This is a genomic window from Arthrobacter glacialis, assembly GCF_002909415.1.
In the GTDB taxonomy this organism is placed as follows: domain Bacteria; phylum Actinomycetota; class Actinomycetes; order Actinomycetales; family Micrococcaceae; genus Specibacter; species Specibacter glacialis.
Genome location: NZ_PPXB01000014.1, coordinates 1 through 57,671, shown reverse-complemented (window position 1 = coordinate 57,671; position 57,671 = coordinate 1). Strand labels below are relative to the sequence as shown.

At 62.4% G+C, this 57,671-nt stretch carries 44 protein-coding genes and 1 pseudogene (1 of these 45 running past the window's edge); 19 read left to right on the top strand and 26 right to left on the bottom strand.

Annotation, left to right across the window (positions count from 1 at the left end):
- On the top strand, positions 1 to 1,236 hold the 3' portion of the coding sequence (locus CVS28_RS15505) for a 3-hydroxyacyl-CoA dehydrogenase NAD-binding domain-containing protein (RefSeq protein WP_103482078.1). The gene continues 906 nt to the left of window position 1, outside the view; 1,236 of the gene's 2,142 nt are visible here — the last part of the coding sequence; its start codon lies beyond the left edge, outside the window; it ends in the stop codon at positions 1,234 to 1,236.
- 154 nt (positions 1,237 to 1,390) lie between these two features.
- Positions 1,391 to 1,843: a QcrA and Rieske domain-containing protein gene (locus CVS28_RS15500; RefSeq protein WP_103482077.1), complete on the top strand. Its 453-nt coding sequence runs from the start codon at positions 1,391 to 1,393 to the stop codon at positions 1,841 to 1,843.
- Between the two features lie 136 nt (positions 1,844 to 1,979).
- Here CVS28_RS15500 and CVS28_RS15495 read toward each other — a convergent pair whose 3' ends face one another.
- The 8 genes from CVS28_RS15495 to CVS28_RS15460 all read right to left on the bottom strand — a co-directional run bounded on the left by CVS28_RS15495 (position 1,980) and on the right by CVS28_RS15460 (position 15,631).
- Entirely contained in the window at positions 1,980 to 2,957 is a 978-nt protein-coding gene (locus CVS28_RS15495; protein WP_103482076.1) for an aldo/keto reductase, read from the bottom strand.
- A 163-nt stretch (positions 2,958 to 3,120) separates the two neighbouring features.
- Positions 3,121 to 3,795, bottom strand: a complete 675-nt coding sequence (locus CVS28_RS15490; RefSeq protein ID WP_243399923.1) for a hypothetical protein — start codon at positions 3,793 to 3,795, stop codon at positions 3,121 to 3,123.
- On the bottom strand, positions 3,792 to 4,328 hold the full coding sequence (locus tag CVS28_RS15485) for a DUF402 domain-containing protein (protein ID WP_103466031.1): 537 nt from the start codon (positions 4,326 to 4,328) through the stop codon (positions 3,792 to 3,794). Before CVS28_RS15485 ends, CVS28_RS15490 begins: the two co-directional genes overlap by 4 nt.
- Positions 4,329 to 4,357: 29 nt before the next feature.
- Complete coding sequence (gene dxs / locus CVS28_RS15480; protein WP_103465977.1) at positions 4,358 to 6,349, bottom strand: 1-deoxy-D-xylulose-5-phosphate synthase; 1,992 nt, start codon at positions 6,347 to 6,349, stop codon at positions 4,358 to 4,360.
- 306 nt (positions 6,350 to 6,655) lie between these two features.
- Entirely contained in the window at positions 6,656 to 9,484 is a 2,829-nt protein-coding gene (locus CVS28_RS15475; protein ID WP_103482075.1) for an aconitate hydratase, read from the bottom strand.
- Between the two features lie 68 nt (positions 9,485 to 9,552).
- The gene (locus CVS28_RS15470) at positions 9,553 to 12,018 is read right to left on the bottom strand and encodes an HAD-IC family P-type ATPase (protein ID WP_103482115.1); all 2,466 of its coding nucleotides are present in this window, start codon (positions 12,016 to 12,018) and stop codon (positions 9,553 to 9,555) included.
- A 154-nt stretch (positions 12,019 to 12,172) separates the two neighbouring features.
- Entirely contained in the window at positions 12,173 to 13,597 is a 1,425-nt protein-coding gene (locus CVS28_RS15465; protein ID WP_103482074.1) for a class I SAM-dependent RNA methyltransferase, read from the bottom strand.
- 15 nt (positions 13,598 to 13,612) lie between these two features.
- Positions 13,613 to 15,631: an APC family permease gene (locus CVS28_RS15460; protein ID WP_103482073.1), complete on the bottom strand. Its 2,019-nt coding sequence runs from the start codon at positions 15,629 to 15,631 to the stop codon at positions 13,613 to 13,615.
- Between the two features lie 179 nt (positions 15,632 to 15,810).
- Between CVS28_RS15460 and CVS28_RS15455 the strand changes: the two genes are divergently transcribed.
- Complete coding sequence (locus tag CVS28_RS15455; protein ID WP_103465981.1) at positions 15,811 to 16,482, top strand: potassium channel family protein; 672 nt, start codon at positions 15,811 to 15,813, stop codon at positions 16,480 to 16,482.
- Between the two features lies 1 nt (position 16,483).
- Positions 16,484 to 17,143, top strand: a complete 660-nt coding sequence (locus CVS28_RS15450) for a potassium channel family protein (RefSeq protein ID WP_103465982.1) — start codon at positions 16,484 to 16,486, stop codon at positions 17,141 to 17,143.
- 85 nt (positions 17,144 to 17,228) lie between these two features.
- Here the strand turns inward: CVS28_RS15450 and CVS28_RS15445 are convergent, their stop codons facing one another.
- Genes CVS28_RS15445 through dut form a run of 4 tightly spaced genes read right to left on the bottom strand, consistent with a single transcriptional unit; the run spans position 17,229 to position 19,647 of the window.
- The gene (locus CVS28_RS15445; protein ID WP_423716414.1) at positions 17,229 to 17,942 is read right to left on the bottom strand and encodes a DUF3159 domain-containing protein; all 714 of its coding nucleotides are present in this window, start codon (positions 17,940 to 17,942) and stop codon (positions 17,229 to 17,231) included.
- Complete coding sequence (locus tag CVS28_RS15440) at positions 17,943 to 18,272, bottom strand: single stranded DNA-binding domain-containing protein (RefSeq protein WP_103465983.1); 330 nt, start codon at positions 18,270 to 18,272, stop codon at positions 17,943 to 17,945.
- A 10-nt stretch (positions 18,273 to 18,282) separates the two neighbouring features.
- Complete coding sequence (locus CVS28_RS15435; RefSeq protein WP_103482072.1) at positions 18,283 to 19,077, bottom strand: DUF3710 domain-containing protein; 795 nt, start codon at positions 19,075 to 19,077, stop codon at positions 18,283 to 18,285.
- Between the two features lie 36 nt (positions 19,078 to 19,113).
- On the bottom strand, positions 19,114 to 19,647 hold the full coding sequence (gene dut / locus CVS28_RS15430) for a dUTP diphosphatase (RefSeq protein ID WP_243399922.1): 534 nt from the start codon (positions 19,645 to 19,647) through the stop codon (positions 19,114 to 19,116).
- A 96-nt stretch (positions 19,648 to 19,743) separates the two neighbouring features.
- Between dut and CVS28_RS15425 the strand changes: the two genes are divergently transcribed.
- Positions 19,744 to 20,235: a DUF3093 domain-containing protein gene (locus CVS28_RS15425; RefSeq protein WP_103465985.1), complete on the top strand. Its 492-nt coding sequence runs from the start codon at positions 19,744 to 19,746 to the stop codon at positions 20,233 to 20,235.
- A 56-nt stretch (positions 20,236 to 20,291) separates the two neighbouring features.
- Here CVS28_RS15425 and CVS28_RS15420 read toward each other — a convergent pair whose 3' ends face one another.
- Positions 20,292 to 20,549: a DUF4193 family protein gene (locus CVS28_RS15420; protein WP_103465986.1), complete on the bottom strand. Its 258-nt coding sequence runs from the start codon at positions 20,547 to 20,549 to the stop codon at positions 20,292 to 20,294.
- A gap of 280 nt (positions 20,550 to 20,829) precedes the next feature.
- Between CVS28_RS15420 and sepH the strand changes: the two genes are divergently transcribed.
- Entirely contained in the window at positions 20,830 to 22,098 is a 1,269-nt protein-coding gene (gene sepH, locus CVS28_RS15415) for a septation protein SepH (protein ID WP_103482071.1), read from the top strand.
- A gap of 93 nt (positions 22,099 to 22,191) precedes the next feature.
- On the opposite strand, the gene CVS28_RS15410 is transcribed toward sepH, so the two are convergent.
- The 3 genes from CVS28_RS15410 to CVS28_RS15400 form a co-directional block, all read right to left on the bottom strand.
- Positions 22,192 to 23,424 (bottom strand): alkaline phosphatase family protein, encoded by a 1,233-nt coding sequence (locus CVS28_RS15410; protein WP_243399921.1) that lies wholly within the window; start codon positions 23,422 to 23,424, stop codon positions 22,192 to 22,194.
- A gap of 10 nt (positions 23,425 to 23,434) precedes the next feature.
- Positions 23,435 to 24,124, bottom strand: a complete 690-nt coding sequence (locus tag CVS28_RS15405; protein WP_103465989.1) for a DUF5998 family protein — start codon at positions 24,122 to 24,124, stop codon at positions 23,435 to 23,437.
- Between the two features lie 77 nt (positions 24,125 to 24,201).
- Positions 24,202 to 26,877 (bottom strand): bifunctional acetate--CoA ligase family protein/GNAT family N-acetyltransferase, encoded by a 2,676-nt coding sequence (locus CVS28_RS15400; protein WP_103482069.1) that lies wholly within the window; start codon positions 26,875 to 26,877, stop codon positions 24,202 to 24,204.
- Between the two features lie 85 nt (positions 26,878 to 26,962).
- Between CVS28_RS15400 and CVS28_RS15395 the strand changes: the two genes are divergently transcribed.
- From CVS28_RS15395 to CVS28_RS15385, 3 genes are all read left to right on the top strand, one after another.
- Positions 26,963 to 29,608, top strand: coding sequence for a DNA gyrase/topoisomerase IV subunit A (locus tag CVS28_RS15395; protein WP_103482068.1), 2,646 nt, complete (start codon positions 26,963 to 26,965; stop codon positions 29,606 to 29,608).
- A gap of 129 nt (positions 29,609 to 29,737) precedes the next feature.
- Positions 29,738 to 30,256, top strand: coding sequence for a methyltransferase type 12 (locus CVS28_RS15390; protein ID WP_103465992.1), 519 nt, complete (start codon positions 29,738 to 29,740; stop codon positions 30,254 to 30,256).
- Positions 30,257 to 30,378: 122 nt separating this feature from the next.
- Positions 30,379 to 32,148 (top strand): LamG-like jellyroll fold domain-containing protein, encoded by a 1,770-nt coding sequence (locus CVS28_RS15385; protein WP_103482067.1) that lies wholly within the window; start codon positions 30,379 to 30,381, stop codon positions 32,146 to 32,148.
- 18 nt (positions 32,149 to 32,166) lie between these two features.
- Here CVS28_RS15385 and cydC read toward each other — a convergent pair whose 3' ends face one another.
- The 3 genes from cydC to CVS28_RS15370 all read right to left on the bottom strand — a co-directional run bounded on the left by cydC (position 32,167) and on the right by CVS28_RS15370 (position 38,320).
- Complete coding sequence (cydC, locus tag CVS28_RS15380) at positions 32,167 to 35,604, bottom strand: thiol reductant ABC exporter subunit CydC (protein ID WP_103482066.1); 3,438 nt, start codon at positions 35,602 to 35,604, stop codon at positions 32,167 to 32,169.
- 1 nt (position 35,605) lies between these two features.
- Positions 35,606 to 36,667, bottom strand: a complete 1,062-nt coding sequence (cydB, locus tag CVS28_RS15375; protein WP_103482113.1) for a cytochrome d ubiquinol oxidase subunit II — start codon at positions 36,665 to 36,667, stop codon at positions 35,606 to 35,608.
- A gap of 63 nt (positions 36,668 to 36,730) precedes the next feature.
- On the bottom strand, positions 36,731 to 38,320 hold the full coding sequence (locus CVS28_RS15370; RefSeq protein WP_103466035.1) for a cytochrome ubiquinol oxidase subunit I: 1,590 nt from the start codon (positions 38,318 to 38,320) through the stop codon (positions 36,731 to 36,733).
- Between the two features lie 167 nt (positions 38,321 to 38,487).
- On the opposite strand from CVS28_RS15370, the gene CVS28_RS15365 reads away from it, so the two are divergent.
- Together CVS28_RS15365 and CVS28_RS15360 are read left to right on the top strand one after the other, a co-directional pair.
- Complete coding sequence (locus CVS28_RS15365; RefSeq protein ID WP_103465996.1) at positions 38,488 to 38,865, top strand: BlaI/MecI/CopY family transcriptional regulator; 378 nt, start codon at positions 38,488 to 38,490, stop codon at positions 38,863 to 38,865.
- 66 nt (positions 38,866 to 38,931) lie between these two features.
- Entirely contained in the window at positions 38,932 to 39,885 is a 954-nt protein-coding gene (locus tag CVS28_RS15360; protein ID WP_103482065.1) for a M56 family metallopeptidase, read from the top strand.
- Positions 39,886 to 39,897: 12 nt separating this feature from the next.
- On the opposite strand, the gene CVS28_RS15355 is transcribed toward CVS28_RS15360, so the two are convergent.
- Positions 39,898 to 42,018 (bottom strand): DNA gyrase/topoisomerase IV subunit B, encoded by a 2,121-nt coding sequence (locus CVS28_RS15355; protein WP_103465998.1) that lies wholly within the window; start codon positions 42,016 to 42,018, stop codon positions 39,898 to 39,900.
- A gap of 213 nt (positions 42,019 to 42,231) precedes the next feature.
- On the opposite strand from CVS28_RS15355, the gene CVS28_RS15350 reads away from it, so the two are divergent.
- Positions 42,232 to 42,456: a DUF7455 domain-containing protein gene (locus CVS28_RS15350; protein WP_103465999.1), complete on the top strand. Its 225-nt coding sequence runs from the start codon at positions 42,232 to 42,234 to the stop codon at positions 42,454 to 42,456.
- Positions 42,457 to 42,680: 224 nt separating this feature from the next.
- Here CVS28_RS15350 and CVS28_RS15345 read toward each other — a convergent pair whose 3' ends face one another.
- The 4 genes from CVS28_RS15345 to CVS28_RS15330 all read right to left on the bottom strand — a co-directional run bounded on the left by CVS28_RS15345 (position 42,681) and on the right by CVS28_RS15330 (position 48,052).
- Complete coding sequence (locus tag CVS28_RS15345; RefSeq protein WP_423716413.1) at positions 42,681 to 43,949, bottom strand: RNA polymerase sigma factor; 1,269 nt, start codon at positions 43,947 to 43,949, stop codon at positions 42,681 to 42,683.
- Between the two features lie 381 nt (positions 43,950 to 44,330).
- Positions 44,331 to 45,608 (bottom strand): DUF4192 domain-containing protein, encoded by a 1,278-nt coding sequence (locus CVS28_RS15340; protein WP_103482064.1) that lies wholly within the window; start codon positions 45,606 to 45,608, stop codon positions 44,331 to 44,333.
- A gap of 117 nt (positions 45,609 to 45,725) precedes the next feature.
- Positions 45,726 to 47,081, bottom strand: coding sequence for an MFS transporter (locus CVS28_RS15335; RefSeq protein WP_103482063.1), 1,356 nt, complete (start codon positions 47,079 to 47,081; stop codon positions 45,726 to 45,728).
- A 5-nt stretch (positions 47,082 to 47,086) separates the two neighbouring features.
- Positions 47,087 to 48,052, bottom strand: a complete 966-nt coding sequence (locus CVS28_RS15330; RefSeq protein ID WP_103466002.1) for a proteasome assembly chaperone family protein — start codon at positions 48,050 to 48,052, stop codon at positions 47,087 to 47,089.
- A gap of 234 nt (positions 48,053 to 48,286) precedes the next feature.
- Here CVS28_RS15330 and CVS28_RS15325 point away from each other — a divergent pair, with 234 nt between their 5' ends.
- The 4 genes from CVS28_RS15325 to CVS28_RS15310 all read left to right on the top strand — a co-directional run bounded on the left by CVS28_RS15325 (position 48,287) and on the right by CVS28_RS15310 (position 53,854).
- On the top strand, positions 48,287 to 49,810 hold the full coding sequence (locus tag CVS28_RS15325) for a leucyl aminopeptidase (RefSeq protein ID WP_243399920.1): 1,524 nt from the start codon (positions 48,287 to 48,289) through the stop codon (positions 49,808 to 49,810).
- Between the two features lie 309 nt (positions 49,811 to 50,119).
- The gene (gene lpdA / locus CVS28_RS15320; RefSeq protein ID WP_103482062.1) at positions 50,120 to 51,502 is read left to right on the top strand and encodes a dihydrolipoyl dehydrogenase; all 1,383 of its coding nucleotides are present in this window, start codon (positions 50,120 to 50,122) and stop codon (positions 51,500 to 51,502) included.
- A gap of 140 nt (positions 51,503 to 51,642) precedes the next feature.
- A complete protein-coding gene (sucB, locus tag CVS28_RS15315) occupies positions 51,643 to 53,349 on the top strand; it encodes a 2-oxoglutarate dehydrogenase, E2 component, dihydrolipoamide succinyltransferase (protein ID WP_103482110.1) in 1,707 nt (568 codons plus the stop codon).
- Between the two features lie 151 nt (positions 53,350 to 53,500).
- The gene (locus tag CVS28_RS15310) at positions 53,501 to 53,854 is read left to right on the top strand and encodes a hypothetical protein (RefSeq protein WP_103466005.1); all 354 of its coding nucleotides are present in this window, start codon (positions 53,501 to 53,503) and stop codon (positions 53,852 to 53,854) included.
- 207 nt (positions 53,855 to 54,061) lie between these two features.
- On the opposite strand, the gene CVS28_RS19995 is transcribed toward CVS28_RS15310, so the two are convergent.
- Positions 54,062 to 54,220, bottom strand: a complete 159-nt coding sequence (locus tag CVS28_RS19995) for a hypothetical protein (protein WP_207797233.1) — start codon at positions 54,218 to 54,220, stop codon at positions 54,062 to 54,064.
- A gap of 77 nt (positions 54,221 to 54,297) precedes the next feature.
- Between CVS28_RS19995 and CVS28_RS15305 the strand changes: the two genes are divergently transcribed.
- A complete protein-coding gene (locus tag CVS28_RS15305; protein ID WP_103466006.1) occupies positions 54,298 to 54,726 on the top strand; it encodes an OsmC family peroxiredoxin in 429 nt (142 codons plus the stop codon).
- 92 nt (positions 54,727 to 54,818) lie between these two features.
- Here the strand turns inward: CVS28_RS15305 and CVS28_RS15300 are convergent, their stop codons facing one another.
- Positions 54,819 to 56,537 (bottom strand): serine/threonine-protein kinase, encoded by a 1,719-nt coding sequence (locus CVS28_RS15300; protein WP_103482061.1) that lies wholly within the window; start codon positions 56,535 to 56,537, stop codon positions 54,819 to 54,821.
- Positions 56,538 to 56,648: 111 nt separating this feature from the next.
- On the opposite strand from CVS28_RS15300, the gene lipB reads away from it, so the two are divergent.
- Positions 56,649 to 57,365, top strand: a complete 717-nt coding sequence (gene lipB, locus CVS28_RS15295; RefSeq protein WP_103482060.1) for a lipoyl(octanoyl) transferase LipB — start codon at positions 56,649 to 56,651, stop codon at positions 57,363 to 57,365.
- A pseudogene (locus CVS28_RS15290) lies at positions 57,362 to 57,671 on the top strand (lipoyl synthase); the annotation flags it as partial. The gene lipB and the pseudogene CVS28_RS15290, both read left to right, overlap by 4 nt.

Below are 57,671 nucleotides of genomic sequence, written 5' to 3'. Positions count from 1 at the left end.
GCCGCCGAGGATGAGGCGCTGGCCGACCTCATGGCGACCCCGCAGTTCCGCGACACCGTCTACGCCTTCCTTGACCTGGTCCAGAAGCGGGCCAAGCGGCCTGCCGGAGCACCTGACGCCAAGCTGGCGCGCCCCGTCACCAAGGTTGGCGTCGTCGGCGCGGGGCTGATGGCGGGCCAGTTCGCCCTGCTCTTTGCCCGCCAGCTCAAGGTGCCCGTGGTCATGACGGACATTGATGCGGCGCGTGTGGACAAGGGTGTGGGCTACGTCCATGGCGAGGTGGACAAGCTGCTCGCCAAGGGCCGGCTGAGCCAGGACGCTGCCAACCGCACCAAGGCTCTCGTGACAGGTTCCGTGTCCAAGGAGGCGTTTGCGGATGCCGACTTTGTGATTGAGGCCGTGTTTGAGGAACTCAACGTCAAGAAGGCTGTGTTTGCCGAGGTTGAGGCGATTGTTTCGCCGGAATGCATCCTCGCCACGAACACCTCCTCACTCTCCGTGACGGCCATGGCGGCGGACTTGCAGCACCCCGAACGCCTAGTGGGCTTCCACTTCTTCAATCCGGTTGCCGTTATGCCGCTGCTGGAGATTGTTCGGGCACCCAAGACCGACGACGCCGCACTGGCTACGGCGTTTGCCACCGCCAAGGCGCTACGCAAGACGGCTGTCCTGGTCAAGGATGCGGCTGCGTTCGTGGTGAACCGCGTGCTCCTGCGGCTCATGGCTGAAGTTTCCGCTGCCTTCGATGAGGGCACCGACGCGCACGTTGCGGACAACGCCCTGCGCCCCATGGGCCTGCCCATGACGCCGTTCACCCTGCTGGCCATGGTGGGCATCCCCGTGGCGCAGCACGTCACGGAATCGCTGCACGCAGCCTTTGGCGAGCGGTTCCGTGTCTCGGCCAACCAACAGGCCCTGATCGACGCCGGCATCAAGGGACTGTGGGAGACCGCCCCGGATGGCAGCGTGTCCATCCCGGCCAGCACCCTGGCGCTGCTGAGCTTTGGCAACTCCCCGTCAACGGAACAGGAGCTGCTGCTCAAAACCCAGGATGCCCTGGCCGAGGAGATCGGCCTGATGCTGGCAGAGGGCGTGGTGGCCGGACCCGAGGACATCGATCTGTGCATGATTCTGGGCGCCGGCTGGCCCATGCATCTAGGCGGCATCACCCCCTACCTGGACCGGGTGGGCGCCTCTGAGCGGGTCAACGGGAAGCTGTTCCACCCCGCCGCCTGATCCATTCATTGCCCCTCCGCCGCCTCCGCCTCGTGAACGGGCAGTAGTTGTTGATGTTTGTGCTCAACATCAACAACTACTGCCCGTTCACGAGGCGGAACTGGCCGGGAGCCGCGTGTGGCATTCCCCCGGCCGGAACTGACAGAATGGTTTCATGACTTTTGAACCAACTTTGACCCGACGCAATGCCCTCCGGGCCACCACAGCAGCCACCGGCGCCGCCTGCACGCTGGCCTTGGTGGGCTGCACCCCCAGCGGTGCCGCCAGTCCCGGCACAGGCAGCGTTCCGTCCGAGATCCCCACGGGCGGAACTCCCTACCAGGTGGGCAAAGTGTCCGAGCTCCCCGTGGGCAGTACTGCGACAGGAACGGCCAACGGTGTGGATGTCATCTTGTTCCGCCCGGATGAAACCACCGTGCTGGCCTACACCGACATCTGCACGCATGCCGGCTGCAAGGTTGCACCCAATGGCGAGGACTTCAAGTGCCCTTGCCACGGTTCGCTTTTCAAGGGCGCGGACGGCACGGTGATATCCGGCCCGGCGAAGGCTGCCCTGCCCCGCTTCGGCGCGGCCATCGACGGCGAATGGATCACCGTCAGCATGTAGCCGGCCACCAGCGGCGGACGCTAGACACAGCCGGCGAATGGATCACCGTCAGCATGTAGCCGGCCACCAGCGGCGGACGCTAGACACAGCCGGCGAATGGATCACCGTCAGCATGTAGCAAATTCCCTGCTGACTGCTAGAACAAGGCCACTTTGGGAGTGCGCGGGAAGATCAGGTCGAGCTCAGTCAGATCTTCCGTTGTTGGCTTCCATCCCGCCGCCGCGGCATTTTCGCGCACCTGTTCCGGCTTGGTGGCACCGGCGATGACGCTGGCAACCGACGGCTGCGCTGCGAGCCAAGAGAACGCCACTTGAACCTCGGTGAGGCCGCGGGCCGCAGCAAAGGCACTGAACGCCGCAAACTGGTCCTGATCAGCCCCTGAAACCATGTGCTGGCGGGTGTGTGAGAGTCTGCTGCCCTCGGGCACCACACCACCACGGTACTTGCCAGTCAGCAAGCCGTTCGCGAGCGGGAAGTAGGGCATGACACCCAGCCCATACGCTTCAGCAGCGGGGGTGACCTCCTGCTCGGCACGGCGGTCGAGCAAGTTGTAGTGGTTTTGGCTGGCCACAAACCGTTCCGTACCCAGCGTGCGTGCGGTGTATTCGGCGTCGGCAATCTGCCACCCTGCCAGATTCGAGTGTCCCAGGTAGCGCACCTTGCCGGCGCGGATCAGGTCATCCAGCGCCGAGAGCGTCTCCGCCATAGGGGTGTGCCCGTCGGGTGTGTGGTAGTAAAAGAGGTCAAGATAGTCGGTGTTCAACCGGCGCAGCGAGGCCTCCACGGACTGCATAATGTACTTTCGTGAGCCGCGCCGCCCCCAATCCACGCCATTGGCGCCTTGGGTATCCATGCCGAACTTGGTGGCCACAATGACATTCTCACGGTGCGCACCAAGCGCCTTGCCCAGGATGGTTTCGCTCATGCCGGGCGTCATCCCGTACACATCAGCCACGTCAAAGTGCGTGATCCCAGCCTCCAAGGCGGCACGCACGACGGCGTTGCTGCCCTCCTGCGTTTGTGTCACCGTCCCGCTGCGGCCCAGGTTGTTGCACCCCAGGCCCACAGTGGAAACGGTCAGTCCGGAACGGCCTACTTGTCGGTATTCAATCATGGTTCAACAATAGCCAGTCCCGCCCACATGCAGACAATTTGGCCCCGTCCCACCCGCCCAACGCTCCTGCAGCAAAGGGTGGATTTTCCCCAACGCTCCTGCACCAAGTGAGCGAGCGTTGGGGAAAACGGCCCCGTAAGTGAGCGAGCGTTGGGGTGGGAGGTTAGAGGCTGAAGACTGTGCTGCCGCTGGTGCTGTGCTTGGCCCGCAGCTCGTCGAGCTGGTCGGCCGGGGCGACGGCAACGCTGAGCTTGGTGAAGTCGAGCTTCTCTTCACGGATGCACACCTTGATGTTGGCCACTGCGCGGGCCGGGTCCGGGGCAAGGATGTACACGTTCAGCTTGCCGGTGCTGTGCGGGCCCTTGGTGAATTCAATCTTCTCCACGAGTCCGCTGCCCCGCCATGCCAAATGTGCCGTCAGGGCTGCCTTGGCGCTGGCTCCAAGGGTCTTGTCCCTGTCAGTGATCCTGTCGCTCTTCAGGGCAATCTGTGCCACCACAGTGAACTGCTCTTCACGACTGAGCACGGCATAACCGTCCACGGCGCACTGCTCCGCGAACGCTTCCAGCATGCCACGGGCCTCTTCCAGGGAGGCTGCGCGAACATCCTTGGACGTGCTTTGGTGGCCTACTGCGCCATGATTGACCACAAAGAAAATCTCCGACGATTCTGCCGGGGCTGCCTCGGCGTCATCCTCCTGGGGCATCCCGGCGTCAATCCACGCTTCGCGGAAAGTCCAGGCTCCGGCGTCGTCCTTCTTGTACATGCGCACAATGTTGGGGTCCAGATCATTTGATTCCAGGGAATCGTTGCTGTCTTGTCCTTCGGTGCTGCTCATGGCAGTGTCCTTCCTAGCGTGAACCAGACCGCTTCCCGGCCCTCAAAAGGTGCCCGACGGGCCGCGACGGCCTCCATCAAGGCTTCCGCTGCTCGTTCCATGCGGGTGCACAGTTCGGGCGGATAATTCATGGTGTTGCTGTGCTCGGCAAACTCGTCTTCATCATCAACATAGAGGCCCCGCGACTTGGTGCGCACAACATCCAAATCCATGTCGACCATGTGAAATTCGATGACCGCCGGCCGGATGCGCCGCCAGGCCAGCTCAGTGGCCAGATCTATATAAAGTTCGACGCCGGACGGGTGGCTTTGATCGTAAAACGTCGCCACCCAATCTCCCTCGTGGGGAATTAAAAGCACGGCATCGGATTCCGCATAGAAAGCTGCACCGGGCCGGGACACAAATTCACCCGTTCCCTGGAACACCCAGTGGCCGGCATCATCGGATCCCAGATACCGGCCGGGTACCACCCAGTGAGCGGTGCCATCATACTTGCGGTTGCGGGCCACGACCAGATCCCCGGTCTGAGGCATCTGCGCCGACTGCGTGTCGGGAAACGCCGTCACAGGATGGGCATCTGACCTGTGCGGGGCGCAGGCTGCCCGGGCAGGGGCCGGGCAAAGGGCACCTTGGTGCCCAAAACCTGCTCCACCACATCTTGGGCGACGCGCTGGGCTGTCAGCCCCACCCGCGCAAGCACCTGCGAACGGCTGCCGTGGGCTAGGAACTCCACGGGCAGGCCCACCTCGTTCAGTGCCGTGTCAATGCCTGCTGAGCGCAGTTCCTGCCGGATGCGTGAGCCCACTCCGCCGGCCCGGACGCCGTCCTCAATGACAATGACAATCCTATGTTGTGAGGCCAGCTGCACAATGGAGCGCGGCACGGGCATCACCCAGCGCGGGTCAACCACTGTGGAGCTGATGCCCTGCTGGTCAATGCGAGCGGCAACATCCAAGGCCAATTCACTCATGGCCCCAACACTGACAATCAGAACATCGGTTTGGGGTTCGCTGCCTGCCTCCGGCATGTCGTGATGGGTGCGGGCCAGAACGTCGACGCCGTCGTACAGGCGCTCAAGGGCCACAATTTCTGGACCCACGGTGCCCTTGGAATACCTGACCACGCTGGGTGCATCCGAAATAGCCACGGCTTCGCGCAGTTCCTCGCGCAGGCGCACGGCATCACGCGGTGCGGCCAGGTGCAGGCCGGGCACAATTTGCAGCATGGACATGTCCCACATGCCATGGTGGCTGGGACCGTCTGGGCCCGTCACACCTGCCCGGTCAAGGACAATGGTCACCCCTGCCTTGTGCAGGGCTACGTCCATCAGGAGCTGGTCGAAGGCCCTGTTCAGGAAGGTGGCATAGATGGCCACCACCGGGTGGAGGCCACCAAAAGCCATGCCCGCGGCCATGGTCAGTGCATGTTGCTCAGCAATGCCAACATCAATGACACGGTCTGGGAACTTTTGTGCAAACTTGGCAAGACCAACGGGAATCAACATGGCACCTGTGATGGCCACAATGTCGGTGCGTTCCTCGGCGATCTTGGCGATTTCCTCACCAAAAACTCCCGTCCAGGACTTGCCACTGGGCTCCTCCACGGAAACGCCTGTCTCGGGATTGATGACGCCCACAGCGTGGAACTGGTCGTCCTTGTGCGCCCGGGCAGGGGCATAGCCTCGGCCCTTCTCGGTGAAAGCGTGCACAATCACCGGGCCGCCATAGTTCCTGGCCAGCAACAGTGCCGATTCCATGGCTTTCTCGTCGTGGCCGTCAACGGGGCCCACGTACTTCATGCCAAGGTCGTCGAAGAGGCCCTGGGGCGCCCACCAATCCTTCACTCCCTTTTTGGCGGCGTGCAAACTCTTGTAAACGAACTGGCCGGCTGCGTTGCCGTCCTGTAGACGCTTCTTGCCCCACGACATGGAGGCTTCATACTTCTTGTGCGTGCGGACGTGGTCAATGGCCGGGCGCAGGGAGGCCAGGTACTCGGCCACGCCGCCCACGGTCGGGGCGTAGGAGCGGCCGTTGTCGTTGACCACAATCACCACACGCCGGTCCTTGTCCGCGGCAATGTTGTTCAGGGCTTCCCAGGTCATGCCGCCGGTCAAAGCGCCGTCGCCAATGACAGCCACCACGTAGCGGTCACCCTCGCCCGTGAGCTGGCGTGCGCGGGATATTCCATCGGCCCAGGAAATGGAGGATGATGCGTGGGAACTTTCCACTATGTCATGCTCGGATTCGGCACGGTCAGGGTAGCCCGAGAGTCCGCCCTGCTGGCGCAGGGTGGAGAAGTCTTGGCGTCCAGTGACGAGTTTGTGGACGTAGGACTGATGCCCTGTATCGAACACAATGCTGTCGCGGGGGGAATCGAAGACCCTGTGAATGGCAAGCGTCAGCTCCACCACGCCAAGATTGGGGCCAAGGTGGCCACCTGTCTGAGACACGTTGGTAATCAGGAAATCCCTGATCTCCTGGGCCAGGGTCTCCATCTGGCTCGGGCTGAGCTTGCTGAGATCGCGCGGATGCGTGATGGTTTCTAAAAGTCCCATTGGTACCTCCCTGGGTCCACTATCAACGTCTAACAATATCGTGTCCAACCGTCATGACTGAGCGTATCGCTTGGTTTCAGTGGTACAAAGCACATTAAACGCAATCAAGGGCGGGCATCCGGTTTCCCGGATGCCCGCCCTTGCACAGCGTGGATCACAAAACGTAAGCCCACACTTGGGCCCACAGGCCCGAGGGGCCCCAACTCAAGACGCGCCAGCGGCTTGAGTTGGGGAGGGCCTGGGTGGGCCCACGCCCTCCAGGTTCCCAAAAATCGCGTCAGCGATTTCTGGGCCGGCGGGTGGGGACTAGCTCGCTGCGGAGATCTGACGCAGTACGTACTGCAAGATGCCGCCGTTACGGTAGTAATCGGCCTCACCGGGGGTGTCGATGCGCAGCACGGCGTCGAAGCTGACGGTGGTGCCGTCTTCTGCAACGGCCGTAACCTTCAGCGTCTTCGGCGTGGTGCCGTTGTTCAGCTCGGTGACGCCTTCAACGGAGAACGTTTCCGTACCCGTCAGGCCCAGGGAGGCAGCGTTCACGCCGGCCGGGTACTGCAGGGGAAGGACGCCCATGCCGATGAGGTTGGAGCGGTGGATGCGCTCGTAGCTCTCGGCAACAACAGCCTTCACACCCAGCAGGGCAGTACCCTTGGCAGCCCAGTCACGTGAGGAGCCTGAACCGTATTCCTTGCCAGCCAGAACAACCAGCGGGGTGCCGGCAGCCTGGTAGTTGACCGAGGCGTCGTAGATGTACGCCTGCGGGCCATCGGCCTGGGTGAAGTCGCGGGTGAATCCACCCTCAACGTTGTCCAGGATCTGGTTGCGGATGCGGATGTTCGCGAAGGTTCCGCGAATCATGACCTCGTGGTTTCCACGGCGTGAACCGTAGGAGTTGAAGTCCTTGCGCTCAACACCGTTGGCCAGCAAGTACTGGCCCGCGGGGGTCTCGGACTTGAAGGAACCGGCAGGGCTGATGTGGTCGGTGGTGACCGAATCGCCCAGCTTCAACAGAACACGTGCACCGGCAATGTCGGCGACGGGATCGGCTTGGGCCTTCATGCCCTCAAAGTACGGGGGCTTACGCACGTACGTTGACTTGGGATCCCATTCGAAGGTGTTGCCCTCCGGGGTCTCCAGGGACTTCCAACGATCGTCACCATCAAAGATGGTGGCGTAGGAGTTGGTGAACATCTCACGGTCAATCGAGGCGTCCATGACTTCCTGAACCTCAACCGGGTTGGGCCAGATGTCGGCAAGGAAGACGTCGTTGCCGGCGTCGTCCTGGCCCAGAGCATCGGTCTCAAAGTCGAAGTCCATGGTGCCAGCCAGGGCGTAAGCGATAACCAAAGGCGGGGAGGCCAAGTAGTTCATCTTTACGTCCGGGTTGATGCGGCCTTCAAAGTTACGGTTACCGGAGAGAACAGCCGTCACGGACAGGTCGTTTTCGGCAATCGCGGCGGATACTTCGGTGTCCAAGGGACCGGAGTTGCCGATGCAGGTGGCGCAACCGTAACCGACGGTGTAGAAGCCGAGCTGCTCCAGGAACGGAACCAGTCCTGACTTCTCGTAGTAGTCGGTGACTACCTTGGAGCCGGGGGCTACAGAGGTCTTCACCCACGGCTTGGAAGCCAAGCCCTTGTTGACGGCGTTGCGTGCCAGAACGGCAGCAGCGAGCATCACTGAGGGGTTGGAGGTGTTGGTGCACGAGGTGATCGAGGCGATGGAAACCGCACCGTGATCAAGCTCGAAGGACACACCGGATTCGTTCTTCACATGGATCGGTGCGGACGGTCGGCCGTTGGCACCGGCAGCGGCGGAAGCCAGCACGCGCTCGGTGTCGTGGGTGTGGCTGTCTGCATGGGTGAAGGACGGGGCGTCGGAGGCCGGGAAAGACTCTTCCAAGGACTCATCGACCGTGTTGCCTTCAGCGTTCGCATCAGCGGCAACGTAGTTCTTCAGATCCGAGCGGAACTGAGACTTCGCGTTCGTGAGCTCGATGCGGTCCTGGGGACGCTTCGGTCCCGAGATGGAGGGAACCACTGTCGAGAGGTCCAGTTCCAGGTACTCGGAGAACTTGATCTCCACGGAGGGATCGTGCCACAGGCCCTGCTCCTTGGCGTAGGCCTCAACCAGTGCCAGCTGCTCTTCGCTGCGGCCGGTCAGGCGCAGGTAGTCAACGGTGACGCTGTCGATCGGGAACATGGCAGCCGTGGAACCGAATTCCGGGCTCATGTTGCCGATCGTGGCGCGGTTTGCCAACGGCACGCCGGCAACACCTTCACCGTAGAATTCTACGAACTTACCAACGACGCCGTGCTTACGCAGCTGCTCGGTGATGGTCAAAACCACATCGGTTGCGGTTGCGCCGGCCGGGATGGACCCGGTCAGCTTGAAGCCAACAACGCGCGGGATCAGCATGGAAACAGGCTGGCCCAACATGGCTGCCTCGGCCTCGATGCCGCCAACACCCCAACCCAATACACCCAGGCCGTTGACCATGGTGGTGTGGGAGTCAGTGCCGACCAGGGTGTCGGGGTAGGCGCGCAATACGCCGTCGACAGTGCGGGTCATGACAGTGCGGGCCAAGTACTCAATGTTGACCTGGTGCACGATGCCCATGCCCGGGGGCACAACCTTGAAGTCTTCAAAAGCTGTCTGGCCCCAGCGCAGGAACTGGTAACGCTCGCCGTTGCGCTGGTACTCAATGTCCATGTTGCGCTCGACGGCGTCGGAGTTACCAAACACGTCAATCTGCACGGAGTGGTCAATGACCATCTCGGCAGGAGCCAAGGGGTTCACTCGGGTGGGGTCGCCACCAAGTTCCTTGACAGCTTCGCGCATGGTGGCCAGGTCAACGATGCAGGGAACTCCAGTGAAGTCCTGCATGATGACGCGGGCCGGGGTGAACTGAATTTCGGTGTCGGGCTCCGCATTGGGATCCCAACCTGCCAACGCACGTACGTGGTCAGCTGTAATATTCGCACCATCTTCGGTGCGCAGGAGGTTCTCAAGCAAAACCTTGAGGCTGAACGGAAGGCTCTTCGCGCCTTCAACCGAGTTCAGTCGGAAAATCTCGTATTCGGTCCCGGCAACATTAAGTACGCCTTTGGAACCAAAACTGTCCACATTAGTCATCGATGGACTCCTCTCGCCACTGCTTTTATCTTGGTCACGCAGGGGCACGGATGCCAGTTAGGCACGCCTTACTCACGCTCGGAGACGGCGCCCCGCTTCTTCAGGAAACGGTAGAGCAGCTCGATCGCCAGACACCCTGCGACAGTTACGCCCATAGTAGCCGCTAACAGCGGCCCTGACGGAATATCGAGGGCGAAGAAATTCCTGGCGAAGGGAACAGCCATCACCAGGACCAGGCCAAGGACCATGGCGCCGACCAGCAGGGCCCGCCATTTGTCGAAGGGCCGGGCCAAGGTGCCCAGCACCCACAGGGCCACCAACAACACCGTCATGGTGGTTGCCGTTTGTGCCACGGTGACAGCTTCCTCCACACTCAGGGCCGGATCCGGAAAGGCTCTGGCGAAGGAGTAAACAGCCATGACGCAGCCGGCCACAATGGTGCCCGAGGGGATGGCAAACATGAGCGTCCGGCGCAGGAATCCTGGCTGGTACCGCCTTGCATTGGGCAGCAGGGCAAGGAAAAACGCCGGGATCCCAATGGTCATGGAGCTGACAATGGAGAGTTGGCGCGGCAGGAAGGGATAACGCCACATCAGCACCCCGATGACCACTGAGATGATGATGGCGTAGGTGGTTTTTGTCAGGAACAAATTCGCCACCCGCTCCACATTGGCAATCACCCGGCGCCCCTGCGCCACCACTGAGGGGAGGTGGCTGAACTGGCCATCGAGCAGCACCAGGCGCGAGACGGCCTTCGTCGCTGCGGCGCCGCTGCCCATGGCGATGCCAATGTCCGCATGCTTCAAGGCGAGGGCGTCATTGACGCCGTCGCCCGTCATCGCCACCACATGGCCGCGACTCTGCAGGGCCAGCACAATGGCCTTTTTTTGCTCGGGCGTGACCCTGCCCAACACGCTTTCCTTGGCCAAAACATCAGCCATGGCCGGTAAGTCTTCTGGCAGCCCGCGTGCGTCATATCCGTCGCCGGTGAATTCAAAACCCACCTCACGGGCCACGGCCGCCACGGTTCTGGGGTTGTCGCCGGAGATAATTTTCAGCTCAACACCCTGCTCGCGGAAGTACGCCAGGGTCTGTGCGGCGTCGGGCCGGACCTTTTCACGGAACAGGAGCAGGGCCACCGGCTCCAGGCCGGCAACGGAGAAGTCTGCTGACTCATCGGGGGTGATGGAGATCTCAGCGCTGTGAGGCGGCTGTAGCGGCCTGTGTGCCAGCACGAGCGCCCGCAGACCGCGTCCTGCGGCGTCGTGGGCGGCCGCCAGCGCCTCACTCCGGCTTTGCGCTGCCAAGACCATCTCCGGGGCACCCAGCACCCAGTCACCGGCAAGCCCGCCGGGACCGAAGGTGACGGCACTGAACTTGTGCGCACTATTGAACGGGACTTCCTCCACCGGCAGCTCCGAGGGCAGCGCGGTGTAGCTGCCGGCAAGGGCCCCGGACGTCGCATTGGCGTTGGGGTGGGCCCCCTGCCAGGCCAAAACCTGTTCCCAGCCGGGCACGGCGGCAAACTCCCGCGTGCTGGCCAGTTCCATCCGTCCCTCCGTCAGGGTCCCGGTCTTGTCCAGGCAGACCATATCCACCCGGGCCAGGCCCTCCACTGCAGGCAGCTCCTGCACCAAAACCTGCTGCCGGGCCAGGCTCACCGCGGCCATGCCAAAGGAAATGCTTGTCAGCAGCACCAGACCCTCGGGAATCATGGCCACAATGCTGGCCACGGCGCTCACCACGGCAATGCGCCACTCGCCCGACGCCAGGGCCTGCTCCCAGCCGCCGTGGGCGCTCATTTGGCCGTTGATGACCAACAAGATGATGGGAATCAACGCCCACGTAATGTACAGGATGATCTGGTTGATCGAGTTGCGGATCTCCGAGTTGACCAGGGAAAAACGGCGGGCCTCAGCTGTCAGCTGCGATGCGTAGGACTCCGCCCCCACCCGGTGCACCCGGGCAGTGCCGAAGCCCGCCACCACGGCCGAACCCGACAGGGCCAAATCCCCCGGGTGCTTCTCCACGGGATCGGACTCCCCCGTCAGCAGGGATTCATCAATCTCCAAGGAGTCCGCGTCCACAACAATCGCATCGGCGGGGATCTGGTCGCCTGTGCGCAGCAACAACACGTCGTCATAGACGACGTCGGCAACTGCCAGCTCCACTTCCTGCGCATCACGGCGCACACGGGCCCTGGGAGCATGGAGCACCGCCAGCCTGTCCAGGGTCCGTTTGGCCCGGTACTCCTGAACCACGCCAATAGCAGCATTGGCCAGCACAATGAAGCCAAAGAGCGCGTCCCGCGGGTCTCCCACAATGAGCACCAGCACCAGGCAGGCACCCAACACCGTGTTGAACAGGGTGAACACGTTGGCCCTCACAATGGCCCACATGCTGCGGCTGCTTTCATGCCGCACAGCGTTGCTCAGCTCGGCGTCGTGGCGTTCGCGCACTTGCGCCGCAGTGAGGCCATCACGTTCCAGCACCACCTCGTCAACCGGCGCCAAGTTCGCCCGGGCCGCTGCCATGGCCGCTTTGCGATGTTCATCGCGCCGTTCGGCAATGAGCGTCCCTTTGGGCTTGTTGCGCGTCAGATCCCGCCGCTGGGGCCGCACCTTCGGTGGTGTCTGGTTCAAGAGGCTTCCTCGGGTTTTGCTGGCGTGTGGCTGGCGTCAGCGCGTGTTAGCTGGCGATGGCAGCAGCCGGAACCAGCAGGGCCACTGTCTCCACGTGGTGGGTGTGCGGGTACAGGTCAAACGCCCGCACCTTGGCCAGGCGCCAGCCAGCGTTGGCAAAGTACTTCACGTCCCTGGCAAAAGCTGCCGGATCGCAGGAAACGTAGGCGATGGCCTGGGGCTGCGTGGCCACCAAGGCGCGGACAACCACCTTGCCGGCACCTGCGCGCGGCGGATCAAGCACGACGGCGTCAAATCGCCTGCGCTGTCCGGCCGCCGACTGCGAGGCCCGCGACTGGGTGCCCAGAATCTTTTCCACGCGGCCCTGCAGGATCTCCACCTGCTCGCTGGCATGCAGGTTCTTGCGTGCATCCCGACTGGTGCCGGGCGAGCCTTCCACCGACAGCACGCTGCCGTCGGAGCCCACGGCGTCAGCCAGCGGCGCCGTGAACAGGCCGGCCCCGGCGTAGAGGTCTGCCACGTCGGCGCCGTCGTTCAGGTAACCACCCTCGAGCAGGAAGCCCAGGGCGGCATCCGTGAGAACCTTCGGGGCGTTGCGGTGGATCTGCCAGAAACCGTCACCTGTCACGCGGAACTCGTGATCTGCTGTGGTTTCCTTGACCCAGCCGCGGCCGCTGACCACTTCGATGGCGCTATTTTCGGGGTTCCAGCGGGCCACCGACGGCGGTGTTTCCAAGGCGGCGAGGGCGCGGGCAATACGGTTGACGGCATGGCCGGCAGCCTTTTCGCTCAAGCCGTGGGCCGGAGCCAGGAGCACCAGCACGCCGGAGCCATTGGCGGGGGCAGCCACTTCAACGCGGTCAATGCCGGGGAAGTCCAGCTCCCAGAGGCGCAGCTCGTCAACGGCTGGCAGGGCCAGCGGCATTTCGGAGATGGGCAGGACTGTGTGTGAGCGGTGGGCGTGCATGCCCAGCTTGCCTGACGGCGTCACGGCGAAGCCAACGCGTGTGCGCCAGCCCAAGCCGGCCTGCTGGGCCTGAGTTCCTGCGCTGTCCACATCCTCAACACCTGCGGCGAAAAGCTCATTCAAGCGCTCGGTGGGGACCCCGCCCAGGCGTTCGAGCTGTTCACGGACAACATCTGTTTTGAGCTTCAGCTGGCCGGGGCGCGAAATATGTCCAAATTCGGCACCACCAATGGGTGAGGCTCCGCGGGCACCTGCCCGCAGCGCGTCAGCCTCGGGCCAAAAGTGGCTCACGCGGTCCGGGGACCCTTCCACCACGCGGGTGACATCCGCGCGCCAAAACTTGGCGTCGGCGTCGTGCTCGGTGAGAGCGATCTCCACGGTCTCCCCCGGAATGGCGTGGCGGACAAAGATCACGCGTCCGTCATGCCTGGCAACGCAGTGGCCGCCATGGGCCACCGGTCCAACTGTGACGGTGAGGCGGGGGGTGCTAGTGGGCTCGCTCATATGCTCTTTGCTCTTCTATTCTTGGTACTTCTTCGCGTCTGTGGAGGACTTCAGCTGCCAAGGCACACTGGCCACCACAACGCCGGGTTCAAAATGCAGCCGCGTTTTAATGCGCAGGGCAGTCTGGTTGTGCACCAGCTGCTCCCACCATTTTCCCACCACGTATTCCGGGATGTACACCACTATCAAGTCGCGAGGGGCGTCCCTGCGCATGGCCTTGATATGGCTGATGAGCGGCGTCAACGTTTCCCTGTACGGGCTCGCCAACACTGTCAACGGTACCGGGATGCTCAGCCTCTCCCAATCCGCAACGGTTTGGGCGGTCTCGGCGGGGTCCAGATCAACGGTGATCGCCTCTAGCGTTGACGGCCTTGAAGCGCGGGCAAAGGCGACAGCCCGCATGACAGGCTTGCGCACATGGGAGACTAAAATCACAGCGTGAATCCGGGCTGGAAGCGCCCTGATCGCAAAATCAGACTCGACCTCCAATTCCTTGGCCACATTGTCGTAGTGGGACTTGATGCTCCACATGACGGCGAAGAGCACCGCCATGGCCAGCAAAGCAATCCAGGCGCCCTGTTCAAATTTGGTGACCAGGACAATCAACAGCACCGTCAAGGTCATGCTAAAGCCGATGGAGTTGATGATCCGTGAACGCTTCATCTTGAACCGGATTGACTTGTCCTTGACCTTGAGAAGTTCCCGGGTCCAATGGCGGATCATGCCCAGCTGGCTGGCCGTGAAGGAAATGAACACGCCCACAATGTACAGCTGGATGAGCCGGGTGACGTCGGCGTCGAAGGCAATGATGAGCACCAGCGCACCAACCGCCAGCAGCAGCACGCCATTGCTGAAGGTCAGCCGGTCTCCGCGGGTGCGCAGCTGGCGGGGCAGGTAGCCGTCCTTGGCGAGGATGGAGGCCAGGACGGGGAAGCCGTTGAAGGCTGTGTTGGAGGCGAAAACCAGGATCGTGCCCGTGGCGGCAACAATGATGAAGAACGGGATGGAGCCGGCCCCGAAAATGGTGGAGGCGATCTGGCTGATAGACGGGTTCTGCACATAGTCGGTTCCCGGCGCCACACCGTTGACCAGGAATTCGGTGTGCGGATCGGCCACAATGTGCACGTCCGTGGCGTCTGCCAGGAACAAGATGCTGGCCATCATGCCGGCAGCGATGGCGCCGAGCAACAGCAAGGTGGTGGCTGCGTTCTTGCTCTTTGGCTTGCGGAAATTCGGTACACCGTTGCTGATGGCCTCCACTCCGGTCAGCGCAGCAGCGCCGGAGGAGAAGGCGCGCAGGAGCAGGAACGCACCGGCCAAGCCCACCAGGCCCTGGTTGAACGCAGCCTCGGGAACAATCTCAAAGTCGGCCGACGGCGCCCTGCCCAAGGTTCCCGTGGCGGCCTGGAACAAGCCGGCGGCCGTCATGGCGAAGATGCAGAACATGAAAATGTAGGTGGGGACGGCAAAAACGGTCCCGGCTTCTTTGATGCCGCGCAGATTCACCAGGGCCAAGATGATGACACCCACCGCCGCAACGGCGGCCTGGGTGCCGTGCCAGCCTGGAATGGCCGTAGCCAGGTAGTTCGCGGCTGAGGACATGGACACTGCCACTGTCAGCACATAATCCACCATGAGGGCGGAGGCCACTGTGAGGCCCGCCGACTTGCCAAGGTTGACCGTGGCAATCTCATAGTCGCCACCACCGGAGGGGTAGGCGTGCACATTTTGGCGGTAGGAGGCCACAACTGTCAGCAACACGACCATGACGGCGAGCCCCACCCAGGGGGACAGTGACACGGCTGCCACACCGGCCAGGGCCAGTGTCAACAGGATTTCATCCGGCGCATAGGCCACTGAGGACAACGCATCGGAGGCAAAAACCGGCAGCGCGATGCGTTTGGGCAGGAGCGTATGGGCGAGCTTTTCGTTGCGGAATGGACGTCCCACAAGGACTCGCTTGAACGCGTTGAAGAAGTTCAGCACGCGGGTAACGCTAGCACCACTGGGGGCCGCACGGGTGTCCAATGTCATTGCCACCGCCTCCATGTCACACTAGGGCTAGAGATTTTGGCATTACGCGGCCCCGTCCCCAACTTGACCGGAGGGCCGCAACTATCGTGAAATTAGTACCCGCACCGCATGGCAAAGCATGCGGCACCAGCAGCGGTCGGCCGGGAATCCCCGGCAATCCGCTATAACAAGGAGCACCAGTGGCACATTTTGTGATCATGGGTTGCGGTCGGGTGGGCGCCACACTGGCCCACACCTTGGAGGACTCAGGTCACTCCGTGGCGATCATTGACCAGGACGAGCGGGCGTTTAGGCGTTTGCGCACAGGTTTTGGCGGACGCAAAATCACAGGTGTTGGCTTTGACCAGGAAACCCTCAAGCAGGCGGACATTGAGCACGCCTACGCTTTTGCAGCTGTTTCCAGCGGTGACAACTCCAATATTCTGGCTACCCGGGTGGCCCGCGAGACGTTCCATGTGGAGCATGTGGTGGCTCGCATCTACGATCCAGGCCGGGCGGAAATCTACCAGCGCCTGGGCATCCCCACGGTTGCTGCCGTGCGCTGGAGCGCCGATCAGGTGCTGCGCCGAATCCTGCCTGAGACTGCCATCAAGGGTGACTTCCGTGAACCATCGGGGCGTTTGATCCTGACCGAACTGGCGCTGCATCCGGACTGGATTGGGCGCCACATTTTGGATATTGAATCCGCTGCCAAGGTGCGCGTTGCTTATTTGACCCGCTTTGGTGAAGGCATTTTGCCGGGCCCGGACACCAGCTACCAGCAGGGCGACACAGTCCACGCCATGATAGTCAGTGCACGGTTTACCGACGTGGCCCACATTCTTGCAGCTGCCCCCGCGAAGGAGAATTAGCATGATTGTTGTCATTGTGGGTGCCGGCAGCGTGGGTTGTTCCATTGCCAAGGAACTGCTGTCCAACGGGCACGACACCCTGCTCATCGACCCCAAGCCCGAAGTCATTGGCAAAAGCGGTTTGCGGGGCGCCCGGTGGCTGGTGGGCGACGCCTGCGAAATCAGCACCCTGCGCGAGGCCAAGCTGGAAGAAGCCGACGTGGTGGTCTCGGCCACCGGGGATGACAAGGTCAACCTGGTGGTATCCCTGCTGGCCAAGTCGGAATTTGGTGTGGGCCGCACGGTGGGCCGGGTCAACAACCCCAGGAACGACTGGATGTTTGACGATTCATGGGGCGTTGACGTTGCCGTGAACACTCCGCGCCTGATGACAGCCCTGGTGGAGGAAGCAGTGGAAATTGGCGACCTGGTTCGCCTGCTCACCCTGCAAACGGGCGTGGCTTCCCTGGTGGAGTTCACCGTCCCGGAGGATTCGCACGTGATTGGTTCAATGGTCAGCGCCATTCAGTGGCCGCAAGATTCAACACTTGTGGCGATTCTGCGCGATGAAGCACCCATCACGCCCAGCGGCGATGATGTGGTGGAGGCTCACGACGAACTGTTCTTCATCACTACCATTGCAGCGGAGAACGAACTGCGCACCCTGCTCACCAACGACTAAACAACTAGCCCGCAGAAAACGCCGAAAATTCACGAATTTCACGTGATTTTCGGCGTTTTCTGCGGGCCAGTTGTTTAACCTTGGGTCAGTCGCTTGCTGCGGGAACATCTGCCACGGGGCGGCTGACCAGCCAGGCGATCCACAGGCCAAACGCGTACAGCGGCACACCCATGATCAGGCGCATGGCTCCGAGCGCGTCGACCTGCCCGGCGAAGTACAGCGGCAATTGCACAGCAAGCCGGGCACCCATGACGCCCACCAGAATCCAGGTGGCAACACGGTAGGCACGGAGCCGCTCAGGCTGCTGGCGCCAGCGAGTGCCCTCGTTGCGGGCATAGCCAAACAGGAGCCCCAGCACGGGCCAGCGCACAGCAATCGAAACCACCATGGCCAGGATGTAGCCGGCGTTGGTGTAGAAACCCACCGTGTAATAGTCCTCGGCTTTGCCCGTTTTCATGGCCAGGAACGCGGAAAGTGCGACGCCGACAATTCCGGCCAGCGCCTGCGTCAAGGGGGTTCGCTGGACCAGCCGTGCAACGAGGAAAACGGCGGCCATGGCGACAGAACCCACCAGGGCAACCGTCAGGTCCCGGGTCAGGGTGAACGCAACAAGAAAGACTAGGCCCGGAAGAATGCTTTCGGCAATGCCCCTGACTCCCCCGGCAGCAGCCAGCAAGTCGATGTGCCCATTTTCCTTGCGCACCAAAGGGTTCTTGGCCGCCAGTTCCTGGGCCATGTCGGCAAAACCGCCTACGGGTTTGGCTGCCTGGGAGTCTTCTTCGGGGCTCTTCTGGCTCAACTAGCTCTCCTGGGTTCCAATAATTTCATAACGAGGGTTGTACATGGTGGGCAATCCCTCGCGCAGGGACACCATGCCTTCAACGCGCAGGCGGGTGCCGGCCGCGACGCCGGGTACCCGGCGTCGGCCAATCCACACCAAACGCAGGCGGTGATTGCCCGCTGCAGGGTCCAGCTTGTGCGACTCCCGATCGGTGACAATGGCCGTGTAGGCCGGCGACGCCGATGCCGGCAAAATGGTCACAGCATCGACAACGCCGCAGCACACGGCCCGGCCGCGTGGAGGCAGTTCATTGATGGCAACTGCCGGCGGCCACTCACCGTATTGCATGGGCACGAAACTAACCGACCGCCGTGATTTCAGGTCCACGACGGAAGGGCTCCCCGCCCTGGGCCGGTGTGGCATGGTCAGCCACCACGGCGCCTTCCGGGCTGGCGGCTGCATCCTTGGGCAGGCGCAGCAACAACAGATCGCGTGGGGGCAGCGGTGTTTCGCCGCGGACCACCACAACGCCGCGGAACAAGTTCTCCAGGTCCGCTGCGGCTTCGCTGTCCACGGCGGCGTTTCCGCCCAGAACGCCACGCAGGAACCAGCGCGGACCGTCGATGCCAATGAAACGGGCTACGCGGAAACCGTTGCTGCCGTCGGCGCCCTGGGCCGGAACCTTGGCAAGGACTTCCTTGCCAAAGGTGCCGTCAAGAATTTCAATCTCGCCGCCCTGCGAACCAACGGACAAGCCGATCTGCTCACGGATGTCGCGCCACAACTGCTCGGAACGCGAGGCGGCAAAGGCCTGCAATTGGAGGCTGTTACCGTCCAGGTCAAGCGTCACGGCGATGACGCGTGAGGTGCTTTCTTCCACCTCCAGGCGCAGGGAGAGCCCTTCGAGCGGGGTGATGAGCAAAGCTCCCAAGTCGACGTAGCCGTCAGTGCTGTCCACCTCGGCAGCGTCCAAGGGTCCGTGCAGGGCACGGTCGTAGACGGTGTCGGCCGGATCTGGCGGGAGATTCAACGTGGCTGTGGCACCCTCGGGGCCCTGCGCCGCGTCAGCCGCATTCTCGGCGGAACTACCGGCATCTTCTCGCTGGTCGATGTCTTCGCTGATCTTCTTTTTCTTACCGAACCCGAAAGCCATGGGATTAAAGACTCCTTGTGAAAGATGAAACGGCAATCAGCCGTTGGTGGTCCCTGAGGTGGTGTCGCCGTTTGCGGACGGGGCAAAACCACCAGTGGATCCGAAGCCGCCGGTACCGCGCACCGAGTCGGGCAGTTGATCCACCGCAACAAAGTTGGCGATTTCCACGCGCTGGATGACCATTTGTGCAATTCTATCGCCCCGGGACAGGGAGATGGAGTGGTGTGAATCGGTATTCAGCAGTGTTACAGAAATCTCCCCGCGATAGCCGGCATCCACGGTGCCAGGGCTGTTGACAATGGTCAGCCCGTGCTTTGTGGCCAGGCCCGAGCGCGGGTGAATCAAGGCCACCAGGCCAAAAGGAAGGGCAAGGCTGACGCCCGTGGGAACAAGCACGCGTTCACCAGGTGCCAGGACAACATCTATCCGGGTGCGCAAGTCTGCGCCGGCATCACCTGGGTGAGCGTAGCTGGGAGGGTCAATCCCGGCGTCGAGCATGCGCAATTGCACGCTCACATTTGCGCCGGGCCGATCCGGTTCTTGGTTTGAGGCAAAAGTCTGATGGGTCACAACAGCTCAGTGTATCCCGAAGCGAACACTGGTGGCGGCGGGCGGCGCTGCCGGGCCCGAAGTGAATTACTGCCGGAAAGATGAAAAGCTACATACATGTCATCTGAATCGCCGCAAGGCGCCATGTCCCCCACCACGGCCAACTACACCGAGAAGCTGTGGCCCACCTTTTGGATTTGGGTCATCGTGCTGGGACTTTCCGCCGCTGGCATCTTGATCTTCATCCCCATCAGCCCCTTGGCCGGCTATGTGGCATTCGCCGTGCTGCTGGCGGCGCAGGTGGTGATGCTGGTGACCTCCACCCCCACCATTTCCGTGACGCCGGAGACGCTGCAAGTGGGCAGGGCCCAGATTGACCGCAAGTTCGTTGGCGATGTCAGCTACTATTACGGCGATGACGCCACGGCCCAGCGCGGCATCAAACTCAACGGCCTGGCCTACCTGTGCATTCGCGGCTGGATCAAGCCCGTGGTCAAAATTGAGATCACCGATCCCGATGACAAGACGCCCTACTGGTTGACATCCACCCGCAACCCGGAGCACCTGGCCGCAGCACTGGGTGGCGCCGTGCCGAAGAAAACCAGCTAAGTACGCCAACAACAATGGCCACCCCATTCACCGGGGTGGCCATTATTTATGGACCTCTAGCCTTCGCAGTCCTTGCAGTACTTCAGGCCGTTCTTTTCCTTGGCCAACTGCGAACGGTGCCGCACCAAAAAACATGACCCGCAGGTGAATTCGTCGGCCCGCTGGGCCACGATTTCCAAGGCCAGCTCCTCGGGCGAGACGTCAGCACCGGGAAGTTCGTAGAGTTCGGCCAGCTCGGTTTCCGCCAGATCGATCACCGCCGAGGGTTGCGCTGATCGTCCAGCCGTGCGGGGAGCGTGAAAGCTGGTGGTCATGACTACATCCTCACTTCGCTGCCAAGTGCGGCAGATACTAAATACAGCCAATACCCTAAGGCTCAAACGCCTGGCGCGTGCCCGGCGCTGCCAAGAGTTCGCAGCTGGCTTAAGATGGGACGTAACCCCCGGAGCGCTCCGACCCGCTTCCTGCCGCCTGACCAGTGCGAAAATGGCGCTTTTTCCAAGCCATCTCGCGCCACGCCAAGCTAGGTAGTAGGAATTGCACCCGTTCGGTGGCAGAGTTTCGAGGGGAAACTAGAAGATTTGGGAGAACGGCATGGCTGATTTGCGGCTGGTGGGTGTCCACGACGACGGCGAACACCTGTTGCTCAGTGGTCCCGATGGAGAAAACTACTTACTCCCCCTCGATGAGGCGTTGCGTGCGGCTGCGGCCAAGTCCGCCATTCGCAGCTCCCGGGTGCAGCAAAGCACCACCCGGATGACCCCGCGGGAGATTCAATCACTGATCCGTGGCGGGGCAACAGCAGCCTCCGTGGCGGAACAGTCCTCCCTGTCTCTGGATCAGGTGCGCCGCTACGAGGGACCGGTTCTGGCTGAGCGCGAGCACATTGCCAACCAGGCCCGAAAGGTCGAGGTTGCTGCACCAACACCCCACAACGACGGCTACCGCTCGGCCTTTGGCGAAAGCCCCACGGCCTTGGAAGAAATGGTCATGCACCGCCTGGGCGCCTTCGGCATCGACGCGAAATCACTTCGCTGGGATGCTTGGCGTGACAGCGCCGGCGCCTGGACCATCAGCGCTGACTTTGAGCCAGGGACGCAGTGGGCAGCCAGCAGCATCGGCGAGCCGCCCCCGGCGCTGTGGCGTTTCCACCCAGGCCGCAAGGCCCTGCACAACGCCAACCGTTGGGCACAGCAGCTCAGCGAACTGGAACCCATGGACAGTCCGGTCCCTGAGCGCCGCCTGACCGCCGTGCTGGATGCGCCCTTTGATGTTGAGGCCGACGCCGAACCTGACGTTGACGATGCCGCTGGCGTTCCCGACGTGGCTGAGACCGAGGAGTACCCGGGCCATGGCTTCCTGGAGATTCTCCGGTCCCGGCGCGGTGTCCGCTTGGGCATCGATGAAACCGGCGACGACGAGCTGGCAGCGATGCTGGGCACGCACGTCCCCGGCGCCCATCCGCGCGACGAGGCCTTGTACGCCCCGGCCGCCGAAGCTGAAGAAATTAAAGCCGTCCCGGACGCACCCAAACCCAGTGCCAAGGACAGGCTGCGCGCCATGCCGCTGTTGTCGCTGGCACCCAGTCTTGACGCTGAGCACCACCACGAGATGGACAGTGTTGCCGAAGTCAGCACCGAAACCCGTGAAATAGTCCTGTCCGGTGAGCCTGGCACCCCGTGGCGCCCCGCACCGGTTGAGGCGCCAGCGGTTGAAGCCGAATCCGGAATTCAGGAAACCGCAGACAGCGGTCCCAGCGACAGCGAAGTTGCTGCGCGTCTGGAACGAAAAGCTGCTGCCAAGCCCAAGCGCTCCAGCGTCCCCAGCTGGGACGAGATCGTGTTTGGCACCAAGGGCGACTAGCGCATTCAACAACTGGCCCGCAGTAGTGGTCGAAAAAACGCGATTTCGCGGTGTTTTTCGACCACTACTGCGGGTCAGTTACTTAAGGGGCTGCTAGCGGCGCTTGCCTTTGCCTGTTTTGGCAGTTTTCGCTGTGACGGGGATGCGCAGCAGGGGAACCTCACGCTCGGACTTGGTGATGGAGCCGTGCTGGCCCACCACGTCCATGGCCTGGGCACGAACGCGGCGCAGATCGTAAAACGCAATGGATTCGCGGGCCAGAATCAGCACATCACCAATCCGGGCTGCCACGGAGTCGTCCACGGCACCAAAGTAGCCCGCGGCAATGGCCTGCTCCCGGCTCACCACCCACGCCTTCTTGCCGAAGTGCTCCACCCAGGCGGCCATCAGCTGATCCCGGAAATCGGCGGTGGCATCCGGCTCCAGATACAGGTGCACCATGCGCGGCTCACCAGCTGTGTGGCGCACGCCGTCCACCAGTTCGGGGATCACTGAGAAGTCAATCCGGGCGGAGCGCGGCACATCGACCATGCCGTGGTCGGCCGTGAGCAGGATCAAGGTGTCTGCCGGGACAGTTGCCGCCAGACGCTTCATCCCGGCGTCGAGCTCCTCCAATTGGTGCTCCCACTGGGCGGAATCGGTGCCGTGGGCGTGCCCGGCCTTGTCCAGTTCGCTCCAGTACAGGTAAACCAGGGCCTTCGGTGTGGCCGCCAAGGCCGCAGCTGCCTCTTCAACCCGTGAATGGACGTTGCTGGCGCCAATGAACCTGCTGCCACGCAGCGCGGCCCGGGTCATGGGCGAACTGGCGAAGTGCGGCAGGCTCACAGTGGTGCATGGCACCTCGCCGGCGATCTGTTCAAAGACCGTGGGGAACGGCTGCCAGCGCAAAGGGTCAACGCCGGGGTCCCACTGGCCCAGCAGGTTGACCACCTTGTCCTGGCGCGGATCCAGCACGTCGTAGCCCACCATCCCATGCCGGCCGGGAACAGTGCCTGTGCCCAAGCTCGTCAATGAGGTGGCGGTGGTGCTGGGGAACGCTGCATGAAGGGTGCGGGTGTGCTCGCCGGAGGAATCTTGGGCCTGCACTCCACGCAGGAACGGCGCATGGCCCGAGCGTTGCTTGAGCAAAGCCTTGCCCAAGCCATCCACCAGCACAACGCAGATCCGCGGCGCAGCAGGCAGCCTCAGCACATTCTCAAAGGCGGCAACGCCCAGAGCCGCTGCGGCACTGGAGAAAACGTCGCCAATGGAGGCCCGTCCGTATGCGGGTGCGGCCGGCAGCTCGGGCTGGTTGAACCCCAGCAGCGTAACAGTGGGGCCCTGCACCCCCACGGCGTTAGCGGCGGTAATGTGAGCGGCCCAGGCGTGTGCCGAAGGTGGGGAACTTGGAGGTCCCCAGCTCTGCATGGGTGGGGGTTGCCGTGCCGGTGTTGACGGCCCGCAACGCCCGGGCGAAAGCCTTGGCGTCTGCCACTGCCTGCAGGCCCTCCGCTTCGGCGCTGATGCGCAAGGCAATGTCCTCCTGCGCAATGGTGCCGGAGTAGCCGTGGTCGGAGTCGCAAGTGGGATCCCCGCACGTGGTTGGACCCATCTCCACACGCTGACCACCAGACCAGGCGATGGACAAGGTCAGTTCACGGGCCGGATCCGATGGCTTGTAATCCTGCGGCTGGGCGTAAATGTAGCTGAGCACAACAGAATTGATCTGGCTGGCAGGGACCGACTCGGTGGAAACCTGGGCCACCATCTGCTCGCCCGACTCATCGAGCTGGTGATCATCAACGTGCGTGATGACCAGCATCTCGGCGGTGAGCACCAGGACGGTGATGTGCCGGTGCACTTCCGTCCTGTCGAAGTGGGTTTCCAGATGCACCAGGTGGGCCAGGCTTTCCGCGCCATCCAGGGCATCATTGACCACATCGGCAACAAGTCGGGGATAAAAACCTGAGCGCTGGAGCGCGGATTCCAAATCGCGGCCCTTGGTATTGGCCGGGGCGCCGGCTCCGAAGCTGTTCATATGCTCCATTTTTGCACTTTGGAGCCAACGTTGCGAACTGGGCGCAACCCAACAGCACGGCGGCATGGGACCGCAGCAGGGAAGTCCTAGGAGATCATGGCCCGGCGTGCGCTGTCGGTGCGTTGTGCAGGGTTGCCAATGCGCAGTTCGGCGGACAGCACGCTCACGGTGCTGGGGCCCACCAGAATGGGTTTGAACTCCATCCAGGCAATCTCCGGGTGCTCCTCCTTGAGCATGGCAACGCGTGCCACCAAGTCCTCCAGGGCATTGACGTTGCCGGCAGGCAATCCCTCGTAACCGAAAAGTTTTACCGCCGCCCTGGGTGAGCGCACCAATTCAGCAGTGTCGGCCACCGACAGCGGGGGCACCCTGTGGGCCCAGTCATCCAAAAGGTTCACAGCATCCCCGGACAGGCCAAAGGACACCACAGGACCCAACAACGGGTCCTCAATGGCCCGCAGGGTGCATGACTGGCCCACCTCCGCCATGGCCTGCACCTCCAACTCCTTGCTGCCGTAGGGCTGGAGGTACTTGCGCATCTGGCCAATGTTGCGCCGCAAGGAGTCAGCATTTTCAATATTGATCCGCACCCCGCCAAGGTCAAGCCGGTGCCGCAGACTTGGGTCTAGTGTCTTGATGGCCACTGGCCAGCCCAGGCGTTCGGCCGCCGCAACAGCCTGGTCGTCGCTGCCAAAGGGCACGGACTCCAGCACGGTGATGCCGTAGTGACCCAGCAACTCCCTCACCTGTTCCGGCCCCAGAGTGGTGAGCTCTTCAGTGGTGACACCCTCCAGCCAGGTGTCCAGCAGGGCCGCGGCCGCTTCCGGATCCACTCCGGCGGGAACCTCAAAAACAGGTGCTTCCAGGGTGAGCCAATGCGCATAGCGGCTCACGGCTGCCAATGCTGCAACGGCGGCCCCCGGACTCGAGTAGGCCGGCAGCGTCTTTGCCGCGGCCATTTGCCGGTTGACCTGAATCCGGGGATCAACGATTCCGGTGAAGACTGCCAGCACCGGTTTGCCGGACGTAACGGAACACTCCTGCAGCGTGGCGGCAATGGTCTCCACCGGCAGGCCAATCACCGGCAAGAGTGTGACGATGGCCGAATCTGCCCCGGCCAGGCCCGCAAGGACGGCGCGTTTGAGCAGCGGGAGCGCCTTGGATTGGCCCACATCCAGCAGCAGTTTCGTCTGCACGGTGGCAACCTTGAGGCCTTGTTGCTCGGCAGCGTCGGCCACCACCGCCCCCAGGGCCGCGGAGTTTCCAATGATGGCCAGGCCCGGGCCCTGTGGCAGGGGCTGGCCAACCACCAATTGCGCCACATCGGAGAGCTCTTCGATGGTGTTCACGCGCACCACCCCGGATTGGCGCAGCATGGCATCCAGGGCACCGGCCGGCGCCTGGGTGACCCGCACCGCGTGGCCCGGTGGCAGCCGAAGTCCCATGGAGTCGGACTTGGCCACAATGACGGGTTTACTCCGGGCCAGGCGTCGCGAGATGCGGGCGAACTTGCGCGGATTGCCAATGGATTCCAGGTACAGCCCGCAGGCTGTGGTGTTGGCGTCATCTTCCCAAAATTGCATCATGTCATTACCTGACACATCGGCCCGGTTCCCCGCGGAGAGGACGGTGGAAAGGCCCACGTCGCGGCGGCTGAGCGAGGCAAACAGTGACACTCCCAAGGCAGCCGACTGGGTAAAAATGCCCAGTCCGCCCTTCACCGGCAAGGCTGGTGCCATGGAGGCGTTGAGGGAAACTGCGGGGTCTGTATTGGCCAATCCCAACGACGCCGGACCCACCAGCCGCATGCCGTTCGCCCGGGCTTGGCGCACCAAGGCGCGCTGCCGCGCCAACCCTTGTGCGCCGTCGTCGGCAAAACCTGCCGTGGCGATGACCAGGCCCTTCACCCCTGCCCGACCGCACTGTTCCACCACGGCCGGAACCTGATCATAGGGGACGGCGATGATGGCCAAGTCCACGGTTCCGGGCACCTCGGCAATGCTGGCGTACGGCATCATGCCGGAAACTTCCAGGGCCTCCTGATTGACGGCGTGCACGGCTCCGGTGAATTGGCCCTCCACCACGTGCTCCAGTAGCTGCTGGCCAATGCTCCCCCACGCCCGGCTGGCCCCAATGACGGCCACCGAGGCAGGCGCCACCAGGCCGGCCACGCTGCGGGCCTCCGCCCGGTGCTCACGGGATTCCATCACGGCACGGGATTTATCGGTGGGGTCGATGTCAAAGTGCAAGGAGATGACGCCGTCGTCAAAGTGCCGGTGAACCTCATACCCGGCCTCGGAGAAGACCTGGATCATTTTCCGGTTCTCTGGCAGAACTTCGGCGGAGAACTTGTCGATCCCGTTCTCCCGCGCGGCGGCGGCCAAGTGTTCCAATAAGATTGAACCAAGTCCACGGCCCTGGTGCGCATCGGAAACATTGAAGGCCACCTCGGCCTCGGTGGGATCGTTCAACCTGTCATAACGGCCAATACCAATAATTTCGGCACCGCGGGTAATGACAAATGCCACACGGTCCCGGTAATCCAGTTCGGTAAAGCGGCGCAATTCCTTGGCTGTGAGCTTCGATTTGTAGGTAAAGAAGCGCATATAGATGGAATTTTGGGACTGCGCCATGTGAAATGTCTGCACGGCGTCGGCGTCGGCGGGCGTCATGGGGCGCAAATGGCCTGTTGCGCCGTCGCGGAGCACAACATCAGCTTCCCAATGGGCCGGATATTCGGGCGCGAGCTCTAGCTTCACCATAGAATCACTGTACCGACATGATCCATTCATTTGCGTCTATGTCAGTCCGCAACACACTTAACAAAGAAAAGGGACCATCTTCATCATGGCCAAGCGCCAACGCCCCACCGACGGCACGCCAGCTGACGACTTCGTGGAAAACATTGTTGATATTGATGTTTCCACGGAGATGGAAGGCTCGTTCCTGGAGTACGCCTATTCGGTGATCTACTCCCGGGCACTACCGGACGCCCGTGACGGCCTCAAGCCTGTGCAGCGGCGCATCCTGTACATGATGAGCGAGATGGGCCTGCGCCCCGAAAAAGGCCACGTCAAAAGTGCCCGCGTGGTGGGCGAGGTCATGGGAAAGCTGCACCCCCACGGCGACTCGGCCATCTACGACACCATGGTGCGCATGGCCCAGGACTGGACCCTGCGCCTGCCGCTCATTGACGGCCACGGAAACTTTGGCTCGCTCGACGACGGCCCCGCCGCCCCCCGCTACACGGAGGCCCGCCTTGCTGCGGCCGCGTTGGAGCTGACGGGGAACCTGGATGAGAACGTTGTGGACTTTGTGCCCAACTACGACAACCAGATGATGCAGCCTTCGGTGCTGCCGGCCGCCTACCCCAACCTGCTGGTCAACGGCGCCAGCGGCATTGCCGTGGGCATGGCCACGAACATGGCTCCGCACAATCTGGGTGAGGTCATAGCGGCCGCCCAGTACTTGATTACCAACCCGCACGCCACGCTTGAGGACATCATGGCGTACGTGCCGGGCCCTGACCTGCCCTCCGGCGGGCGCATCGTGGGTCTGCAGGGCATCCGTGACGCCTATGCCAACGGCCGCGGCTCCTTCAAGACCCGCGCCAAGATGACAGTTGAACAGCTCACCCCACGCCGGGTGGGCCTGGTGGTCACCGAGCTGCCCTACCTGGTGGGCCCGGAGAAGGTCAGGGAAAAACTCAAGGACGCCCTCAACAACAACAAAATTGTGGGTATCGCCGACTTCATTGACCTCTCCGATCTAAAAAATGGTTTGCGCCTGGTCATTGAACTCAAGAACGGCTTCAACCCGGCAGCCGTCATGGAACAGCTGTACAGGTACACGCCGTTGGAGGAATCCTTCGGCATCAACAACGTCTGCCTGGTGGACGGCCAGCCCCAAACATTGGGCCTGCTGCCCCTGCTGCAGGTGTTCGTGACCCACCGCATTGACGTGGTTCGGCGCAGGACTGCGTTCAGGTTGGGCAAGAAGCAGGACCGCCTGCACCTGGTTGAGGGTTTGCTCATCGCCATTGTGGACATCGATGAGGTCATCCAGATCATCAGGAGCTCGGACGAGGTTGCCGCAGCCCGTGAGCGGCTCATGGCCATTTATGATCTGTCCGAGATCCAGGCCAACTACATCCTGGACCTGCAGCTGCGCCAGCTCACCCGCTTCTCGATGGTGAAGTTGGAAGCCGAGCGCGATGATTTGCGCCGCGAAATTGCTTCCCTGGAGGCGATTCTGGGCTCGGAGGAGCTGCTGCGTCAACTCGTCACGGATGAGCTGGGCGAGGTTGCCGGCAAATACGCCACCCCGCGCCGCACCGTGCTGCTGGAATCTGAAGCGCTGGCCCCCTCGGTGGCCAAGGCGCTTGCCGCTGGCCCCGCCGGCAAGGCTGCTCCCCTGGCCCTGGAAATCGCCGATGACCCCTGCTGGGTGCTGCTGAGCGCCACGGGCCAGATCGCCCGGACCAGCACGGCGGATCCGCTCGTGGAATCCGGTGGGCGGAGCAAGCACGACGTGTTCTCCTCGGTGCTGCAGACCAGCGCCCGGTCCGAGATTGGCGCACTGACGTCGCTGGGCCGCATGCTGCGCCTGCAGGTGGTGGACATGCCCGTGCTGCCACCCACCGCCGCACTGCCCAACTTGGCCGGAGGTGTGGCCGCCAAGGACTTCATCACCCTGACCAAGGGCGAAACGCTGGTGGGCTTTATGCCGCTGAATGCTGTCTTTGCCGTGGGCACCGCCGCCGGTGTGGTCAAGCGGGTCACCCCCGAGTACCCGCTGAACCGCGACGACTGGGAATATATTGCCCTCAAGCCCAAGGATTTTGTGGTGGGCGCAGGCGTTTCCACGGACGACGACGATCTTGTGTTCATCACCCAGGGCGCCCAATTGCTTCGGTACAGTGCCGCCAACGTTCGTCCGCAAGGGCGCACAGCCGGTGGCATGGCCGGCATCAAATTGGCTGCCGGGGACCAGGTGATCAGCTTCAACGTGGTCTCCCCCAACGATCCGGACGCTGTTGTGGTCACCATTTCCGGCGGACAGGACGCCCTGCCGGGTACCCCGCAGGGCTCCGCCAAGGTGACAGCGTTGAGCGAGTACCCGGCCAAGGGCAGGGCCACCGGCGGCGTTCGGGCGCACCGTTTCCTCAAGGGTGAAGACGCACTGCTTGCTGCGTGGGCCGGCCACGGACCCGCCAAGTCCTCCTCCAGTACGGGCGTTGCACGGGCCTTGCCGGTGGAGCACGGGCACCGTGATGGATCCGGTGTGGCACTGGGCGCCAGTATTGACCTGATTGGGCCCAGCTTGACGGGGTCCACGTCAGCTGAGGCTGGCACCGCTGTTGCTGGTCCCGGCTCAACAACCGGCGCTGCCGACGGGATGCCCAGCACGCACAGCGCGCCGCCGGCACCCACCGTGGATCCAGCACCCATTCCGGCCAGCACACAAGAGGCATTTGAGCTGCCCAGCGACTGACATGTCCCAATCCGCTGTCGAAACGGTGTTTCGCTGGTGATAAATCATCAGCGAAACACCGTTTCGACAGCGGCGTGCGGTTGCCGTCGTAAAACGCAACGTCGGGTCCTTGCGGCATAGACTCAAGCCATGGCCATCATTGCTGACAATAAAGACTGGACATGGATCCTCTCCAAGCCGTGCCCCGAGTGCGGATTCAATGCGCAGGAGGTCACACCGGCCTCCGTGGCAACCACAATTCCGGCTCTGCTGCCCCGCTGGCAGGCGGCCCTCAAGGGCCCCAACGTTGAGGAACGGCCCAATTCGGCCACCTGGTCCGTACTGGAATACAGTGCCCACGTCAGGGACGTGTTTGAAGTTTTCACCACCCGCCTGGAGCTCATGCTCAGCCAGGACAACCCCAGCTTTGCCAATTGGGACCAAGACCAGGCGGCGGTTGAGGGCGGCTACTCCCAGCTGGATCCCGATGAGGTGTCAGCAGACCTGGTGCAAAACGGCCTTGACGCTGCGTCCGCGTTTGGCGCCGTCCCGCTAGAGGCCTGGCAGCGGCGCGGCCTGCGCAGCAATGGTTCGGTCTTCACCGTGGTGACGCTCTCGGGCTATTTCCTCCACGACGTGATCCACCACCTTCACGACATCAACGCCTGAACCGTCTGGGGTTCTCGGTGTCCACGCGATGCTGAAACGCGCCAGGCCAGGCCGCGGGGATTTCGTCCGTCGTTTACGCCGCCGTGTCCACCCGTTCAACAAGTCCCCGTACGGTCGCTGGCATGTCAACCACACTTTCACGCCGCTCCATTCTTGCCGGCGGGCTCGCTGGTGCCGGGGCTGCCGCGGCCGCACCCATGCTGCTGTCCCAGCCTGCACGCGCAGCCGCACCTGCGACCCCGGCGTCCGGCTCCGGGCGCGTGTTCACACTCGCCGTCATCCCGGACACCCAGTACTTGTTCGACGGCGAGTCGCTCCACCCCGAACCGCTCACCGAGACCATGAAGCACCTCGCCACCATCAAGGACCTCGCCTTCGTCGCCCACCTCGGCGATGTGGTGCAGAACGGGCTCGCACAGGAGATCGCGGCCGCGAAGAAGCCCTTTGACATTCTCGCCAAGAAGAAGATCCCGTTCTCCGTGGTGGCAGGCAACCACGATCTTCCGAACTCAAATACGGACGACCAACGGGGTCCAACCCCGTTCCTGGACACCTTTGCACAGCTCACGTCCCGCCAGCGCATTGCCCGGGACGCCGGCGGATACAACTCCGCCTACACCTTTGACGGGGCAGGGACGCGGTTCCTGCTGCTGGCCCTGGACTGGCGCCTGTCTGCGGCCGGGATTGTCTGGGCTCGTTCCGTGCTCGAAGCGAATGCCCAGCTGCCCACCATCATCACCGTCCACGATGCCATCAGCGCAGACAGCGGAACGGGGGTTCTCAGCAGCCACGGCAAGCTCGTTTGGGACAACCTCATCAAGGACCACAAGCAGGTCTTCCTCAGCATAAACGGCCACTTCTGGCCCTCCGGGCGCCTGATCCAGAACAATGTGTCAGGTCAGCCGGTGGAACTCCACCTCGCGAACTACCAGCAGCTTTACTACGGCGGTGCGGCCGCGGTGCGGCTCTACCGCTTCGACCTTGACCGGGGCGTGGTGGATGTTTCCACCGAGGTGCCGCACATTGGAGCTGGCGGCCTCAACGAACTTGAGAGCGAGGAACTGCAGCTCACAGCCGAAACCGACCGCTTCTCCTTCGCCCTGCCACCGGCCCTGAAGCCGCATGTCCAGCGGGAGCCCCGTCCGGCCTCCGCGCTGGTCATCCCCGGCACTGAGGCCTACTGGCGGTTCGAGGGATCCGGGTCCCTGGCCACGGGCCGGCAGATCGACGACGCATCGGGCCGCGGGAACACGCTCGTCGTGGCCGGGCCATCAACGGTTCCGCTGGCCTTCGCCAAGGACTGCCACCCGGCACAGCCGGCCGGATCGTCGTTGGAGTTCTCCGGAACCAAGGACACCGGCGCCTACCTGCTCACGGTTGACACGGCCCCCATCAACAAGGCCGCATTTGAGAGCGGCTACACCTTCGAGGCGTTCTTCAAGTTTCCGGAGCCGTTCACCGGAGACTCTGCCTGGAGCGCCATCATCTCTCGCTGGATCTCTGCCAAGGCAGCCGGCCGGGTCAACGGTGAGGTCGAGGAACCCGCCGCAACACTGTCCATCAGCGGCGGGCCCGAGCTGCAGTGGTGCGTCTACCCGACCAACTTGGACCGCTCGGTGACGAACTGGGGACACGAACTCCGAACTTCCCGCTGGTGGCATGTGGCAGTCGTCAACGACGGCCGCCTCACCACCATGTACGTCGACGGATGCGCCGTGGTCCGCAATCCCTCCACCGTCAATAGAGGCCTGGCCGGGTCACAGTCCGGCGCCCCATGGGCCGTTGGCGTCTACTCGTGGGCGGGCCAGCTGGACAAGACCTGGATCGGGACAATCGGCGACATCCGGATCGTCTCGCGCGCGCTCGCCCCGCGCGAGTTCATGATCGGCTGATGTCTGACCGCCGGGGCACTAGGCACGCGCCGCCTGGGCCGCCGCCTCCCCCGCACCCAGGCGCAGGTGGGTGTCGGCGCCTTGGGCAAGTTCGTCGTCGTGCGTCACCAGCACCACCGCGGCACCTGCCAAGGCATCCCGCAGCTCACGCACCAGCTCCCCGGCCTCGTCCTGGCCCAGGTGGGCGGTGGGTTCATCCAGGAGAACGACGTCGGCCCCGGCCACCAGCGTTCGGGCCACCGACACCCGGGTCCGCTGTCCGCCGGAGAGGTGATGCCCGCCAGGTCCCACACGCGTGTCAAGGCCCAGCGGTAACGACGCGAACCAGGGTCCCAGACCCACGGTGCCCAGCGCCTGGGACAGTTCGGCATCCGAGGGGGTGCTGGCGGCGGGCTTGGCCAGGGCAAGGTTGGCGCGCAAGGTGGAATTGAACAGGTAGGCGTCCTGCGGGCACCAGGCAATGCGCGCCAGGGTGGCAGCCGTTGCGGGGTCTCCATTGAGCGTGTAACGCCCGGCCTCCGGACGCAGGAAGCCCAAAAGCACGGCCAGCAGCGTTGACTTTCCGGAGCCCGACGGCCCGCTCACACTCCACCATTGGCCCCGCTGGACCCCGCCACTGACTTGGGCAAACACCGGCTCCTGCGCCTGCGGGTAGCGCGCAGCAATGGCTTCAACTGACACTGTGGTGACGCGGGCGGCTGCCGCTGAACTGGCTGCCGCCTGGATTTCCTCCGCCTCCGCAACCACTGTGGGCGGCACATCAAGCAGCGGCAGTGTCCTGCGCATCAGTGTGGCCAGGGCAGGCAGCGCCGAGACGGCCTCGATGAATTGAGAGAACGGCTCCGACAAGGCGAGCATGAGCAGGGCCGCCACGGCTGCGGCGCGCGGATCAACCCCGGCGCCAATGGCCGCAATGGTGACGGCCACGGCAGCCACGGCCGTCAACACCGACACAGCGCTTTGACCAAAGCCGTCGGCCCAGGCCAGCCGGCGCAAAGGTTTGGCCACCTGAGCATCCTCGGCCACGAAACGCGCGGTTTGGACGCCGCCAACACCATTGGCAGCGAGCTGATCAGCAGCAGCCAGCAAGGTGGTGACGCGCCCTGCCAGCCAAACCCGGTGGACCGCTGCCGCCGCAGAAGCCTTGCGCTGGGCCGCCAAAACCAGGACGGGCAGGACCACAAGGCTCAGAATACCCACCACGACCACCAGGCCCGCCACTTCCGGGACCAGCAAGTACACGGAGAGCAACACGGCACCGTAGGACAGGATGGCTGCCGGGATGGGCACCACTGCCCGGGGCACTGCGTCACGCAGTTCGTCCACATCCGCCACCAGGGTTCCCAAGGCACCCCCCGTTCGGGTCAGTTTGCCCCAATGAAGCACCGAGGACCCCAGTGAATCCCAGAGCTTGAGCCGGAGTTCGCTGGCCCAACGGAAGACGGCGTCGTGCACCAGAAGCCGTTCGCTGTACCGCAACACGGAGCGGCCAATGCCAAAGGTCCGCACTCCCACGATCAACGTCAACAAGTAGAGCATGGGAGGCCGCTCGGCCGCCCACACAATCAGCCAACCGGAAATTCCTGACAGCGCTGCGGCGCAGAGCATTGCCAGCACGGCCACCAACACGCCGGCGGCAAAGCGCGGAGAACGCAGGGGAAGGTGCCGCAGATGGCGCCATTTGAGTGGCGGCAGCTCGTGAGGTTGCGATGCGGTGGATCCCCGCATGTCGGCGTCAACCTGGCCAGCTGGCTCCGCAGTGCCCAGCGGATCCACAAGGGCATTTCGGCCGTCGCTTGCAGCCGTGTCAATCCTCTGGATGCAGCCCAGCATGCCTGCCAGCAGCTGATCGTGGGTGGCCGCAACCACTGCCACGGAGCCCTCCAGCGCCGCGAGTGCCTGGCGCACGGCAGCAGCGGATGCACGATCAAGGTGTGCAGTTGGTTCATCAAAGAGTGCAAGCTCCACGCCGGGATCTGCACCAATACGGGCCAGGGCTCGAGCCACAGCCACGCGACGAAGCTCGCCGGGGCTGCAATCCGCAACTGTTCGATGGGCCAAATGGGCTGCGTTGACAGTCGCCAGTGCACTCATGAGTGCAGACTCATCCACCTCGATCGCCGCAGGCCCGCCAGCGTAGAGGGCAAGTTCGGCCAACACGGTGTCTTCGGTGAAGACGGGGTGTTGTGAGACAAAAACCATGGCCTCGGGGGCAGGCACATGCAGGGAACCGGTTGTCTCTGCCGCGCCGTCGCCCGAGCTGGGCAGGACACCTGCAAGGGCGGCCAAAACGGTCGACTTGCCCGTGCCGCTGGCTGTGCTGAGAACAAGTGCCTCACCGGGAGCCAGGGAAGCCGTGAAATCCTGCACGGCCGCGGCACTCCGGCCCGGATAGCGGACAGTGAGGTGGCGCGTCCACATCACGGCGTTTTGAGGCTTGTCGTTGCTGGCAGCAGGAGCGGTCTGGCCAGCCTCCTCCAGCGCGGCGGCGGCGGGCGGATCCTGCAGCGCTTCGGATCCGTGCTCGAGAATTTCCGTGACGCGGCGCAGGGCTTCCACACCGTCCTCGCTGCCGTGGTGGGCAGCGCCCAGGTCACGCAGCGGGCGGTAGCATTCCGGCGCCAGCATCAACGCCAGTAGACCTGCTTCCAGGGGCATGCCCCCGTAGACCAGCCGGACGCCGATGAACACGGCCACCACGGCCACCGAGATGGTGCTGATAAGTTCCAGGGCCATGGACGAGAGGAATGCCGTGCGCAAGGTGGCCATCGTTGATGTGCGGTATGCCTCGCAAACGTTGGCCAACGCTTTGCGTTGGGCCCTTGCCCGGCGCAGGCCAACGAGCACTGGCAGTCCGCGGGCAAGCTCCAGCAAATGGTTGGAGAGCCTGTCCAAACCGCTGGCAGCCAGCTCCACCCGCTCCTGGGTGTGGAAGCCAATCAGGATCATGAAGACCGGCACCAAGGGAACTGTCAGCACCACAATCAAGGCGCTGACCCAGTCGGAGATCAGTATCTGCACCCCAACCATCACTGGCAGGACGGCACAGGTGACAAGTGCCGGCAGGTAGGCGCTGAAGTAGTTGTCCAGGCCGTCCAAGCCACGGCTGGCCAGCATGCCCTCGGCACCCACGCTGCCGCCGCTCCGGCCTGCCCGGGGGCTCAACCTGTGGGCCACCAATTTCGCCCGCAGTTCTTCCTTGGTGCCCAGGGCGGCGCGGCGGGCCAGGATCTGCTGACCCCAGACGGATGCGCCCAAGAATCCCGCCCCCAAGCCACCTTGGACCAGCAGTTTTACTGTATCCAGTGGTGCTCCGGCGGCCCACTGCCCCAGTGCATGGGCCAAGGCGCCCATCAGGAGAACCAGGGCCACAGCCTTGATGGCTGCCAGAGCGGCAAGTCCGGCCAGTGCCAGTCGGGTTGATTTTCCGGCAGGGAGTACGGGGCGGGGACTCATATTAGGCCTTACCGCCCATGGCTTCTACCTTTTCTTTGGCGCCAACAGCAGCGGCAAAGTCCACCGGTGCAGGCAGGCTGTCTACGCTGATGCGCTGGCGGAACACCCAATACGTCCACGCCTGGTAAGCGAGCACCAGAGGCACACCCACGGCTGCCACAATGGACATCAAACCCAGGGTGTAGCTGGAGGATGACGCGTTTTCCACCGTCAAGTTCCACAACGGATCCAGGGTGGATGGCAGCACCACGGGGTAGACAGCGCTGAAGATGGCTGCCGCACCGCTCAAGAGGAATACCCCCATGGCCAGGAAGCTCCAGCCTTCGCGGTCTGACCGGTTGGCCAGCCAGGATGTCACGGCGGCAACCACGGCAACCGCAATGAGAATCCAGCTGAACCACTTGCCGTGCTGCAGGGCAACCAGAATGGCCCAGAGCGCCAGGGGCAACAGGCCCACAGGCATCCAACGCCCCACCAGACGGCGGGCACGGTGGCGGATGTCGCCGTCGGTCTTCAAGGCAACGAACGCGGCTGCATGAATCAAGGCAAAGCCAACCACGGCCAGGCCACCCAGCACTGCGTACCAGCTGAACCATGCAAAGGGGCCGCCCACCCTGTCGCCATTGGCGTTCAGCGGCAGTCCCGTGGTGGTCAGCGCCAGCATGGCACCAATGCCGAAGGCGGCAACAAGGGAGCCCAGGGCGATGGCCCAGTCCCAGACTTTGCGCCAGGTGTCAGAATGCACCTTGCCACGGTATTCAAAGGCCACGGCACGGAAAATCAACGCCAGCAGCACAAAGACCAGGGGAAGGTAGAGGGCGGAGAAGAGCGATGCATACCAGAACGGGAACGCCGCAAAGGTGGCGCCGCCGGCCGTCAGCAGCCACACTTCGTTGCCATCCCACACAGGTCCCACGGTGTTCAGCAGCACCCGGCGTTCCTTCTCGCCGCGGGCGAAAGTCTTCATGAGCATGCCAACGCCCAAGTCGAATCCTTCAAGGAAGAGGTAGCCGACCCAGAGCACGGCAATCAGTATGAACCATAAAGTAGGCAGAAAATCCATCATTAGTCCTTCGGCTCCAGCAGCTCGAGGTGGGCAATCTCATGGTCATGTGGGTGGGGCACGTTAGTAGGCAAACGCAAGGACATCGTCGTCTCCCTCCCCTCCGGGGCTGGTGCCGCCGTCGTCCTTCCTGGGCTGGGTCTGATCCAGCTCCGGCATGGCGGAGACCACCCCGCCCCGGACGTACTTGGTCAGCAGCTTCACTTCCACCACCAACAACACCGCATAAACGGATGTCAGGGCCACCAGGGAGAAGATCATCTCCCCTGCGGACACGCCGGGCGAAACGGCCGAGGCCGTGAACATGAAGACTTGGTCAATGCCGCTCATGGCAGGGTTGGGGGCCACCACAAAGGGTTGGCGGCCCATTTCGGTGAAGATCCAGCCTGCCGCGTTGGCACCAAAGGGTGCCAGGATGCCTATCAGGGCCAGGCGCATGAGGCCCTTGGAGCGCGGTACGGTGCCCTTGCGGGTGAGCCACAGCGCCACGCCGGCGGCCATCGCGGCCAGCCCGCCGAAGCCGATCATCATCCGGAAGCCCCAGTAGGTGACAGCCATGATGGGCACGTAGTTGATTTCCTGCCCCGCCCGTGAACCGTACATGGGGTCATCGGAGAGGTGGGTGCCGAAGCGTTCCTGATACTCGGGCACCAGGGTGTTCACTCCCCTGACCTCCGTGGTGAAGTCGCCGCTCGCCAAGAAGGAGAGCAGTCCGGGGATTTCCATGACTGCGACGACGTCGGAACAGTCCCGGCTGCCGACGTCGCCAATGGAGAGGATGGAGAAGCCGGTACCGTCGTGGCAGGCGGCCTCGGCAGCTGCCATTTTCATGGGCTGCTGTTCAAACATCAGCTTTGCCTGAACGTCACCGGAAATGGTTGTTCCGGCGAAGGCGATCATGGCAACCACTGCACCAATGCGCAGCGACTTGATCCAGACCGCGTGGTCCTTCTTGTCGCGGCCCGGGATGGTGGCCGACTCCCCCACAATGACCTTGCCTGTGGCGTCAACGGTGTCGATGCCGTCCTTGCGCCGGCGCCACAGCTGGTACCAGGCGATGCCCAGCAGAAAGCCGCCGGCTACTGCCAGTGCACCTGTGATGGTGTGGAAGAACGCCACGATGGCTGTGTTGTTGGTGAAGACCGCCCAGGCATCCACCATTTGGGGGCGCCCGTTGATCATTTCAACGCCCACGGGGTGCTGCATCCAGGAGTTGGCCACCAGGATGAAGTACGCCGAGACAATGGAACCGGCCACCGCAATCCACAAACAGGCGAGGTGCACCTTGGCGGGCAACTTCTTCCAGCCAAAAATCCACAGACCCAGGAAGGTTGATTCCACAAAGAAAGCCAGCAGGGCTTCCATGGCCAGCGGGGCACCGAAGACGTCGCCCACAAAGCGGCTGTATTCGCTCCAGGCCATGCCGAATTGGAACTCTTGAACAATGCCTGTGGCCACACCCATGATGAAGTTGATCAGGAACAGCTTGCCCCAGAACTTGGTCATGCGCAGATATTCTTCTTTGCCGGTTTGGTGCCAGCGCGTCTGTAAGATCGCCACCAGCGTGCCAAGCCCGATGGTGAGCGGCACCATCAAGAAGTGATAGACCGTCACAATCCCAAATTGCCACCGGGCTATGTCCAGAGCGTCCACTAACTTCCCCTCATCCGTGAAATTGCAGAACCACATCTAATTTCTACAACATGTAGAACTACTAGTTCTACCCTGTGTAGAACTTTGCTGTCAAAACCTGTAGAGTTGTGACGTGGCTAGATGTTTTTTGTGCCACACCATTGGGACGATGTGACTTAAGGAAGTAAATGGCAACACTTGGAGACCTCGAAAGGGCCGTCATGGACCTCTTGTGGGAGCATCAGGAAGCCATCACGGCCAACATCCTGCGTGACCTTCTCTCACAGCGCCCCTCAGGGGATGACGGAGCAACGGAATCCCGTCCCTTGGCAGTGACAACTGTCTTAACAGTTCTGTCCCGGTTGGAGAAAAAGGGCCTGGTGGAGCGCGAACGTGCCTCACGTCCGCACCGCTACCGCGCCGTGACCAGCAGGGCTGATCACACCGCCGAGCTGATGCTTGAAGTTTTGGGTTCAGCCACTGACCGTGAAGCTGTTCTGGCACGCTTCATTGGAACCGTCAGCGACGGCGAAGCCGAAACTCTGCGCAAGCTCTTGGGCCGCTAGTAACCGCTCTCACAAGAGTGGTTACTAGCGTTTTAACCACCGCGCAGACACTGTAGGTTATTAAGCATGTACTGGACCTCTTGGTTCCTTGCCGCCTTGGCTGTGGTCTTGGCTTGGCCGGTTCCCGTTTTCCTGGCCCGCGCAACCTGGCCCGCGCGCGCGCCTTTTGCTGCCATGGTGCTGTGGCAGTCCATTGCCCTTGCCGGTGGCTTGTCCATGATCGGCGCCATGCTCTGTTACGGCCTGGTCCCCTTGGGCAACAACCTTGCCAGCGGCCTGCGGGGTTTGGTCCGGATCTTTCTGGGCACGGAATCACTGGACACCTTGGGCCTGATCCACGCCTTTGCCCTGAGCGCAGCGGCATTGCTTTCGGCACATTTGGTCTTCACATTGTGGCTGACATACTTCCGCATCCAACAGCAACGCCGCCGGCACCGGGACTTGCTGAACATCCTCAGCTCACCCTCAAACGACCGCCCCGGCACAGTGGTCATCAACCATCAGGCGCCCGTTGCCTACTGTCTTCCCGGCGGGTCACGCTCGGTCACCGTCCTCTCCGACGGCCTCCTTGAGCTGCTCTCCCCCGAGGAACTGCGAGCCGTGCTGTTGCACGAACAAACGCATCTGACCCAGCACCACCACCTGCTGCTCTGGGCCTTCGCCGCGTGGCGCTCCGCACTGCCATGGCTGCCCACCTCCAAGCTTGCCCAGCGGGCCGTCTCGTCGCTGATAGAAATTATGGCCGACGACGTGGCCTTGCGTTCGGTGAGCAAGTCCACCTTGGTCACCGCCATCGCCTTGGTGGCCAGTGGTTCAGCACAACTTCCGGCCGCGGCCCTGGTGCAGGACAGTTCAGCCCAGATTGACACTCCCGCCACCACCTCGGCCCGCCTCAGCAGGCTGCTGACTCCCGCGCCGAGTCTGGGCGCGGGCCTGCAGGCCCTCATCGTTGTGGGTGCGCTGTTGTTGCTGGCCGTCCCTACAGCCTTGCTGGTGGTGCCGGGGATCCTGCCGCAGTAGGCGCCCCAGCGGCTACGCGTCGATGCGGCCCTGGTCCAGGTACTCACTGCCGGCCACGATGAATTCCTTGCGGGGTGCCACTTCCGAGCCCATGAGCAGTTCAAAGGTGTGCTCAGCCCTGTCGGCATCGGCACTGGTGACACGGCGCAGCATTCTGTGCCGCGGATCCATGGTGGTTTCAGCCAGCTGTTCGGCATCCATTTCGCCCAAGCCCTTGTAGCGCTGGATCGGGATCTTGTACTTCTTGTTGGTCTTCTCCAGCTTGGCCAGAACTGTGTGCAGTTCCTTCTCCGAGTAAGTGTAAATCATCTCGTTGGCCTTGGCGCCGGCGTTGATGACCTCCACCCGGTGCAGCGGAGGAACGGCCGCATAGACGTTTCCGGCGTCGATCATGGGGCGCATATAGCGGAAGAACAGGGTCAGCAGAAGCGTGCGGATGTGGGCGCCGTCCACGTCGGCGTCCGTCATCAAAATGACCTTGCCATAGCGGGCAGCCGAGACGTCAAAGCTCCTGCCCGAACCGGCACCGACCACCTGGATCAGTGCCGCACATTCGGCGTTGGCCAGCATGTCCCCCACTGATGCTTTTTGGACGTTCAGGATCTTGCCGCGGATGGGCAGCAACGCCTGAAAGTCCGAGGAGCGGGCAAGTTTTGCCGTGCCCAGCGCGCTGTCACCTTCAACAATGAAAAGTTCCGTCTTGGCAACATCATTGCTGCGGCAATCGGCCAGCTTGGTGGGCAGGGACGAGGACTCCAGCGCGGTCTTGCGACGCTGGGTTTCCTTGTGCACCCGGGCGGAGATGCGTGACTTCATCTCCGAAACAACCTTTTCCAGCAACGTGGCGGCCTGGATCTTTTCCCCGCGTGCGGTGGAGTTGAGCTTTTCCTTCAACTCATTTTCAACCACACGTGCCACAATGTTCTTCACTGCCGGGGTGCCCAAGATTTCCTTGGTTTGCCCCTCAAATTGCGGCTCAGCCAAACGTACTGTCAAAACAGCCGTAAGCCCGGCCATGACATCGTCCTTCTCAACTTTGTCATTGCCGGCCTTGAGCTTGCGGGCATTGGTCTCAATGACCTTGCGGAAGGTTTTCAGCAGTGCCTGCTCAAAGCCTTCCTGGTGCCGGCCGCCCTTGGGCGTGGCAATGATATTGACGAAACTGCGCATGGTGGTGTCATAGCCGACACCCCAGCGCAGGGCAATGTCCACCTCGCAGTCGCGCTCCACGGCGGTACTTTCCAACCGGCCCTCGGCGTTAAGCACCGGGACTGTTTCGGTAAAGGTGCCGTGGCCCTGCAGGCGCCAAATGTCTGTGACACCTCCACCCACGGCGAGGAAATCCACAAACTCGGAGATTCCGCCGTCGTGGTGGAAAACTTCCTCATGCGTGGCAAATTCTCCGGGCGTTCCCGGAACCCGGCGCTCATCAACAACCCTGAGGCGCAGCCCCGGCACCAGGAAGGATGTTTGGCGGGCACGGGAAACCAATTCCTCGTAGGAGAACCTGGCGTCCTTGGTGAAGATTTGGGGGTCGGCCCAATACCTGATGCGGGTCCCTGTCACACCACGCTTGGTGGTGCCCACAATATCCAGCCCAGACTTTTCCACGAAGGGCTCAAAAGGAACATCGGGACTGAGCGACTTGCCAACATCCTTGAAGTGTCCCGGCTCGCCGCGGCGGAAACTCATTTGATAGGTCTTCCCGCCTCGGTCAACCTGGGCGTCCATGCGCGCCGACAGGGCGTTGACCACACTGGCACCCACACCGTGCAGGCCACCGGACGCCGCATAGGAGCTGCCGCCGAACTTGCCACCGGCGTGCAGTTTGGTCAGAACCACTTCAACGCCGCTGAGCCCAGTTTTTGGTTCCACATCCACGGGGATGCCACGGCCGTCGTCGTGCACCTCCACCGAGCTGTCCTTGTGCAGAATGACGGTAATGTGCTGACCATAGCCGGCCAGGGCCTCGTCCACCGAGTTGTCAATGATTTCCCACAGGCAGTGCATCAAACCCCGTGAGTCCGTGGATCCAATGTACATTCCGGGGCGCTTGCGCACTGCTTCCAATCCCTCCAGGACGGAGAGATGGCGGGCGCTGTAATCGGAACTTTGGCGTGCCACTGTGGACATACTCCTTTGGGGACTGCGAGGGACTGCGGAAAGGCGGCAAAATGCCTGATGCGCAAAAAAGCGCTTGTTCAAGTTTAACCGCTTCCGGGCACTCCCGCTGGCAGGCTGGCCGCCCAGTGGGGGCTACGCGGTTAGCGAAAGTGGAACCATCCAAGGATGGATCCGCTCCGAATAATGGTTATATAGGTATCAAGATCTATGAAGGAGGCCATCATGACTACCACCGCCATCGCCAGCCACGAGCTGAGCACCCTTGACCGCTGCGACCGTTGCGGCGCACAGGCATATGTACGCGTAGTGTTGGAGTCCTCCGGCGGCGAGCTGCTCTTCTGCGGCCACCACGCCCGCGCGGTTGAAGCCACGTTGAAGCCGTTGTCATCCCAGTGGCACGACGAAACCGGCCGCCTGCACGAAAAGGCACCTGTCGCGGACGACTAAGACTCGATCAATGCTTGCAAGATAAGGAAAGGCCCCGGACATTGTTCGGGGCCTTTCTTTCTGCCCTTAAACAACTGACCCGCAGAAAACGGCGAAAATAAGCGTTTTTGACGCGATTTTCGGCGTTTTCTGCGGGTCAGTTGCAGCACCGCGCATATTTGGGGCCCCGCCGACCAGGTTCCCGAAAAATCGCGCCGGCGATTTTTCGGGCCGGTCGGTGGGGATTAGTCCAGGTAGTCGCGCAGAACCTGTGAACGCGAGGGGTGGCGCAGCTTGGACATCGTCTTGGATTCGATCTGGCGGATACGCTCACGCGTAACGCCGTAGACCTTGCCGATTTCGTCTAAAGTCTTCGGCTGGCCATCGGTCAAACCAAAGCGCATGGCAACCACGCCTGCTTCACGCTCTGACAAGGTGTCCAGAACGGAGTGCAGCTGTTCCTGCAACAAGGTGAAGGAGACGGCGTCAGCGGGGACCACGGCTTCGGAGTCTTCAATCAAGTCACCGAACTCGGAGTCTCCGTCTTCACCCAGGGGGGTGTGCAGGGAGATGGGTTCGCGGCCGTACTTCTGAACCTCAACAACCTTTTCCGGGGTCATGTCCAATTCCTTGGCCAATTCTTCCGGTGTTGGTTCGCGGCCCAAGTCCTGCAGCATCTGGCGCTGAACGCGTGCCAGCTTGTTGATGACCTCAACCATGTGTACGGGGATGCGAATGGTGCGCGCCTGGTCAGCCATGGCACGGGTGATGGCCTGGCGGATCCACCAAGTTGCGTAGGTGGAGAACTTGAAGCCCTTGGTGTAGTCGAACTTCTCCACTGCACGGATCAGGCCCAAGTTGCCTTCCTGGATGAGGTCCAGGAAAAGCATGCCGCGGCCGGTGTAGCGCTTTGCCAGCGAAACAACCAGACGAAGGTTGGCCTCCAGCAGGTGGTTCTTGGCGCGCTTGCCGTCGTGCACGATGCGAACCAGGTCGCGTCGGAGCTGGTCGTCCATGGCGTCGGGGTCAGCAGCGAGCTTCTCGGTGGCGAAAAGGCCGGCCTCAATGCGCAGGGCAAGGTCGACTTCCTGCTCAGCGTTGAGCAGGGCAACCTTACCGATCTGCTTCAGGTAGTCCTTAACGGGGTCGGCGGTGGCACCTGCCGACATGACCTGCTGGACGGGGGCGTCATCGTCATCAGAGTCCGAGTAAACGAATCCTGTTCCGGTGGCGACGGGGCGCTCCGGGGCGGCGTCGTCGTTCTCTTCATCCTCGGGCACAACAGCCTCAGCCGATGACTCGTCTTCGTCTTTGGCTTTGCCGCGACGCGTGGCAGCTTTTTTGGGGGCAGCCTTCGCTGCGGCGGGGGCCTCTTCGCCAGCGGCTATGGCAGCCTTCTTGGCGGCGATCGTGGCAGCCCGCTTCTCTGCTGGAGTCAGCGGCACGGTCGCTGAGGATGCGGGGTCCTCGATCTCCTTGATTGTGGAGACTTTGCTCTTGGCAGTAGCAGACACAGAAAACCTTTCTTACGGCGGTCTGTGGAGTTACCTTGGGGCAACACCACTATGACCCTGTCAAGTCCATGTTGCTTATCGCACCACGTTTGCTTGGAGGGTCACAAGGTATAACTCCTTGCAACGCGGGGTTGTTCCCACCGCCCCGGAAAAGATCTCCCGGGCCAAATTGTCCAAACATTGGTAGTACGTCAACACGAACCCAACCGGGTCTCGGCTTATAGTCTCTCATGTTTTACCCGCTGCCCCATGCCGTACGCAGCCGTTTTGGGCATGGATCTGTGCAACAAATCTCATAGTGGCAAGAATTGTTGTCCGAAAGCGGGAGCCTTCCCCACGACGGCCCGCCCACGGCACGCCCGCAATGGGGCAGAGGAAGGATTACGCCGCTGCCTCGCGAGCTTCGCCGCCGTCCTCATAGCCGGGCCAGGCTGTCTGGGGGTTCTTGGCATACTCGGCGATGTAGCCAACGGAAAGAAGCTGGTCCAGCATGCTGGCCAATTTGTATCCAGGCTGCTGCGCCTCACAAGCGGCAAAGTAACCCCCGGCCCACGTTCCGCGCCCCTTGCACCATTGAATCCACCCCAGGACGCACAGCAAGGGCGCCTTATCAGCCCCTTCAGTGCTGGCCGCAAGGAACTTCAAGAGCGGTTCGGCGCCGTCCAACCTGGGCCAGTTCGGCGCAACGTTGCCGTCGCCTGCACCCTGACAATCGGCACCACCCATCAGGATGTTGCCAAAATCCCGACCCGCGGCGTGAAGGAGATCCGCAGGGACATGGTTCATGGTGACTTGCTGGTCGGCGGCCTGATTGCCCCCGTACCAATTGGCCGGGACCACCAATGGGCCGGCATCTGCATGCAGGAGTCCATTGGCGGCAGCCCCCGCCAACGCGTACTCGCAGGAGGTGGCCAGCGCCACCATGAGCGTGTCCCGCACCGAGACGTCCTGCAAGCTTGCCAGCAGGTAGGCGCTCAGGTGCTGGTCCGGAGTCACCGGCCAGAGGCACAAGCTGTGCTCCCATGCGCCCAAGGTGACAGCGAGCTGGCGCGCCGCCAGTCCGGAGCGGGCCAGGACTCCCTGGTACTTCTCACCGGCAGTTTGAACGGCTTGGGCGAAGTCGGTGTCATGGACGGCGATTTGGGCAGCGATCTGCTCCCTGGGACTTTCACGGACCATACTGCCCCGGAAAATGAACTCGGCATTGACAAAGCTCTCCCTGATGGACGCGTTGTCTTTTCCAGGCCACGGGCAGCACAGTCCGTCGCCGCACTCAAGGCTGCGCCAATGCTCAGTTCCCACATACCATCCATCACGAACTGGCAGGCCAACTTTGTCAAAAGCCTTGCGAAGTTGCCGATACACCCGTCCTTGCGGGCATTGCGCAGGATCCAGCCAATCCTCGCGACCAAAAATGGCTATGAGGCATCCGTTGGCTTCGTGATCGCTGGCCATTTGACTGGCGGCAAGCTTGGCAAAATGGGCGGCTTCTGCGGAATCATTCGGGGGCAGATCCAGCCGCATGGTGGCCCGAAGCAGTTTGCCGTTCATGCCGATGCACACAATGCTGTCTCGCGGCCAGTACCCCATCATGTGGGGAATGAAGGCCAGGAGGTCCTCACCGGCGCTGACCCTGATCTTGTCTACTTGTTTTCTCATGTCTCAAGGGTGCTGCCCGCCAGGACGGGGAACCAGAGCAATTTCGCGAAAATGCCAAATCTGTGGACAACGCAGCCGCCGATCCGCATGAAACACCGGGAAAACTTGCGGGACGGCTTATTTGCGGTCCTCGCGGCGGGTCTTTTCCTCGTGCTTGTACTGCTGGCGCCTGCGCTTGTTGTCCGCAAGTACATCGCGCCATGGCGGAATGCTTTCGCCTTGAGCAGCCATGGAGCGCCTGACCCTGCGGCGGATGATAATCACCGCCGCAATGCCTGCGCCAAACACCAAAAATTGGAAGGACAAGGCCACCCGGAAAGCGTCCAGTGAGAACAGGTCACCGGGAGTTCCGCTGGATGAGTTGATGAGGTCAAGGATCAGGCCAATGGCGAACATAGTCACCAGTGCCGCCACGAATCCGCCCACGTTGACGATTCCTGTGGCCGTGCCCATGCGGTGTGAGGGGTTGAACGTGCGGGCGAAGTCAAAGCCGATCATGGACGCCGGACCACCCAGGGCCAGAACCAGTACGAGCACCACCAGCAGCCACAGTGGGGAGGGCCCGGGCTGCAGGATCACTGCCAACCACGCTGCGGCGGAAACAAATGTCACCGCCAGCACCATGCTGGAGCGGCGCAGCGGGTGCTTCCCCACCCAACTTCCCAGCAACGGCCCGCAGATGATGCCCACCACCACAAACAAGCTGAGCAAGATGCTGGCTGTGCCCGTTTCCAGGCCTTGGGCCGAGACCAGGAACGGATACCCCCAAGTGAGGACAAACACTGTGCCGGAGAATTGGGTGGCAAAGTGACTCCACATGCCCAAGCGCGTCCCGGGCTGCCGCCAGGCGGTGCCTAACTCGGCCGCAGTCTCCCGCATTCCCTTGCTGGTTTTTTGCGCCAGCGTCCCCGCCGGTGCGTTGCGCAACAGCGCGGCTGAGAGCACGCAGGCGAGTACTCCCAGGGCCGCCAATGACACAAACGCATGGCTCCAACCGCCTGCGTGCAGCACAAAGGCGAAGGGCACAAGGCTGATCAGCTGGCCAAATTGGCCCAGCTGTCCGGTGAGTTGGGTCAGGACTGGCACTTGGCGGGAGGGGAACCACAGCGGGATGAGCCGGATCACGGCAATGAAGGTCATGGCGTCCCCGGCACCCACAAAGATCCTGCCCAGAACTCCGGCGGGAACCGACTCCGCCATGGCAAGCTGCAGCTGACCCACTGCCATCAGGGCGGCGCCCGTTGCGATCATGACCCTCGGGCCGAATCTGTCCACCAGCACACCAACCGGGATTTGCAGCCCGGCGTAAACCACCAGCTGAACCACGGTGAAGGCGGAAAGCGCGGAGGCAGTGGCTCCAAAACGCTCGGTGGCTACAAGCCCGGCAACCCCAAAGGAGGTCCGTTGGGTGATGGCGACAACATAGGCAAAAATGCCAACTCCCCAGACGAGCCAGGCACGTTTACTATTCACGTCACTTAGCTTAAGCCAGATTCCGTGTCGTCTTCCTTCCCGGAGTCCCGGCTGGCCAAATAGGCCTCAACGGCTGCACCCAGCTCATCGGCACCGGGCAATTCGTCATTGTCCCCGGCCAGCAGGGATCGCCGCGCGGTCCCGTCGGTGTGTTCGTCATACTGCTTTTCAAGGTTGGCAACAACCGTGGCCACCTCGGTGGAGCCCTCCACCTGTTCGGTGATTTGGCGTTCCACGGCACGGCCGGCCTCGCGGAGTCGTTCGCTGGGAAGCATCAAGGAGGCTGCGGCGCCCAAGTATTCCAAACCGGCGACGGCGGCCGGCGGGTACTCGGCGTCGGACAGGTAGTGCGGCACATGGATGGCGTAGCCCACCACGTTGCGGTGGGCGGCGGCCAGCTTGAATTCGAGTACGTGTCCAATGGCCGAGGGAATTTCCAGGGTGGTTTTCCAGGCCGAGATCCCTTCAATCAAATCCGGCCGGTTGCCGTGCACCGTGGCGCCGATGGGGCGGGTGTGCGGCACGGGCATGGGGACCGAATGCACCCAAGCCACCAGGTTCACATCGAAGCGCTCCACCAGTCCAAGGACGGCCAAGCTAAAGCGCTCCCACTGCAAGTCCGGCTCGTTGCCCGTCAAGTAGAGGAAGGGTGTGCCCAGAGCATCAACCATGCGGTACAGCACTAGCGACGGTGCCTTGTAGTCGCTGAGATGGTCCTCGGTGAAGGTGATCCGGGGCCGGCGTGAGCGGTAGTCAATGAGCTGGTCAATGTCGAACACGGCAACCGGGTCCCCCGTCAGTTCCTCCCCCAGCTCGGCGGCAATTTGTGTCACCACATGGCCGGCGTCGGAGAATCCGGTAAAGGACATGAGCAAGTTGGTGCCACGCAGGTCTTCGGCGTCGATGAGCTGCTCGTTGAGGGCATAAAGGGATTCGTGGTCTTGAAAGGGTGTGTATTCGATGTTATTCATAGTCTTCCTCAGCAGCTTACGTCTCTAACCAGCACAACACCGCACACACCCTTAATCATCCCGCGACGGTTCGCCGGCCACCCGCGTGCGGCGCCGCCGTCGTACTGCAAGAACATGATCCAGCCGCCAACACCGCCGTACTAGGGCCGTTTGAGCCATCGAACCCAGCTTGGCGCTACGATCGGTAACAGCGACATCCGTTCAGAAACACCACAACGTGAGGACAGTATTTCCGTGAGTTCCAAAGAAAATATCACCTTCCGCGTCATCAACACAGGCTTGGCCAAGCTCGCTGCGGACGCCCTCGTCATAGCTGTTGGCAAGGGACCTGACGGTCCGGTCATCGTGGATGCACCCTTGTCAGCAGTGGCGCTGACATCCCTCGAGGCATCCCTGACCGCCCTGGGCGTCACCGGAGCCGCCGACCAGGTGGTGCGCCTGCCAGGCTTGCCCGACACGGGCGCCAAGATTCTGGTACTGGCAGGAATGGGCCCGGTCAACACCAAAGAAATCACCGATGAGTCATTGCGCCGCACCGCTGGAGCCGCTGTTCGCCAGCTGGCTGGCCTGAGCCATGTGGTCCTTGCCTTGCCGACGACGGCGGTGGGCCAGGTTGCGGCGCTTGCCGAAGGCGCCGCCCTGGGCGCCTACCAATACGCCAGCCTGCATTCGAGCAAGGAAGGCAAAAAGGATCCCGTAGCCAAGGTCACCATCTTCTCCACTTTGGCGAAGGATCCGGAGCTGGCCGCAGCGTTGGAGCGCGCCTCAGTGGTGGCCAAGGCCGTCAACGCCACCCGCACCCTCGTCAACGAGCCCCCCAGCACGCTCTACCCCGCCACTTTTGCCGAGGCCGCCAAGGACCTCGCCAAGGGTTTGCCGGTCAGGGTGACAGTCTTCGATGAGAAGCGCCTGCTCAAGGACGGCTACGGCGGCATCATGGGCGTTGGCCAGGGCTCCTCACGCCCGCCGCGCATGGTCAAGCTCGAGTACAAGTCGGACAAGGCAGTGGCCGACCTGGCCCTGGTGGGCAAGGGCATCACCTTCGACAGTGGCGGAATTTCCATCAAGCCCGGCGCCGGCATGGTCACCATGAAGTGCGACATGGCCGGGGCTGCAGCAGTTTTGAACGCCGTCCTGGCCGTGGCCGGCCTTGGACTGCCCGTCAACGTCACCGGCTGGCTCTGCATCGCAGAAAACATGCCCTCCGGCACGGCCATCCGCCCCTCCGACGTGCTGACCATTTTTGGCGGCAAAACAGTTGAGGTTCTCAACACCGACGCCGAAGGCCGCCTCGTCATGGCCGATGGCCTGGTCGCCGCCTCCCGCGAGTTCCCCGACGTCATCATCGACGTGGCCACTTTGACGGGCGCCCAGGTGGTGGCCCTGGGCCACCGCACCGCCGGTGTCATGGGTGATGAGGGAGTCAGTGCAGCCCTCAAAGCAGCAGCGGACAGGGCTGGAGAACTGATCTGGCCCATGCCCTTGCCGGAGGAACTGCGACCCTCGCTGGACTCACCCGTGGCTGACATGGCCAACATTGGCGAACGGATGGGCGGCATGATGACGGCCGCCGTGTTCCTGCAGGAGTTCATTGGCAAGGGCAAGGACGGGGAAACTATCCCCTGGGCCCACCTGGACATTGCCGGGCCAGCCTTCAATGAGGGTGCCCCGTACGGCTACACGCCCAAGCAGGGCACCGGCATGGCCGTGCGCACACTGGTTGCCTACATCGAAGATGTTGTGGCCCGCAGCATCTAATACCGGCCAGTAGATCCATGCAAGCATGTCGCGGTCCCGTGTACTCACGGGGCCGCGACTAGTTTATGGCCACACACCACGGGCAGCCCCCGCCCAGCAAACGGACTAGTGAGTATGAACACATTCCGCATTACTGTGACAGCGCTGACGGTCTCGCATGGAACAACTGACGTAAGGTGAATGCTGAAAGTATTTGTCTTTGACTGAGAAGTTGTAGACCATCCACAATGGATGCGTCGCTTCTCTCAATAATTGATGAGATGACGCGCCACTAATGTGCGCGTCACCCGAACGCGAGGGAGCGTCTAAGTGGCCGATCAGGCAGCTGGGCAAGAATTCGATATTTTGGTTCTCGGCGGTGGCAGCGGCGGTTACGCAACTGCGCTTCGAGCAGTCCAATTGGGCATGACCGTTGGTTTGGTGGAAAAGAGCAAGTTGGGCGGCACATGCCTGCACAACGGCTGTATCCCCACCAAGGCGCTGCTGCATGCAGCCGAAGTAGCCGATCACGCTCGCGAAGGCGCCTCAATCGGCGTCAACAGCCAGCTCAACGGTATTGACCTGGTGGCTGTCAACAAGTACAAAGACGGCATCATTGCCGGCAAGTACAAGGGCCTGCAGGGCCTCATCAAGGGCAAGGGCATCACTGTCATCGACGGCGAAGGCAAGCTCACAGCAGCCAACACCATCACCGTGAACGGTGTGAACTACACCGGCAAGAACATTGTTCTGGCCACCGGTTCATACTCCCGCAGCCTGCCTGGTTTGGAAATCGGCGGCAAGGTCATCAACTCCGACGATGCACTGAGCATGGAAACCCTGCCCAAGAGCGCCATCGTGCTCGGTGGCGGCGTCATCGGCGTCGAATTTGCTTCCGTTTGGAAGTCCTTCGGCGTGGACGTCACCATCATTGAAGGCATGGCTTCCTTGGTTCCCAACGAGGATGCCGCGATCATCAAGGTGCTCGAGCGCACCTTCCGCAAACGCGGCATCAAATTCAACACCGGCACCTTCTTCCAGGGCGTCGAGCAGACCAACGACGGCGTCAAGGCCACTTTGGTTGATGGCAAGACGTTTGAAGCTGACCTCATGCTTGTTGCCGTTGGCCGTGGCCCATCCACCGCAGGTCTTGGCTTTGAAGAAACCGGCGTCACGATTGACCGCGGCTTCGTCATCACCAACGACCGCCTGCACACTGGCGTCGGCAACATTTACGCCGTGGGCGACATTGTCCCCGGCATACAGTTGGCACACCGCGGCTTCCAGCAGGGCATCTTCGTTGCCGAGGAAATTGCCGGCATGAACCCGGTGATTGTTGAAGACATCAACATCCCCAAGGTCACTTACTGTGACCCGGAGATTGCCTCCGTTGGTTTGAACGAGAAGCAGGCCAAGGAAAAGTTTGGCGATGCCAACGTTGAAACCACCGAGTACAACTTGGCTGGCAACGGCAAGAGCGCCATCCTGGGCACCGGCGGCATCATCAAGTATGTTCGCGAAAAGGATGGCCCCGTGGTGGGTGTTCACATGATCGGCAGCCACATTGGCGAGCAGATCGGTGAAGCACAGCTCATTGTGAACTGGGAAGCGTACCCGGAGGACATTGCTGGCCTCATTCACGCTCACCCCACACAGAACGAAGCTCTTGGAGAAGCGGCAATGGCCTTGGCCGGACGCCCGCTCCACGGCTAGCAAGAATATTCTTAGTGCACCCGGCGCCCGCGTCGGGTGCACTAAGCTAAAAACATACTTAATCTAAAGAATTTCGCGGCAGATGCACGCATGTGCACCATGAGCGAAATGCAGCGCACATGAAGGAGAACGGGGACGCAATGTCTGAATCCGTGAACTTGCCCGCATTGGGTGAAAGCGTTACCGAAGGTACCGTTACGCGATGGCTCAAGCAGGTCGGGGACCGCGTCGAAATCGACGAGCCCCTGCTGGAAGTATCCACCGACAAGGTTGACACCGAAATCCCGTCACCTTTTGCCGGCATCTTGGAAGAAATCGTTGTAGCCGAGGACGAGACAGCAGAAGTTGGCGCCACCCTGGCCCGCATCGGCACGGGTGAAGCAGCTCCTGCTGCAGCCGCACCGGTCGAGGCTCCTGTTGCGCAAGCCGCTCCGGTTGCCGAGGCTGCCCCGGTGGCTGAAGCCGCTCCGGCAGCACCTGTCGAGGCCGCTGCCGCAGCTCCCGCCGGCGATTCCCACGAACTGGTGCTCCCCGCCTTGGGCGAGAGCGTCACCGAAGGCACTGTCACCCGCTGGTTGAAGGCTGTTGGCGACACCATCGAAATCGATGAGCCGCTCCTTGAGGTCTCCACCGACAAGGTTGACACCGAGATCCCCTCCCCCGTGGCTGGCGTCTTGCTGGAAATCCGCGTTCCCGAGGACGAGACAGCTGAAGTTGGTGGGGTCCTGGCATTGATCGGCTCCGCCGCTGCTGCAGTAGCTGCACCGGCTGCACCGGCTGCTGCACCCGCGGCTCCCGTTGCAGCTCCGGCTCCGGTAGCCGCACCTGTTGCAGCCCCTGTTGCAGCTCCGGCCGCACCGGCTGCTGCTCCCGCGGCTCCCGTTGCAGCCGCTCCCGCGGCAGCTCCCGCCGCTGGCGCCGAGTCCAACTACGTGACCCCGTTGGTGCGCAAGCTTGCCAACCAGCACGGCGTTGACATCACCTCAGTCACCGGCACAGGGGTTGGTGGACGCATCCGCAAGCAGGATGTTGTTGCCGCCGCTGACGCCGCCAAGGCCGCCGCTGCCCCGGCACCTGCCGCAGCGTCCGCTGCCAAGGCTGCTCCCGCCGTCGTGCCGTCTTCATTGCGCGGCACCACTGTCAAGGCTCCCCGGATCCGTCAGGTCATTGCCCGCCGCATGCGCGAGTCGCTGGAAGCTTCCACGCAGCTCACGCAGGTGCACGAGATCGACATGACGCGCATCGTCAAGCTGCGCAACCAGGCCAAGGGACCGTTCCAGGCTGTCAACGGCACCAAGCTGACATTCCTGCCGTTCATTGCCAAGGCTGTGACCGAGGCGCTCAAGCAGCACCCCAAGGTCAATGGCGAGTACAACGAGGAAACTCAGGAAATTACCTACCACAACGCCGAGCACCTCGCGATTGCTGTGGACACCGAGAAGGGCCTGCTGGTTCCTGTCATCTCCAACGCAGGCGATCTGAACCTCGCTGGCCTGGCCGGCAAGATTGCTGATGTTGCCTCACGCACCCGCAGCGGCAAGATCGGTCCGGACGAGCTGTCCGGCGGCACGTTCTCCATCACGAACATCGGAAGTGTCGGCGCACTGTTCGACACCCCGATCATCAACCAGCCCAACGTTGCCATCCTTGGCACCGGCGCGATCGTCAAGCGCGCAGTGGTTGTTGCGGACGCTGACGGCGATGACACCATCGCCATCCGTCACATGATGTACCTGTGCCTGACGTACGACCACCGCCTGGTGGACGGCGCGGACGCCGGCCGCTTCCTGCAGACCTTGAAGGTCCGCCTGGAAGATGGCGCGTTCGAGGCTGACCTGGGCCTGTAACGCCCTGACGCACGACGGCGGCCGGTGACTTGAGTTTTCAAGTCGCCGGCCGCCGTCGTTGTACCAACTGTTGTTGCGCGCAGTTGTCATCTTTGCCACATAAGGCCCACCTTGATAGACACTGTGTCACTAAGTTGCATAAGCTTGCAGCATGGACTTCTTACGCTTAGTGCTCGTATTTTTGCATATTCTTGGTGCCGCTGCGATCGTTGGCGGCTGGCTCGCTGCATTCAAGACGCCCACCGTCACTCAGTGGCAGTGGATTGGCGCGCTGACCCAGCTCATCACCGGCCTGCTGCTGGTTGGCCTGGCCTCAATGGGTGACGGCGAGGGCCCCAACAACTTCAAGGTCGCCGTGAAGCTGCTCATCGCCCTCGTGGTGGTTGTGGCCGCGTTCATTGGCCGCCGCAAGGTCAAGAACAACCAGGACGTCCCGAAGGGACTGGCCCACGCTGTGGGTGGCATGGCGTTCATCAACGTGGCTGTGGCAGTTTTCTGGGTGTAACAACTCGTTGACGAACAGCGCCTGTCGGCGCTTTCTTCGCACAAACGCATGTTTTCCGCTTAAAGGTGGTTGGGCAACCACCTATCAGCGGAAAACATGCGTTTTTTGCGTTAATGGACTGGCGTCGACGTCGTCCGCCGTAACGTCCAGATGTAGGCGGCACCGCCCCTCGGAGGGCCCGGCAACCTCCTTGAACGCCAAACGCGGCTAACCTTCATCAGCCTTGAGCCATGTGAAGCCGCTGGCCGAGAAAGAAATTTCGGTGTCCAGGAACGCTTTCCAAAAGTCAGCCAAGGTGTTGGTGTTGATGACGATCGTGGATAGCTTAATCATGCGCACCGTGTAATGGGCACGTGTGAATGCCATCTACGGCATAAGGTTGTGGTGAATGCCAAGATGAGATGTGGCATTGATAAATATTTGATTCTTCACAAGGAGTGAACATGGCTAGTACACGCAACGCCCACACAGGCTGGGTTGGCAACCTCGCAACCGGCACCGGACACGTCACCTTGGACAGCTCGGAACTGGGCACCTACGAGGTCACCTGGAAGGCCCGCACAGAGGCCTCCGAGGGCAAGACAAGCCCCGAAGAGCTGATCGCAGCTGCTCACTCCTCATGCTTCGCCATGGGCTTCACTCACGCACTCGATGGAGAGGGCTACACGGCCGAGTACGTGAACACCAGCGCTGCTGTCACCTTCGTACCGGGCACCGGCATTACCGGCAGCCACCTGACACTTGCGACAAAGATCCCCGGCATCAGCCAGGAAGACTTTGACCGCATTGCCAACGATGCCAAGCTCGGTTGCCCGGTTTCTGGCGCGCTGGCTGCAATCAACATCACCCTTGAGGCAACCCTGGAGGCTTAGTCCCCACCCGCTCCCACCGGAGTTGTTGGGCCCAAGATTGGGGCCCTCGCGGTGCCTTTGAGTAGGTGGCGGCTGCCTTGAGCAGTTGCCACCTACTTTTTTGCGTTTACGGGAAGTATTCGCTCAACGACCCAGCGCCCATCCGTACGTATCAGGACAATGCTCAAGTTCTGGCTCTGTTCCTGATCCTGGTGGTACACAACGGTTCCTTGAGCATTGTGCTCGGCGAAGGAACTAGTGGTCACTGAAGCCTGGACAGTGGCGCGGGCATCGTCTGCGGGGCCTGTCAGGACGGCTTGGTCAACCCTGGTCTCCAGTCCAGTCAAGCTGTGCCCCAACTCGGCCAGGTCTGCCAGTATTGCAGCATCCGCGGCAAGGGCGGGCGAGCCCTGAGCATTGATCTTGCCCAGCAGTTCGGCGTCGGCTGTTGACAGGGCATGGGAGCGAGCCCATGCCAACGCTGTGAGGGCCTCCACCGGCTCCGTCGAGCCCAGGCCACGTTGAATCTCTGCCGGCAACGCTGCAGCCCACGCCGTGGAGGGATGCTGGCTGCTTTCCACCACTGGCAGGGACGGGCCTGCCTCATGCGCCGGCTCCACACCGCTGAACAAGTGTGGCATCAGGAGAAGGCCACAAGCCGCGAGAACCAGCGCAGCGAGGCTGAGCGACACTGCCACAGCCTTGCCGCGGCCCAAACCCCCATGCTGGCCCCCACCGCCGCGCCTGCCGGAATGGTGCCCGCCGGCACCCCGCCTGAAGCCCACACGGCTTTCACCATCCCACAGCCTGCCCAGCCGCCGTCCCGCCCTGACGCCAAGCTCTCCGCGTGGCCAGCGTCGCAGCCCAGGATCGGCGGTACCAGTCCGACGGGGCCGCATCAGGGGCAAAGTTCGCACCTTCCCTCCCCAACTGCCGCGGTGCCGTCTCGCTTTCGACTCCTGGCGGGTGAGCAGGTCCGGCAGCACGCTGGGATGGACCGCATTGGCCAGGGCTACCGGCTCAGCGCGGGCACTGCGAAAGACAGCCTGGGCGAAGGCCGCAGCCGTGGGGCGCTGCTTGGAATCCTCATTGAGTCCGGCCTCCAGAGCGGCCAGCAACTCGGTAGGAACGCCAGGCACAAACGTTGTCAGAGGCAAGCGATTCCGTGCGACTGGCGGCACATGTCCGGTGAGGGCAAACCACCCCAACGCGGCCATACCGAACACGTCGGAGGCCTCGTCGCGTTCGGTGTCCTGTTCACAGACGAATCCGGGAGTCCCTGTTGGTGCCGCCGGCCCCTGGCCCAGCAGCCGGCCCAAACCAAAATCGCCCAGATACGGTTTGCCCGCGGCGCTGAGCAAAACGTTACCGGCGGACACGTCTCCATGAACGGCCCCACGCCCATGCAGGAAGGCCAGCACCTGGCCCAAGGGCGTCAAAACAGTGACAGTCTCTCCTACCGTCAACGGCCCCGTGGCACGAACCACTTGACCCACGGAGCCGCCTGCAGCGTAGTCCATCAGCAAGACGAGGGCCCCGTGTGAATCGCTTACCACGCCGTGGATCGGAATAAGGTGCTCATGACTAAACTGCATCAAAATCCGTAATTCCTGTGTGATGTAGCTTTCATTGTGACGCAGAGCTGCCCCGTCCCCATTGAGCTCCCCGTCGGCCTTGGCTGCCATAATCTTCGCCGCCACAGCCGGGCCACCAGCGTGAGGCGCCAGGAGCCAAACGTGGCCCTGTGCCCCGTAACCTAGAGACCGCACTGCGTCGAAACCAGCAACAATGGGCGGCTGCCCGGCCCCTGCTGACGATACTTCGAGTTCCATGTATTAGTTGTAGTCCTGTTTTCAATATTCTGCTCGGAGTTATCCACAGAGTGCAGCTGGCGAGGAAATTCTGATTTAGGCGAAAATGCAACAAGGTCTAAAGTGACCTCTATGACTCTTGAGTTCTGCGACGTCGGATTTGCACCGAATTTCATTGATTACACAGTTGCGTGGGACCAGCAACGCGTCATCCACGCTGGAGTGGTTGACGGAACAGCTCCCAACACTGTCATGCTCCTGGAGCACGCAGCTGTCTACACCGCCGGAAAGCTCACCGAAGATCATGAGCGCCCCTTTGATGGGACACCCGTGATCAACGTTGACCGCGGCGGAAAACTTACCTGGCACGGTCCCGGCCAGCTGGTCATGTACCCCATAGTTCGCCTTGCCGACCATCACGGTATCCGCGCCTACGTCCATGCACTGGAGGACATCATCATTGAAGTCCTGGCCCTCCATGGCGTGGACGGCGTCCGCGTGCGCGGCCGGGCAGGCATTTGGCTCTTGGCCGATGACAAGGGTCCCGACCGGAAAATTGCGGCCATCGGCATCAGGGTTCACGAGGGCGTGACCATGCATGGGATTGCCATCAACGCCAGCAACAGCCTTGCGCCCTACCAACAAATCATCGCCTGCGGCATCAACGACGCCGGCACCACCTCCCTGCAGGCGGAAACAGGCGAGAACATCACCCCGGCCGGTTTGCTGGAGCAGTTGAAGGTAGCCACCACCCGAATCCTGACACCCCTGGTCACCGAATTTCAGCCACCATTGGCCACAACCCCTGGAACCGCTGCAGCGGACCAGCCAGAAGGAGCATTGCTGTGACGTTGGCACCTGAGGGACGTAAGTTGTTGCGGATTGAACAGCGTAATGCTGCTGTGCCGGTGGAGCGGAAGCCTGAGTGGATGAAGGCCAAGGTTTCGATGGGCCCGGAGTACATTGCCATGAAGAACCTGGTTAAGGGTCAGGGTCTGCACACGGTGTGTGAGGAGGCGGGCTGTCCTAATATTTTTGAGTGCTGGGAGGACCGTGAGGCTACGTTCCTTATTGGTGGTTCCGAGTGCACCAGGCGGTGTGATTTCTGCCAGATTGATACGGGCAAGCCGTCACCGATCGATCGGTTCGAGCCGA

Coding starts and splice junctions, on each gene's coding strand:
- lipB (WP_103482060.1), top strand. CDS start 56,649: ATGACTCTTGAGTTCTGCGACGTCGGATTTGCACCGAATTTCATTGAT.
- dxs (WP_103465977.1), bottom strand. CDS start 6,349: ATGGGACTTTTAGAAACCATCACGCATCCGCGCGATCTCAGCAAGCTC.
- CVS28_RS15420 (WP_103465986.1), bottom strand. CDS start 20,549: ATGACCACCAGCTTTCACGCTCCCCGCACGGCTGGACGATCAGCGCAA.
- sucB (WP_103482110.1), top strand. CDS start 51,643: ATGTCTGAATCCGTGAACTTGCCCGCATTGGGTGAAAGCGTTACCGAA.
- CVS28_RS15350 (WP_103465999.1), top strand. CDS start 42,232: ATGACTACCACCGCCATCGCCAGCCACGAGCTGAGCACCCTTGACCGC.
- CVS28_RS15395 (WP_103482068.1), top strand. CDS start 26,963: ATGGCCAAGCGCCAACGCCCCACCGACGGCACGCCAGCTGACGACTTC.
- CVS28_RS15330 (WP_103466002.1), bottom strand. CDS start 48,052: ATGAATAACATCGAATACACACCCTTTCAAGACCACGAATCCCTTTAT.
- sepH (WP_103482071.1), top strand. CDS start 20,830: ATGGCTGATTTGCGGCTGGTGGGTGTCCACGACGACGGCGAACACCTG.
- CVS28_RS15470 (WP_103482115.1), bottom strand. CDS start 12,018: ATGGCAGCGGCCCGGGCGAACTTGGCGCCGGTTGACGAGGTGGTGCTG.
- cydB (WP_103482113.1), bottom strand. CDS start 36,667: ATGGATTTTCTGCCTACTTTATGGTTCATACTGATTGCCGTGCTCTGG.
- CVS28_RS15495 (WP_103482076.1), bottom strand. CDS start 2,957: ATGATTGAATACCGACAAGTAGGCCGTTCCGGACTGACCGTTTCCACT.
- CVS28_RS15425 (WP_103465985.1), top strand. CDS start 19,744: ATGTCATCTGAATCGCCGCAAGGCGCCATGTCCCCCACCACGGCCAAC.
- CVS28_RS15305 (WP_103466006.1), top strand. CDS start 54,298: ATGGCTAGTACACGCAACGCCCACACAGGCTGGGTTGGCAACCTCGCA.
- CVS28_RS15465 (WP_103482074.1), bottom strand. CDS start 13,597: ATGAGCGAGCCCACTAGCACCCCCCGCCTCACCGTCACAGTTGGACCG.
- CVS28_RS15475 (WP_103482075.1), bottom strand. CDS start 9,484: ATGACTAATGTGGACAGTTTTGGTTCCAAAGGCGTACTTAATGTTGCC.
- CVS28_RS15385 (WP_103482067.1), top strand. CDS start 30,379: ATGTCAACCACACTTTCACGCCGCTCCATTCTTGCCGGCGGGCTCGCT.
- CVS28_RS15300 (WP_103482061.1), bottom strand. CDS start 56,537: ATGGAACTCGAAGTATCGTCAGCAGGGGCCGGGCAGCCGCCCATTGTT.
- CVS28_RS15450 (WP_103465982.1), top strand. CDS start 16,484: ATGATTGTTGTCATTGTGGGTGCCGGCAGCGTGGGTTGTTCCATTGCC.
- CVS28_RS15355 (WP_103465998.1), bottom strand. CDS start 42,018: ATGTCCACAGTGGCACGCCAAAGTTCCGATTACAGCGCCCGCCATCTC.
- CVS28_RS15310 (WP_103466005.1), top strand. CDS start 53,501: ATGGACTTCTTACGCTTAGTGCTCGTATTTTTGCATATTCTTGGTGCC.
- CVS28_RS15440 (WP_103465983.1), bottom strand. CDS start 18,272: ATGCAATACGGTGAGTGGCCGCCGGCAGTTGCCATCAATGAACTGCCT.
- CVS28_RS15390 (WP_103465992.1), top strand. CDS start 29,738: ATGGCCATCATTGCTGACAATAAAGACTGGACATGGATCCTCTCCAAG.
- CVS28_RS15400 (WP_103482069.1), bottom strand. CDS start 26,877: ATGGTGAAGCTAGAGCTCGCGCCCGAATATCCGGCCCATTGGGAAGCT.
- CVS28_RS15500 (WP_103482077.1), top strand. CDS start 1,391: ATGACTTTTGAACCAACTTTGACCCGACGCAATGCCCTCCGGGCCACC.
- CVS28_RS19995 (WP_207797233.1), bottom strand. CDS start 54,220: ATGGCATTCACACGTGCCCATTACACGGTGCGCATGATTAAGCTATCC.
- CVS28_RS15405 (WP_103465989.1), bottom strand. CDS start 24,124: ATGGAGCATATGAACAGCTTCGGAGCCGGCGCCCCGGCCAATACCAAG.
- CVS28_RS15485 (WP_103466031.1), bottom strand. CDS start 4,328: ATGCCTCAGACCGGGGATCTGGTCGTGGCCCGCAACCGCAAGTATGAT.
- CVS28_RS15360 (WP_103482065.1), top strand. CDS start 38,932: ATGTACTGGACCTCTTGGTTCCTTGCCGCCTTGGCTGTGGTCTTGGCT.
- CVS28_RS15365 (WP_103465996.1), top strand. CDS start 38,488: ATGGCAACACTTGGAGACCTCGAAAGGGCCGTCATGGACCTCTTGTGG.
- CVS28_RS15435 (WP_103482072.1), bottom strand. CDS start 19,077: ATGGCTTTCGGGTTCGGTAAGAAAAAGAAGATCAGCGAAGACATCGAC.
- CVS28_RS15490 (WP_243399923.1), bottom strand. CDS start 3,795: ATGAGCAGCACCGAAGGACAAGACAGCAACGATTCCCTGGAATCAAAT.
- CVS28_RS15460 (WP_103482073.1), bottom strand. CDS start 15,631: ATGACATTGGACACCCGTGCGGCCCCCAGTGGTGCTAGCGTTACCCGC.
- cydC (WP_103482066.1), bottom strand. CDS start 35,604: ATGAGTCCCCGCCCCGTACTCCCTGCCGGAAAATCAACCCGACTGGCA.
- CVS28_RS15340 (WP_103482064.1), bottom strand. CDS start 45,608: ATGAGAAAACAAGTAGACAAGATCAGGGTCAGCGCCGGTGAGGACCTC.